The sequence below is a fragment of the Candidatus Zixiibacteriota bacterium genome, assembly GCA_036480375.1.
Lineage (GTDB): Bacteria > Zixibacteria > MSB-5A5 > GN15 > JAAZOE01 > JAZGGI01.
Genome location: JAZGGI010000020.1, coordinates 1 through 57,671 on the forward strand (window position 1 = coordinate 1; position 57,671 = coordinate 57,671).

60 protein-coding genes (1 of these 60 running past the window's edge) are annotated in these 57,671 nt (G+C 44.2%); 29 read left to right on the forward strand and 31 right to left on the reverse strand.

Annotated features, from left to right (window positions below):
• Positions 1–292 precede the first annotated feature (292 nt).
• On the reverse strand, positions 293–1,432 hold the full coding sequence (locus V3V99_04625; GenBank protein MEE9441932.1) for a 6-phosphofructokinase: 1,140 nt from the start codon (positions 1,430–1,432) through the stop codon (positions 293–295).
• A 277-nt stretch (positions 1,433–1,709) separates the two neighbouring features.
• Between V3V99_04625 and glgP the strand changes: the two genes are divergently transcribed.
• The 8 genes from glgP to V3V99_04665 all read left to right on the forward strand — a co-directional run bounded on the left by glgP (position 1,710) and on the right by V3V99_04665 (position 11,317).
• On the forward strand, positions 1,710–4,286 hold the full coding sequence (glgP, locus tag V3V99_04630) for an alpha-glucan family phosphorylase (protein MEE9441933.1): 2,577 nt from the start codon (positions 1,710–1,712) through the stop codon (positions 4,284–4,286).
• A gap of 223 nt (positions 4,287–4,509) precedes the next feature.
• A complete protein-coding gene (locus V3V99_04635; protein ID MEE9441934.1) occupies positions 4,510–6,777 on the forward strand; it encodes a M6 family metalloprotease domain-containing protein in 2,268 nt (755 codons plus the stop codon).
• Between the two features lie 165 nt (positions 6,778–6,942).
• Positions 6,943–9,012, forward strand: coding sequence for a dockerin type I domain-containing protein (locus V3V99_04640; GenBank protein MEE9441935.1), 2,070 nt, complete (start codon positions 6,943–6,945; stop codon positions 9,010–9,012).
• A gap of 318 nt (positions 9,013–9,330) precedes the next feature.
• The gene (locus V3V99_04645; protein MEE9441936.1) at positions 9,331–9,747 is read left to right on the forward strand and encodes an OsmC family protein; all 417 of its coding nucleotides are present in this window, start codon (positions 9,331–9,333) and stop codon (positions 9,745–9,747) included.
• Positions 9,748–9,749: 2 nt separating this feature from the next.
• Complete coding sequence (locus V3V99_04650; protein ID MEE9441937.1) at positions 9,750–10,142, forward strand: DUF302 domain-containing protein; 393 nt, start codon at positions 9,750–9,752, stop codon at positions 10,140–10,142.
• A 5-nt stretch (positions 10,143–10,147) separates the two neighbouring features.
• Positions 10,148–10,357 carry a zinc ribbon domain-containing protein gene (locus V3V99_04655; GenBank protein ID MEE9441938.1) on the forward strand — a complete coding sequence of 70 codons (210 nt, stop codon included), beginning with the start codon at positions 10,148–10,150 and terminating at the stop codon, positions 10,355–10,357.
• Positions 10,358–10,398: 41 nt separating this feature from the next.
• A complete protein-coding gene (locus tag V3V99_04660) occupies positions 10,399–10,533 on the forward strand; it encodes a hypothetical protein (protein MEE9441939.1) in 135 nt (44 codons plus the stop codon).
• Between the two features lie 148 nt (positions 10,534–10,681).
• Positions 10,682–11,317: a hypothetical protein gene (locus tag V3V99_04665; GenBank protein ID MEE9441940.1), complete on the forward strand. Its 636-nt coding sequence runs from the start codon at positions 10,682–10,684 to the stop codon at positions 11,315–11,317.
• Here V3V99_04665 and V3V99_04670 read toward each other — a convergent pair.
• The 5 genes from V3V99_04670 to lptC form a co-directional block, all read right to left on the reverse strand.
• Complete coding sequence (locus V3V99_04670; GenBank protein ID MEE9441941.1) at positions 11,307–13,499, reverse strand: UvrD-helicase domain-containing protein; 2,193 nt, start codon at positions 13,497–13,499, stop codon at positions 11,307–11,309. The two genes, V3V99_04665 and V3V99_04670, sit on opposite strands and share 11 nt — an antisense overlap.
• 38 nt (positions 13,500–13,537) lie before the next feature.
• On the reverse strand, positions 13,538–14,791 hold the full coding sequence (gene hemW, locus V3V99_04675) for a radical SAM family heme chaperone HemW (protein MEE9441942.1): 1,254 nt from the start codon (positions 14,789–14,791) through the stop codon (positions 13,538–13,540).
• A complete protein-coding gene (gene lepB, locus V3V99_04680; GenBank protein ID MEE9441943.1) occupies positions 14,706–15,491 on the reverse strand; it encodes a signal peptidase I in 786 nt (261 codons plus the stop codon). The genes hemW and lepB overlap by 86 nt, the downstream gene beginning before the upstream one ends.
• Before the next feature lie 100 nt (positions 15,492–15,591).
• On the reverse strand, positions 15,592–16,374 hold the full coding sequence (locus tag V3V99_04685) for a hypothetical protein (protein MEE9441944.1): 783 nt from the start codon (positions 16,372–16,374) through the stop codon (positions 15,592–15,594).
• Positions 16,361–16,939 carry an LPS export ABC transporter periplasmic protein LptC gene (lptC, locus tag V3V99_04690; GenBank protein MEE9441945.1) on the reverse strand — a complete coding sequence of 193 codons (579 nt, stop codon included), beginning with the start codon at positions 16,937–16,939 and terminating at the stop codon, positions 16,361–16,363. Before lptC ends, V3V99_04685 begins: the two co-directional genes overlap by 14 nt.
• Before the next feature lie 765 nt (positions 16,940–17,704).
• Here lptC and V3V99_04695 point away from each other — a divergent pair.
• On the forward strand, positions 17,705–18,721 hold the full coding sequence (locus tag V3V99_04695) for a toll/interleukin-1 receptor domain-containing protein (protein ID MEE9441946.1): 1,017 nt from the start codon (positions 17,705–17,707) through the stop codon (positions 18,719–18,721).
• Positions 18,722–18,870: 149 nt separating this feature from the next.
• On the opposite strand, the gene V3V99_04700 is transcribed toward V3V99_04695, so the two are convergent.
• Complete coding sequence (locus tag V3V99_04700) at positions 18,871–19,305, reverse strand: GNAT family N-acetyltransferase (GenBank protein MEE9441947.1); 435 nt, start codon at positions 19,303–19,305, stop codon at positions 18,871–18,873.
• 625 nt (positions 19,306–19,930) lie between these two features.
• Between V3V99_04700 and yihA the strand changes: the two genes are divergently transcribed.
• The 11 genes from yihA to V3V99_04755 all read left to right on the forward strand — a co-directional run bounded on the left by yihA (position 19,931) and on the right by V3V99_04755 (position 29,721).
• Complete coding sequence (gene yihA / locus V3V99_04705) at positions 19,931–20,524, forward strand: ribosome biogenesis GTP-binding protein YihA/YsxC (GenBank protein MEE9441948.1); 594 nt, start codon at positions 19,931–19,933, stop codon at positions 20,522–20,524.
• Positions 20,500–21,801 (forward strand): adenylosuccinate synthase, encoded by a 1,302-nt coding sequence (locus V3V99_04710; GenBank protein ID MEE9441949.1) that lies wholly within the window; start codon positions 20,500–20,502, stop codon positions 21,799–21,801. Before yihA ends, V3V99_04710 begins: the two co-directional genes overlap by 25 nt.
• 196 nt (positions 21,802–21,997) lie before the next feature.
• On the forward strand, positions 21,998–24,724 hold the full coding sequence (locus tag V3V99_04715) for a pitrilysin family protein (protein MEE9441950.1): 2,727 nt from the start codon (positions 21,998–22,000) through the stop codon (positions 24,722–24,724).
• A gap of 160 nt (positions 24,725–24,884) precedes the next feature.
• Positions 24,885–25,592, forward strand: coding sequence for a substrate-binding domain-containing protein (locus V3V99_04720; GenBank protein MEE9441951.1), 708 nt, complete (start codon positions 24,885–24,887; stop codon positions 25,590–25,592).
• Positions 25,593–25,689: 97 nt separating this feature from the next.
• Positions 25,690–26,058: a helix-hairpin-helix domain-containing protein gene (locus tag V3V99_04725; GenBank protein ID MEE9441952.1), complete on the forward strand. Its 369-nt coding sequence runs from the start codon at positions 25,690–25,692 to the stop codon at positions 26,056–26,058.
• Positions 26,055–26,915 (forward strand): hypothetical protein, encoded by an 861-nt coding sequence (locus V3V99_04730; GenBank protein ID MEE9441953.1) that lies wholly within the window; start codon positions 26,055–26,057, stop codon positions 26,913–26,915. Before V3V99_04725 ends, V3V99_04730 begins: the two co-directional genes overlap by 4 nt.
• Positions 26,912–27,451 carry a 16S rRNA (guanine(966)-N(2))-methyltransferase RsmD gene (gene rsmD, locus V3V99_04735; protein ID MEE9441954.1) on the forward strand — a complete coding sequence of 180 codons (540 nt, stop codon included), beginning with the start codon at positions 26,912–26,914 and terminating at the stop codon, positions 27,449–27,451. Before V3V99_04730 ends, rsmD begins: the two co-directional genes overlap by 4 nt.
• Positions 27,444–27,938 carry a pantetheine-phosphate adenylyltransferase gene (gene coaD, locus V3V99_04740; protein ID MEE9441955.1) on the forward strand — a complete coding sequence of 165 codons (495 nt, stop codon included), beginning with the start codon at positions 27,444–27,446 and terminating at the stop codon, positions 27,936–27,938. The genes rsmD and coaD overlap by 8 nt, the downstream gene beginning before the upstream one ends.
• A 174-nt stretch (positions 27,939–28,112) precedes the next feature.
• Complete coding sequence (locus tag V3V99_04745; GenBank protein MEE9441956.1) at positions 28,113–28,439, forward strand: hypothetical protein; 327 nt, start codon at positions 28,113–28,115, stop codon at positions 28,437–28,439.
• A 239-nt stretch (positions 28,440–28,678) separates the two neighbouring features.
• Positions 28,679–29,164, forward strand: coding sequence for an RNA polymerase sigma factor (locus V3V99_04750; GenBank protein ID MEE9441957.1), 486 nt, complete (start codon positions 28,679–28,681; stop codon positions 29,162–29,164).
• 2 nt (positions 29,165–29,166) lie between these two features.
• Entirely contained in the window at positions 29,167–29,721 is a 555-nt protein-coding gene (locus V3V99_04755; GenBank protein ID MEE9441958.1) for a hypothetical protein, read from the forward strand.
• A gap of 447 nt (positions 29,722–30,168) precedes the next feature.
• Here the strand turns inward: V3V99_04755 and V3V99_04760 are convergent, their stop codons facing one another.
• From V3V99_04760 to V3V99_04775, 4 genes are all read right to left on the reverse strand, one after another.
• The gene (locus V3V99_04760) at positions 30,169–30,486 is read right to left on the reverse strand and encodes a hypothetical protein (GenBank protein ID MEE9441959.1); all 318 of its coding nucleotides are present in this window, start codon (positions 30,484–30,486) and stop codon (positions 30,169–30,171) included.
• Between the two features lie 251 nt (positions 30,487–30,737).
• On the reverse strand, positions 30,738–31,229 hold the full coding sequence (locus V3V99_04765; GenBank protein MEE9441960.1) for a hypothetical protein: 492 nt from the start codon (positions 31,227–31,229) through the stop codon (positions 30,738–30,740).
• Positions 31,222–32,502 (reverse strand): ankyrin repeat domain-containing protein, encoded by a 1,281-nt coding sequence (locus V3V99_04770; protein ID MEE9441961.1) that lies wholly within the window; start codon positions 32,500–32,502, stop codon positions 31,222–31,224. Before V3V99_04770 ends, V3V99_04765 begins: the two co-directional genes overlap by 8 nt.
• A gap of 89 nt (positions 32,503–32,591) precedes the next feature.
• Complete coding sequence (locus tag V3V99_04775; GenBank protein MEE9441962.1) at positions 32,592–32,939, reverse strand: DUF3024 domain-containing protein; 348 nt, start codon at positions 32,937–32,939, stop codon at positions 32,592–32,594.
• Positions 32,940–33,369: 430 nt separating this feature from the next.
• On the opposite strand from V3V99_04775, the gene V3V99_04780 reads away from it, so the two are divergent.
• The 6 genes from V3V99_04780 to V3V99_04805 all read left to right on the forward strand — a co-directional run bounded on the left by V3V99_04780 (position 33,370) and on the right by V3V99_04805 (position 36,890).
• On the forward strand, positions 33,370–33,594 hold the full coding sequence (locus tag V3V99_04780) for a hypothetical protein (protein MEE9441963.1): 225 nt from the start codon (positions 33,370–33,372) through the stop codon (positions 33,592–33,594).
• 7 nt (positions 33,595–33,601) lie between these two features.
• Positions 33,602–34,081: a hypothetical protein gene (locus V3V99_04785; GenBank protein ID MEE9441964.1), complete on the forward strand. Its 480-nt coding sequence runs from the start codon at positions 33,602–33,604 to the stop codon at positions 34,079–34,081.
• A complete protein-coding gene (locus V3V99_04790) occupies positions 34,078–34,569 on the forward strand; it encodes a hypothetical protein (GenBank protein ID MEE9441965.1) in 492 nt (163 codons plus the stop codon). The genes V3V99_04785 and V3V99_04790 overlap by 4 nt, the downstream gene beginning before the upstream one ends.
• Positions 34,570–34,611: 42 nt before the next feature.
• The gene (locus V3V99_04795) at positions 34,612–35,718 is read left to right on the forward strand and encodes an AI-2E family transporter (GenBank protein MEE9441966.1); all 1,107 of its coding nucleotides are present in this window, start codon (positions 34,612–34,614) and stop codon (positions 35,716–35,718) included.
• 175 nt (positions 35,719–35,893) lie between these two features.
• Entirely contained in the window at positions 35,894–36,304 is a 411-nt protein-coding gene (locus V3V99_04800) for a hypothetical protein (protein MEE9441967.1), read from the forward strand.
• Position 36,305: 1 nt separating this feature from the next.
• Positions 36,306–36,890 (forward strand): hypothetical protein, encoded by a 585-nt coding sequence (locus V3V99_04805; protein MEE9441968.1) that lies wholly within the window; start codon positions 36,306–36,308, stop codon positions 36,888–36,890.
• 2 nt (positions 36,891–36,892) lie between these two features.
• Here V3V99_04805 and V3V99_04810 read toward each other — a convergent pair whose 3' ends face one another.
• From V3V99_04810 to V3V99_04825, 4 genes are read right to left on the reverse strand one after another with little or no spacing between them, the layout of a single operon-like run.
• Positions 36,893–37,756, reverse strand: coding sequence for a metal ABC transporter permease (locus V3V99_04810; protein ID MEE9441969.1), 864 nt, complete (start codon positions 37,754–37,756; stop codon positions 36,893–36,895).
• Positions 37,749–38,582 (reverse strand): ABC transporter ATP-binding protein, encoded by an 834-nt coding sequence (locus V3V99_04815; protein ID MEE9441970.1) that lies wholly within the window; start codon positions 38,580–38,582, stop codon positions 37,749–37,751. Before V3V99_04815 ends, V3V99_04810 begins: the two co-directional genes overlap by 8 nt.
• Before the next feature lie 11 nt (positions 38,583–38,593).
• Positions 38,594–39,547: a zinc ABC transporter substrate-binding protein gene (locus V3V99_04820; GenBank protein MEE9441971.1), complete on the reverse strand. Its 954-nt coding sequence runs from the start codon at positions 39,545–39,547 to the stop codon at positions 38,594–38,596.
• Entirely contained in the window at positions 39,511–39,789 is a 279-nt protein-coding gene (locus V3V99_04825; protein ID MEE9441972.1) for a ribbon-helix-helix domain-containing protein, read from the reverse strand. Before V3V99_04825 ends, V3V99_04820 begins: the two co-directional genes overlap by 37 nt.
• 133 nt (positions 39,790–39,922) lie before the next feature.
• On the opposite strand from V3V99_04825, the gene V3V99_04830 reads away from it, so the two are divergent.
• On the forward strand, positions 39,923–40,621 hold the full coding sequence (locus V3V99_04830) for a pirin family protein (protein ID MEE9441973.1): 699 nt from the start codon (positions 39,923–39,925) through the stop codon (positions 40,619–40,621).
• Here the strand turns inward: V3V99_04830 and V3V99_04835 are convergent.
• Positions 40,618–41,502 carry an NAD(P)H-binding protein gene (locus tag V3V99_04835; protein MEE9441974.1) on the reverse strand — a complete coding sequence of 295 codons (885 nt, stop codon included), beginning with the start codon at positions 41,500–41,502 and terminating at the stop codon, positions 40,618–40,620. The two genes, V3V99_04830 and V3V99_04835, sit on opposite strands and share 4 nt — an antisense overlap.
• A gap of 245 nt (positions 41,503–41,747) precedes the next feature.
• Between V3V99_04835 and V3V99_04840 the strand changes: the two genes are divergently transcribed.
• Positions 41,748–42,140 (forward strand): BlaI/MecI/CopY family transcriptional regulator, encoded by a 393-nt coding sequence (locus V3V99_04840; protein ID MEE9441975.1) that lies wholly within the window; start codon positions 41,748–41,750, stop codon positions 42,138–42,140.
• Positions 42,130–44,424: a M56 family metallopeptidase gene (locus tag V3V99_04845; GenBank protein ID MEE9441976.1), complete on the forward strand. Its 2,295-nt coding sequence runs from the start codon at positions 42,130–42,132 to the stop codon at positions 44,422–44,424. Before V3V99_04840 ends, V3V99_04845 begins: the two co-directional genes overlap by 11 nt.
• 66 nt (positions 44,425–44,490) lie before the next feature.
• Here V3V99_04845 and V3V99_04850 read toward each other — a convergent pair whose 3' ends face one another.
• From V3V99_04850 to V3V99_04920, 15 genes are all read right to left on the reverse strand, one after another.
• The gene (locus V3V99_04850) at positions 44,491–44,814 is read right to left on the reverse strand and encodes a cupin domain-containing protein (GenBank protein ID MEE9441977.1); all 324 of its coding nucleotides are present in this window, start codon (positions 44,812–44,814) and stop codon (positions 44,491–44,493) included.
• An 18-nt stretch (positions 44,815–44,832) separates the two neighbouring features.
• Positions 44,833–45,387 (reverse strand): isoprenylcysteine carboxylmethyltransferase family protein, encoded by a 555-nt coding sequence (locus tag V3V99_04855; GenBank protein ID MEE9441978.1) that lies wholly within the window; start codon positions 45,385–45,387, stop codon positions 44,833–44,835.
• Positions 45,388–45,466: 79 nt separating this feature from the next.
• Positions 45,467–45,946 carry a hypothetical protein gene (locus V3V99_04860; GenBank protein MEE9441979.1) on the reverse strand — a complete coding sequence of 160 codons (480 nt, stop codon included), beginning with the start codon at positions 45,944–45,946 and terminating at the stop codon, positions 45,467–45,469.
• Positions 45,947–46,080: 134 nt separating this feature from the next.
• Positions 46,081–46,368, reverse strand: a complete 288-nt coding sequence (locus V3V99_04865; protein ID MEE9441980.1) for a GIY-YIG nuclease family protein — start codon at positions 46,366–46,368, stop codon at positions 46,081–46,083.
• 90 nt (positions 46,369–46,458) lie between these two features.
• Complete coding sequence (locus tag V3V99_04870; GenBank protein ID MEE9441981.1) at positions 46,459–47,361, reverse strand: DUF58 domain-containing protein; 903 nt, start codon at positions 47,359–47,361, stop codon at positions 46,459–46,461.
• Between the two features lie 61 nt (positions 47,362–47,422).
• On the reverse strand, positions 47,423–48,163 hold the full coding sequence (locus V3V99_04875) for a hypothetical protein (protein ID MEE9441982.1): 741 nt from the start codon (positions 48,161–48,163) through the stop codon (positions 47,423–47,425).
• Positions 48,164–48,362: 199 nt separating this feature from the next.
• Positions 48,363–50,684, reverse strand: coding sequence for an ABC transporter permease (locus tag V3V99_04880; GenBank protein MEE9441983.1), 2,322 nt, complete (start codon positions 50,682–50,684; stop codon positions 48,363–48,365).
• Between the two features lie 162 nt (positions 50,685–50,846).
• A complete protein-coding gene (locus tag V3V99_04885) occupies positions 50,847–51,803 on the reverse strand; it encodes an isoaspartyl peptidase/L-asparaginase (protein MEE9441984.1) in 957 nt (318 codons plus the stop codon).
• Positions 51,804–51,809: 6 nt separating this feature from the next.
• Positions 51,810–52,838: an alpha/beta hydrolase gene (locus V3V99_04890; protein MEE9441985.1), complete on the reverse strand. Its 1,029-nt coding sequence runs from the start codon at positions 52,836–52,838 to the stop codon at positions 51,810–51,812.
• 85 nt (positions 52,839–52,923) lie between these two features.
• On the reverse strand, positions 52,924–53,403 hold the full coding sequence (locus V3V99_04895) for a hypothetical protein (protein ID MEE9441986.1): 480 nt from the start codon (positions 53,401–53,403) through the stop codon (positions 52,924–52,926).
• Between the two features lie 626 nt (positions 53,404–54,029).
• Positions 54,030–55,028, reverse strand: coding sequence for a MoxR family ATPase (locus tag V3V99_04900; protein ID MEE9441987.1), 999 nt, complete (start codon positions 55,026–55,028; stop codon positions 54,030–54,032).
• Positions 55,029–55,264: 236 nt separating this feature from the next.
• On the reverse strand, positions 55,265–55,699 hold the full coding sequence (locus V3V99_04905; protein ID MEE9441988.1) for a polymer-forming cytoskeletal protein: 435 nt from the start codon (positions 55,697–55,699) through the stop codon (positions 55,265–55,267).
• A complete protein-coding gene (locus tag V3V99_04910) occupies positions 55,689–56,468 on the reverse strand; it encodes a M23 family metallopeptidase (GenBank protein MEE9441989.1) in 780 nt (259 codons plus the stop codon). Before V3V99_04910 ends, V3V99_04905 begins: the two co-directional genes overlap by 11 nt.
• Positions 56,469–56,472: 4 nt before the next feature.
• Positions 56,473–57,321, reverse strand: a complete 849-nt coding sequence (locus tag V3V99_04915; GenBank protein ID MEE9441990.1) for a ParB/RepB/Spo0J family partition protein — start codon at positions 57,319–57,321, stop codon at positions 56,473–56,475.
• On the reverse strand, positions 57,314–57,671 hold the end of the coding sequence (locus V3V99_04920; GenBank protein MEE9441991.1) for an AAA family ATPase. Its footprint extends 404 nt past the window's final position; the window shows 358 of its 762 coding nt (coding positions 405–762); its start codon lies off the right edge, out of view — the gene reads right to left on this strand; its stop codon occupies positions 57,314–57,316. Before V3V99_04920 ends, V3V99_04915 begins: the two co-directional genes overlap by 8 nt.

Below are 57,671 nucleotides of genomic sequence, written 5' to 3' on the forward strand. Positions count from 1 at the left end.
ATGCCTCAAGCGCAACTCGGAACTTAAATTCGGCGGAAAAACTTCGTCGCTTTCTCATACTTAAGCTCCTCATAATAATGTCTCATTTCCACCTTAACACATTGTCCAAAATCCTGCAACCACCTCTCACTTTCCAATTGTATCGAAATTTTCACACATAAGATATCCCCGTTATTTTTTAAAAATAATAGATAAAGATACCCTTTGTCACAATCACATATTTAACAAAGATTATGAAAAATAGAAAGTAAAATATTTGTGCTATGCCATTATGAGCATAAGCCGAATTGCCCTACGCAACAACCTCAAACTCTTCCCGCATCTTTTCTAATTTCTCGCGGCTGACGCCTAACGAAACGCTCGTCGATAGCGAGTTGTGGATAAGATAATGATCGAAAGGTACTTTACGGACTTTTCCGGCTACATCGGTCAGAGGAACCGTTGTCAAATTGGAGCCCCGCAGAGCAACCAGTTTGCCGAATTGTCCTTCATTAACGAGCCTGACCGCTTCGCAACCGTAACGGGTTCCCAAAAGCCTGTCGAATGGCGAAGGCGATCCACCCCGGACAAGGTGCCCCAGAATCGTGACACGGGATTCCAGGCGGGTCAGGCCTTCAATCTGGCTGGCGAGTTGATTGGACACGCCTCCGAGCCTGATGGCGTCGGGCGATGTTTCTATCGTTCGGCTGACGACCATCTCGCCGCCTTCCATTTTAGCGCCTTCCCCGATAACGATAATTGAAAAGTTTTTTCCGAGGCGATTGCGTTCTTTGAGTTTGTCGCAGATATTTTCCAAATCATACGGTATTTCCGGAATCAAAATAATATCGCCGCCGCCGGCCAGACCGGAAGCCAACGCCAGCCACCCAGCGTAACGCCCCATGACCTCGACAACCATCACCCGATGATGCGACTGCGCCGTGGTATGAATTTTATCGATTGCCTCGGTCGCGGTTATCATGGCCGAATCAAATCCGAACGTCTGGTCGGTGCCGTATATATCATTGTCTATCGTTTTGGGAACGCCCACGACGTCGAGACCCAATTTTGATAGACTCGCCGCCGCCGTCATGGTGCCGTCACCGCCGATGACAATCAGCGCGTCCAGTCCCAGTTTTTCGTAATTATTGGCCAGTTCCGAGGAGCGATCGAGATAGACATAATCATCTTTTTGAGGAATAGGAAAGTTAAACGGATCGGCCCGATTGGAAGTTCCCAGTATCGTCCCGCCCTGAGCCAGAATCCCGACCACCGAACTCCGATCCATGGTAATATATTTATCGAGGATAATCCCCTCATAACCATCCTTAAACCCGATGACGGACATATTGTAATTATTTATCGCCGTTTTTACGATAGCTCGAATAACAGCGTTAAGACCGGGACAATCGCCGCCTCCGGTCAGGATTCCAATCCGTGCGCCTTTAGTCATAATAAAAAATACTCCTGTTATTAATACGTTGCCTCAACATTATATTTTTCGGTCGATTATGGCAATTAAATTAATTGATTGTGCTTGTAAATTCATCCGTCGGCTCGTAATATTTATACTTGTTTTCCAAAATACGGCCGACTAAAGGAAAATAAGGAAAAATTGCCGGTTTGCCGATATATAATAGGATGAAGGGATTCTGTGGGAAACACTCAAGGGGCTTGGTTATTCGCGCTGGAATTCCGAAACGAATTTAAAAATATTTGGTGAAAGTCTTATGAAAATAAAACCCATTTTGGTATTGCCGTCTTTACCCAACAAAATATCTCGACTTCTGGAGCTGTCGCAAAACGTATGGTACGCCTGGTCGCCTAATCTGGTTCGTTTATTCAGGCGTCTCGATCCCGACTGCTGGGCCGATTGCAATCAAAACCCGGTGCAGATGCTGGCTCATGTTTCCCAGGAAAAACTGCGCGAAGCCGCCGAAGACGAATCGTTCGTGGCGCATCTAGAGCGCGTTTACGGCGAATTCAACAGTTACATGGCTCAAAAGAAATGGTTCGAGACCCGTTATCCCGCCTGTAAGGAAGCTCACATTGCTTATTTCTCCTGCGAATACGGACTCGATGTTTCTCTGCCGATATATTCCGGAGGTCTCGGAGTCCTTTCCGGCGATCATTTAAAATCGGCGTCCGATCTGGGCGTGCCAATAGTCGCTGTGGGATTGTTGTATCGATATGGTTATTTTAAGCAATCGCTCAACGCCGATGGCTGGCAAAACGAATCGTATATCGAAAATGACTGGTATAATATGCCGGTTACTCTGGAAAAGGATGACGAAGGCAATCCGATAAAAATACAGGTTGAGATTGGCGACTCGCCGGTTTATGCTCAAATCTGGCGAGTACAGGTGGGGCGGGTACCCTTGTATCTGCTCGACGCTAATATTCCGGAAAATCCGACTTTTCACCGAGAAATTACTTTCCAGCTTTATAGCGGAGATAAAGATGTTCGTATCCGTCAGGAAATTCTTTTGGGCATCGGAGGTATTCGAGCTCTCGAAGCTCTTGGATACACGCCCAGCGCCTATCATCTCAATGAAGGCCATTCTATGTTTTTATGCCTCGAACGGGTTCGCCAATTGATGGATAAGGAAAAGCTAACATACGATGAAGCCTTCGATGTAGTCTGGTCGACTAATATTTTCACGACCCATACGCCGGTTCCGGCCGGTAATGAGCAATTTGACATAAAGCTGATAGAAAAATACCTGAAACAGATGGCCGTTAAACTCGGCCTGCCTTTCGAAGAACTTCTTGATCTGGGGCGCATACATGCTGGAAATCCAAAAGAGTCGTTTTCCATGACCATCGGCGCCTTACACATGTCAGCTTTCGCTAATGGCGTTTCCAAACTGCATGGAAAAATCTCGCGCGGAATGTGGAAAGACGTTTGGAACGGTTTTCCCGTCAATGACGTTCCGATTACGTCGATTACCAACGGCGTTCATACTTATAGCTGGATCGCCCGCAATATGGGTGAGCTGTACCGCACTTATCTGGGGCCAAGATATATCGAACAGCCCGAAGATTCCGCCTGCTGGGATAATGTCAATCGCATTCCCGACGGCGAGCTATGGAGATCCCACCATCACAATAAAGAAAAACTCGTTTTCCTGACTCGTATGCGACTTAGAAAGCAGCTTGAGAATAAGGGCAAATCGCAGCATGAACTGAGACGTACCGAACAGATTCTCAATCCCCATGCTCTGACAGTTGGATTCGCTCGTCGATTCGCGACATACAAACGCGGATATATGATGTTTTCAGACCTTGAACGACTTCGTAGACTAATCGCCGACACAGATCGTCCGGTTCAATTTATTTTCGCGGGCAAAGCTCATCCCAAAGATAATCACGGTAAAGAAATCATTAAATCGGTAGTGCATATCGCTCAGCAGGACGAATTCCGCGATCATATTGTCTTTCTGGAAAATTACGATTTGGATCTAGCTTCACAATTGGTCAGCGGAGTTGATGTCTGGCTTAATACTCCCCGCCGGCCCCAGGAAGCATCGGGTACGTCCGGTATGAAAGCTGCCCTAAATGGAGCTATCAATCTGTCTATTCTTGACGGATGGTGGGAAGAAGGATATACGCCAAAGACTGGGTGGGCAATTGGAACCCCGATTGATTATTCTAATCCGGACGAGCAAGATTATATAGAATCTCAAGCTCTCTATGATATTTTAGAACGAGATGTCATTCCCTTATTCTACAACCGGCGAGATAATCGTGATACCACCAATTTTTCTCAAGATTGGGTTGATATGATGAAACATTCAATAATAATGGGCGGCAAAGATTTTTCATCGCATCGGATGGTCAAGGAATATACCGAAAAATTCTATATCCCCGCCGTTCAAGCCCATCAGGATCTGGTGTCGGATAATTATAAACAATCCCATTCAATTACCGAATGGCGTCAGAGAGTCTCTCGTGATTGGAGTAAAGTAAGCGTCGATAGCATCGAGCTGCCTAATACCAATAGTTCTTCAAAAGTCGGGCAGACTATGCTCGTTAATATTCGGATCTTTTTGGGTGATCTGTCTCCGGAAGACGTCAAAGTTGAAGTCGTACGCGGCAATCTTAATGCTCAGGACCAATTGCTCAACACCGAAAAATTCACGGCGACACTGGATCACAGCGAAAAGGACGGGCATCATGTTTTTCATGTCGATATGGTTCACACCAAATCGGGACGGATGGGTATCACGGCCAAGATTATCCCCAATAATAATCAGCACCTGATAAAACATCATCCCCGTTTGGTAGCCTGGCATGGAGGGAATTAAAGATCAACGCTTCATTTTCGTCCGGCATGCAACGATCAGAGGAAAACTAACATCTAAGTTATAACCGGACGATCAGGGTCGATTTTACGGGCTGCATCTTTTCTTCAACAATTGAGATCAATTTCTTGCGGAGATAATCACAAATAGCTTGGAAAAATTGATTTTGTGTATATATTGTGGTTGTCGAACCACAGATTTTTAATACTTACCGTAGGAACAACTGATGAGAAAACTATTTTGTCTTTCCGGATTGTTAACCCTCCTCATTTTAATTACTACCGCCGCGGCGCAGGATTATGGCAATGCCATTATCTATGATATGCCGCAGGAACAAATTGACAGGATATTTAAGATTCCACCGGGCTCAGAGCTAACTCCTGAAAAATTAAAATCAATTACCGATTATCGCTTTACCGGCGATAATGTCCGAATTCTGGCAATCCCCCTCGAATGGGATAGTAGGCCAAGAACAGTAACACGAGAAACTCTTGATAGCCTGCTCTTTTCCCGCAATGTATTCCCCGGAGGATCGGTCGCCGATTATTATTATGAAGTCTCATACGGTCGAGTGGAAGTAACCGGAGACGTCCTGGATTGGTACGAAGCGGAGAACTACACCGGAGAAAACTGGTTCGGGTTTAATGATGTTCTCTATGACTTGAACTCGGTCGTGGATTATTCGCAGTATGATGGCGACGATGACGGCGTAGTTGATGTGATTGTTTTCATTCGCGCCGGTACCGGACAGGAAGACACTCGTGATCCCGAAGACATTTGGTCTTTCGCTATTACCTATGGGGGTAATGGCTTGGGTCCCTTTGACGGTGTGCGCGTCAAGAAATGGAATACTTCGCCGGAATTATTTCCACTGCGCTGGCCTGAAAATCCAACTCTTTTTTCCGGTGAAAAAGTACTTAACAGTATTCGTGTTTTCTGTCATGAAATTGGCCATAGTATTGGACTGCCGGATTTGTATGATTATGACGACAAGTTGCTTGAATCATCATTTTATACACCCAACGACAACAACGATCACCCGCTTTATGACTGGTGCACGATGGGCTACGGAGGTTACGGCTTATTTTCGATTCGCTCGAGGAATCCTGCCCACCTTTGCGGATGGAGTAAAAAGGCGCTGGGTTGGATTGAACCGGTTGTGTTAATGGGAGAATATGAACAGGTGGTGATGAATCCAATCACCGTCAGTGGTCAGAACTCTCTTTTTATGGTGCCGATTAATCCTCTCGAAGGTGAATATTTTCTTCTCGAATATAGAAGCAATCATCCCGACGCCAAATTCGATGATACCGATTCTGATTTCAGTTGTTATTTCTGGCCGGATTTAACTTTTGGGGCCGACCCCAAGGATGAGGGACTTCTTATAACTCACGTTCACGATTCATTGCCGTCGGGCAGTTATCGAATGAATAACGGCACCCCGACTTATCCGCATTATACTGTTATTGTCGAAGACGCCGGATATAATCCGGCCATGGATTATACGAATAATCCCGATAGTCGAGTTTCCGACAGCGCGGAATGGTGGTATCCGTATGAATCCCGCAAGTCCGCTCTGTTCACTCCCGATGTTCCGGGTAAGATCGAATTTTCGCCGACAACAACCCCTTCCAGTGACGGTTATTATGACCCTACCGGTATCGTTATCAGGGTTGACTACATGGATGAGGATCAGCTTATCGCTTACGTTTATAATCCGTACATCGATAGCGATCTGGATGGAATGCAGGATCCCATTGATAATTGCCCCAATACCTTTAACCCCTATCAGGCCAATTGGGATGACGATGAGTTTGGAAATGCTTGTGATAATTGTCCCCAGGTAGATAATCCCGATCAAACCGATTCTGACCTGGACGGTACCGGAGACGAATGTGATATTTGTCCGGAATATGATGATAATATTGATGCCGATGCCGACGGCGCTCCCGATGGATGTGATATTTGCCCCGGATTTAATGATTTCGAGGACAACGACCACGACAACATTCCCGACAGTTGTGATAATTGCCCCCAGGTAGATAATCCCGATCAAACCGATACTGACCTGGACGGTACCGGAGATGATTGTGATAAATGCCCGGGATCTGATGATGAAATCGATGCCGATGCCGACGGCGCTCCCGATGGATGTGATATTTGCCCCGGATTTAATGATTTCGAGGACAATGACCATGATAACATTCCCGACAGTTGTGATAATTGCCCCGGAGTTTACAATCCGGATCAGGATGACTCCGACGGTGATAATATCGGCGATGTTTGTGATTATATTTGCGGCGACGCCAATGGCGATAGAGATACAAATGTCGGTGATGCCGTTTTTGTGATAAATTTTGTATTCAAAGGCGGACCTACTCCCATCCCGCTTGAGGGTGGGGACGCCAATTGCGATGGTAATACCGACGTCGGTGATGCTGTTTATGTTATAAATCATGTATTCAAAGACGGACCGGCGGCCTGCTGTCCTTAGTCCTTATCCAATAAACTTTTTTTTACCGGGCGTTTTTAACGCCCGGTATGACGCAAAAAAGGATTGCGTAATTAGCCTAAATCTGTTATTTTAATTCAGGCAAAGAAATAGCCGCGCCTTAAAATATAAATTGGCGTTGCCTTAATCTTGATCCGGGGGTGTGCCATGCAGAGACCTTATCTAATTCTGGCTTTAATGTTATCCTTAATATTATCCAATATAATTCAAGCCGAAAATGTGATCGAACATCAATATGTCGGCAGTACTTTATGGAATAATACTTATCGAATCGCGACGCAGGATAATTTGGCGTTTATGACAATGAAATATGGAATCACAATTTTGGATATCAGTGACCCGACGCGTCCTGAGTTTATCTCCAAAATTTTTACTACCGGTGAGCGCCGCACCAGTGCCTATGTTTTCCCAAACGGTGATTATTTATATTCGGCGGGGGCCGCCAATAGCATATATATATACGATATTTCCAATCCATATGAGCCAACCGAAGCCGGTGTTATCCCAACGGAAAGGCGCATTCTTGATTTTGCACGGGAGGGCAAATACTTGTATGTCTGCGGGGAATACCGTGAATTTTATATCTTTGATATTTCAGAGCCCGCGCAGCCTGTATTGGTATCCAATACCAGTCACTGCTGCGGAGGAAGAACCGTTGCGATATCGGTGTCTGGAAACACGGCCTGTTTGGCCAATTATGAGGATAAAAACTTGGAAATTATTGACATTACCAATCCGACTGCTCCGCAATCAAAATCAAGTTGTGAAATCTCTGCCCGTGACGTATTCATGGTTGGAAAATTGGCCTATTTGGCCACAGGAAGCAATGGGTTGATTATTCTTGATCTGACCGATCCCGCCCATCCCGTTGAAATTGGAAAATTCGATATATTCGATGAACATTTATGGGCCAGGAGAGTATATGTGAGCGGAAATTATGCTTATATCGTCCATGGCAATAGAGATGGCTATACGATTGTCGATATAAGTGATCCCACGAATCCATTTCTTGTCGTTCAAGAGACTAAAGATTTTTACGCGACTGATTTTTTGGTTAAAGATGATTTGCTTTTGATTACTGATAATGTTAAGGGGTTGAAAATTGTTGAAGCCTCCGCGCTCGAACAATTTAATATAATTGGGGAATATAAAACCAGTTCAGGAGTCCAAAAAATCGACATCCGCGATAATATGGCGTACGCTGCGACTGATGAAGGGCATTTTTATTGTGTTGATATCTCCGCGCCGGATAATCCGCTGGTAGTAGGGGAGGTCCTTTCCGACGGTATCCAAAAATACGGTAATGATGTATTAATTCACGGGGATTATGCCTATGTTTTACAGGGTTCCACTCTTGATATAATAGATGTATCAAATTCATCCGATCCAAATTTGATATCGAGCGTTAAATATGATTGGTTTGGATATAAGATGACAATATCGGACGATTTGCTTTATATCATAGCGGTGTTCAGCGGGATGCAGGTTATTGATATTTCCGACCCTCTTTCTCCGGTAGTAATTGGTGAATACTCTAATAACTCACATATACGTGGAATTGAAGTTACTGGCAGCATCGCCTATCTTGGAGAACAGCATGGCATGCACATCGTCGATATAGCCAATCCTTACAATCCCGTGAAAATCGGAATGTATGATAATCGGAATACCGATGTTAGAGGGATTAAGGTCGTGGGGGACCGGGCGTATATTACGCATCAGCACGCGAATCTTGAAATTCTCGATATATCCGACTATCAAAACATTCAAGTCGTGAGCACCATTGACGGAAACGGCAATGATGTTTCACGCGTTTTTCAAGTAGGTGATTATATTTTTGTCGGTGAAGAATATTCGGTCGATGTTTATGATATTTTTATTGAATCGGAACCCCTGGTTATATCTCAATTTTCAACTCTGGGCGGGGATATGGAGGATTTGGAAATAATTGGGAATTATCTGTATGGAGCCGCGAGCAGCGGATTTATAATTATGTCCGCCACGATTGATCAAGCCGAATATGGCGATGTGGATAATTCCGGTTCAATAAATGTCGGCGATGCGGTCTGTCTAATAAATTATATATTCAAAGACGGCTCGCCGCCCTCACCTGTTCGAGCCGGTGATTCCAATGGCGATAGACATATCGATGTAGGCGATGTCGTCTACCTGATAAATCATATTTTCAAGAATGGACCCCCACCAGTCGTGTACTAATGGGAGAGAAATAGATTTTATTTTGAAACCCGAATAATAGAATTTGAAATCCTTATTTGGTAAAAAAAAGGCGGGCTGCAGGGCTCGCCTTTCCTATAACTAAGGGTATTTAGACGTCTTAAAAAAACCTCAGTAATATATTCCTCACTGTATATTACGAGTATGAGACAAATTTGTTCGCTCTTTCATGCATTTTTTTTCATATTTCTTCATGTTTATCGTATTTTTTAACTGAAAAATCCACACGATGGCAAAAACCTTTGAATCTTTTTATTGTTATTCTTATCTAAAGGGTTAATTGATACTAAGGAGGTTGTCTTGAATATAGAAATGAACTGGCGGGGAGGATATAAATTCTCGGGGCAATCGATGTACGGCCACGAAATATCGACCGATGCCTCGAAAAAAATAGGGGGGGCCGAGGATGGATATCAGCCCCTGGAACTATTGATGTTTGGTTTGGCTGGGTGTACCGGAATCGATGTTGTCCTGATTGCCGGGAAAATGAAACAGGAAATTACAGATTTTAGGATTAAAATAGAAGCCGAACAACGTGAAGAAAGCCCGAGGGCGTTTATCAAAGCCCATATTGAATATATTTTCGAGGGGAAAAACCTCGATCGGAATAAATTGGAGAAGGCTATCAAGCTATCCGATGAAAAATATTGCAGCGCCTCAGCGACACTCAAAGGCGTAACCGAAATAACTCATAGTTGTATAATTAAGGGAGAATAATTATGAATCTGGAATATGAAGTAACAACCGATAAACCGTTTGACCAGGTCGTCAAAAGAGTTGAGGAGTTGACCGCCGAAAAAATGTTCCGAGTTTTGCACGTCCACGATGTCCGGGCGACCCTGGCCGAAAAAGGATTTGAAAGAGAACCTTTGAAAATAATCGAAATTTGCAACGCCAAATTCGCCCATGAGGCCCTGCAGAAAGAAATGAGCGTATCGCTGTTTATGCCCTGCAAAATTAATGTCTTTACCTCAGGCGGGAAAACGGTCGTAAAAGCAATACGCCCGGCTGCTATATCCGAATTTTTCCCGGAAGCCGGTTTGGATGATCTCGCAACCAGCGTAGACAAAACAATTACCGATATTGTTGATGGAGCCGTTAAAGGAGACTGATTTTCATGCCAATTTTCGAATATAAATGCAAAGATTGCGGCCACTGTTTTGAAGAGCTGGTTGGTGTAACCGAACCGGAAGGCTCGCCTTTGTGCCCGAAATGCGGATCGGAAAAATGCGAAAAACAATTTTCAGCTTTTGCCCTTAATTCATCAGGAAATTCAACCGCCAAAGCCGCTCCCGCTTGTGCCAATAACAACTGCGGATTTACCTGAAACGCTTAAAGAAAATTGCGCCGGTGGCGTAAATTTATATTATGAAAAAATCTAATCTACTGTTTTTAACAGTTGTTACCGTTGCCCTCTTAGCCGTTTATGGATTTAACGGCCAGTTTAATAAACCGGGCGATCAGTGGCGCGATATTTATCCACCGACCAAATGCTTGAGCTGATAGATAATTTGAATCAATATTCATCATATCGAACCATTTAATAAATAACGAGTACAATTTCTCCAAAGTCATTGCTGACACTAATAAAAAAATAGTTTCGCAACTCGATATATTTTCCTTATTTTTCCCCATTCGAAAGGACGGGACGATGAAAAATGACAGATACAGTCTTAGGCTTACAAAATTGTCACTGCTATTGATTGCTTCATTATTAATTATATCCTGCGGAAGTGATTCAGGTGATCCGAAAAAACTATCATCCGAGCAGACGGGGTTAGTCAGGAAATATCAGACTATGAAATTAGCCGGTATGGCCGGCGACGTCACCGCATTTCTATCAATGCGCGATTCGGTCACTAATGTTGAAATCGGCAACTATCAAAAAAACTGGGGCTGGACTATTGATTCGACCAAAGTTTCCAATTGGGCCACAAATTGGCCGGACGTCGCCGGCCTGCCAATATTTCAGGATACTACTGACGGGGAATGGCGGCGACTGGTTTTCGCTCATGAGCCGACAATCAATGAAAAGGGCGAGGAAGTTATTCTTTACTCCGTTATATTATGGCGCAAAAACAACGATGAGTGGAAAGTTTCCAACGCTACTCGAATGATGGGCCGGTTATATAATCCGGATGGAACGAAGGCAGTCCTGAATGAGTTTTCTTTTCATCGTCTTTTCAGGATTCCGCCCGTATTTGATGACTTGCATAAGATGCCGCCCGAAGAAGGAGCCGATTCCTTGAAAGTTAGAGAGAAACCGCAGGCCCGGCCTATTGACTGATAACGGTCAAATGAGCGTATTTAGCAATTAGTTTTATTGGGCCGAGCGAAGAAAAATCAACATCGACGCGCATATTTTCACCAGCGCCGTTTATTGATATAACGCGTCCCTGCCCGAATTTGGGGTGCTCGACAATGCATCCGGGACGAATCCCCTCGCCGTTTTCATATTCATAATAAACCCCTTCTGGTTTTTTCCTTGTTGGGGTTTTTATATTATTGACTGTCCGGGTCAGACCAAATTCATATTTATAAGAGCGGCGATCAATCGTATCGGTAATATTTTCCGGGATTTCCCGCAAAAACCGCGAAGGCATTGATTCTCTTCCCCCGAATCGATGGCGAAACCGAGCCGCCGTCAAAATCAATTGGTATCTGGCGCGAGTCGTTCCCACATAAAACAACCGCCGCTCTTCTTCAAGCATAGCCGGGTCATCGAAAGATCGGGCCAGGGGGAAAAGTCCATCTTCCAGGCCGGTGATAAAAACATTATCGTATTCCAGGCCCTTGGCATTATGCAGAGTCATCAAAGTTAGCTTTTCATCGGTATCCTGATAATTGTCGAGGTCGGTATAGAGTGTAATCTCGGCCAGAAAATTATCAAGAGTCGGCTCGGCGTTATGATGGAAAAATTCCGCCGCGGCGGCGATGAATTCATCGAGGTTCTCAAGTCTGTTTTCGCTGGTCACCGGATCACCATCAGCTAGCGCTTTATCCAATCCGGTTTCATCAATAATCCGCTGAATTAATTTATCAACCGGAAGACGATTAGAATCTTCAACGAATTTTCCAATCAATTCAGCGTATTTTTGAAATCCACTCCGGGCACGTCCGTTTAACGATTCAATTAACTGAGCCTGCCGCGACGCTTCCAGATGGGACAGATTATTTTCTCTCGCGTAATCAGATAACTTTTCCAGTGATGTCTGCCCCAGGGCTCGTTTGGGATAATTAACGACGCGAACAAAAGACGCCTCATCTTTTGCATTTGAAATCAGTTTTAGATAAGCGACAATATCTTTTATCTCCTTACGCTGATAAAAAGACATTCCGCCGATGATCTGGTAAGGGGTATTTTCCCGCCGCAATGCTTCTTCAAAAGCGCGAGATTGAGCATTGGTACGGTACAGGATTACTATGTCTCTAAGCGTTGTCTTCTCCCGCATGGCAAGACAGTGGTTTATCACCCAATCGGCCTCGTCTCCCTGGGATTCATGAAAACCGATAATTATTTTATCCCCGCCATCAATATCCGACCAGAGGATTTTGTCCTTGCGCGAAGTGTTATTTTTAATAACTGATGACGCCGAGTCTAAAATCAATTGTGTGCTTCGGTAATTCTGCTCCAGCTTGATAACGTCGGCGCCCGGATAATCATTTTCAAAATTTAGAATATTGGAGATGTCGGCTCCCCGCCAGCCGTAAATCGATTGATCCTCGTCGCCGACCACACAAATATTTTTATCCGGTCCGGTCAGGGTTTTCAAGAGCAGGTATTGAGCATGATTGGTATCCTGGTATTCATCCACCATGATGTATCGAAAACGGTTCTGCCATTTTTGGCTGACTTCCACATTTTCGCTTAGAATTCTGACCGTCATGACGATCAAATCATCAAAATCAAATGCGGCCGATTGGCGCAGCTTTTGCTCGTAAAGCATAAATACCCGGGCCACTTTCTCATCGTAATATCCGTCGGCTTCAGAAGCGAACATCTCGGCCGTATAAATGCTGTTTTTAGCATTGGATATTTTTCGCAGGACCGAGTCGGGTGTAAACTGCGACGTGCCGTTTAGTCCTAATTCGTTAATAGACCGCTTGATCAGAGATTTGCTGTCGTCGCTATCGAGAATAGTAAAGTTAGACGGATATCCCAGATGCTTTGCTTCCTGGCGGAGAAAGCGGGAACAAAATGAATGAAACGTCGAAACCCACATTCGGTCGATATCAAATCCCAGAAGCGATTCGATCCGCCCCTTCATCTCGCCCGCGGCTTTATTGGTAAATGTTACCGCCAAAACTTCCCACGGTTTCGCTTTCTGTTCGGAAATAATATAAGCCAGACGATGGGTAAGTACCCTGGTTTTGCCCGATCCGGCCACGGCCACGACCAGCAGAGGTCCTTCGGTTTTGGTCACAGCCGCAAGCTGGCGATCATTGAGATTGTCAAGCAGTCTGCTCATAGGGGGGATAATATAGAAAGTATCAGGACGGTTGGCAATCACTCATATAGTAACATCTCAATTATTTTATCGGCCAAAAGGAATCCGGAGTCGGTAAGGCACAGATGATTATCCTCAATTTCAAGATAGCCGTCGTTTATAAAAGGGGCGACGGTTTTTCCTTCCAGCAATTCCAGAGCCCATTCGCCATATTCTTGCAAAAGCAAACTCTTATCAATGCCTTTGGCTCTTCGCAGTGAAAGCATGACCGTTTCGGTAAAAATCTGTTCCCGGCTTAGGTTTTCGATTCCGGCGAAAGGAAATTGCCCCTCCTCAATCATCTCGATATACGTGTCAACCCCTGAAATATTATGATAGCGGTGATTGTCAATATACCCATGTGCGGCCGGACCGAGCCCGATATACGGCGATCCGTTCCAGTAAGAAATATTTTGACGGCACCGGAATTCTTTCGGCGCGAAGTTAGAGATTTCGTAGCGCGCGAATTTTTTATCCATCAATATATGCGAACCCAAACGATACATCTGAGCTTGTTGATCTTCATCGGGCAAAACCACTTTTCCCGAATTTGTTTTTTCCTCCAGAGCCGTTCCCGGTTCTACCGTCAATTGATAAAATGAAATATGGTTCGGTTGCAGGGCCAGCGCGCGGTCAATATCATGCCGCAATTTCTTCATCGTTTGGCCGGGAAGACCGAATATCAAATCGATTCCGATATTTTTAAATCCGGCCATGCGAGCATTATAAAACGCCTGATAAATACTTTTTGAATTTTGAAATCGCCCCAATTTCTTAAGAGATTTTTCATCAAACGACTGTACTCCGATTATTATTCGATTCGCCCCGGCTCGAAACGTTTTTTCCGCGAAAGTGGCGGTCAATGATTCGGGATTGGTTTCGATGCTGAATTCAAAACCGGACGAAAAAGTACAGAAAGCACTAACCAAAGATATCCATTTTTCAAAAAAATCGGTATCGACCAGCGACGGTGTTCCCCCTCCGATATAAATAGATGATATTTCCACCGGTTCTTGTTCAAAGGCCGATAAGACCAGTTCCGTTTCTCGGAGCAAAGCCAAATAATATCGCTGCGCCAGTTCCTCCGAAAATTTAACCTTAAAAAAATCGCAATAATAGCAGAGATTATTACAGAAAGGAAAATGAACATAAAGGGCCAAAGGCCCGGGTTGCGGCCTGAATATTGAATTAATCGAGCGACCCGAGGCGGTCAGGGCGCAATCGGGTGGGGAAGGTTGTGAGGTTGTGCCAGATAATTTCGAAAGCTTCGCCAACGTACGGCGCTTTCCATTCCGGTGAGTTGGGATCGGGTGCATACGAGAAATATACGAAAATTGCCTTCCCCTTGATATAGCTTTTATCGAGACAACCCCAGAAACGACTGTCCTGGCTGTCGTCGCGATTATCGCCGAGAACAAAAATCTGGTTGGCCGGGACCATCATCGGCCCGAAATTATCACGGTTGGATAAAACCGATGGAAAAATTCTGTTATCGATATGTTTGGACAAAGATGGTATCGGCGCGACTTGACCGTCAACATAAAGAACCTTATCGATTATCTCAACTGTCTGCCCCTCAACGGCGGTGATTCTTTTGATAAAATCCTTGGAATCCTCAAACGGATTTTCAAACACAATAATATCGCCCGCCTGCGGAGGCGACCAGTTGTAGGCCAGTTTATTGACAAAAATATAATCGCCTTCGGTCAGAGAATCTTCCATCGAACCGGACGAGACGCGATAAGCCGAAACCACAAAGAGTCTCAGAATCATTGCCGCCAGAAGTGCGATGACTATTGTCTCGCCGTACTGCCGCCAGATCGGTTTTTCGGTTTTGGTCTTTTTGCTTACCCGCTGAAGGGCGACTTCCTGCCGCGGCGTAAACTCACCGGTTTCATAACCGGCATTGTACCCGGTTTCGGCGCCAGTATCGAAACCGGAATTGTTCCCATACTGTGTTTCATTATAATCCATACATCAATGTTATCGGAAAGTGAGTTCTAAAGCTTAGGGTTATAACGATTTATTTAAACTAAAAAAGCCGCCCGCAGGCGGCTCATCGAACAATTGATAGCTACTTCTTATTCCAGTCTTTTTCCAGTTTTCTCAGCGCCGAGAAGCGGAGCAGAATATCTTTTTTCTCGCCTTCAAGAGTGTCGATATATTCCTGTAATTTTTCCGGCGTCAAATTAAGTTCGTTGCGATCATCTTCAGTTAGATTATTGATGCGCTCAATTTCTTCCATTAATTCTTTATACCGAATCTCATCGGCGGCATGATTTCCGGGAAACCATTGACTTTGATTTAGATCCCGAATGATGTTTTGTCTCGTGACCATTCCCGCTCCGGGGATTTGGTAATGCGTTCCGCGAGCCGAATAAATTTCCCAGACAACTCCGCGTTTGCCGAATTTTGGAATAATGCCAAAATAAACGAGCCTCAATGAATCAGTTGTGATGCTATGCCGCTTTTTGACCTTGACGATAACCGAATCGGGATCGTAATGATGATAGCTGAACTTGCCATTATGCATCTCGTAATAAGGCGGCGACATCTTTTCAATTGACAATAGAGCCGTTTTCCCCGTTTTCTTATTGACTTCAATCTCGGCCTGAAAAAAACCATCCTTCAGGAAATACAAAAGATAGAAATTGTCTCTGCGCATTGATTTCGAATGAACCGGAAGGATGATAATCGTATCATAATCGACGCGGTAATGATAGGACTGGTCGGTTAGTTTCCTGATATCTTCTTTGCCGATCTCAATCGCTTTATCGCGCGACACATCCGCTACTACAGCCGTTCCCGAGATGCCCAGCGCGATAATACAAAAAAATATTAATTTAGCGATTTTCATCTTTCACCTTTTCTACATCGGTCAATCGTCCGCTCGCTTTCTTGAATGAAATATTTTTGAGCTGAGGGTCCGACTGCATCCCCTCTCTGCTTGTCAAAGTATCGCCTCCCGGTCGGATAATGGTTACAAAACTATCGGTAACGACCGAATCTTTTTGGCCGTCCCATTCGAGATATTCCGTCAGGAGAGTTACCGAATCCTCGCCGATAAGCACAACCTCGCCATTGACTGCCATAAAATTATCATCCTGGCGAATATAGCCCCATTTCGAGGTCAAAGTCGATAGTCGCTGCCCCAGAGAATCATAAAAATCAGCATGCAGGTTTATCGCGATCATTGAGTCGCGCTGAGTAAACTGCTGAATTTCATCAGCCAGCAAATCGGTTGTTTTATACCCTTTCTTGTAAAGATAAATATGGGCATTGGTCGTCACCTGGTCGGGTTGGATAGAATCGGTCAGAGTAATGGCGGAATGAGGCGGACGGATAGATTCTTCCCCACAGGCCATCATTAAACAACTATATAAAATCATGGAGAAGAAGATAATTTTGTCTGAAAACTTCACGTCACTACCTCATTTATATCTATCGACAAAATAAACGGCCATATTCATCGACGCTCCAATATGTTTTACACTCGACTCCGCCGGAAGATATGTTAATCTCGCAAAAATATCAACCGCAGTACATCCGAAAATTGCGGAGATGTCAATGGCTTTTCCCACAGTGAGGCTGTGGAGCCAATGACATTCTATCGTTTAAAGTTATCCACATTAGTTTTTGCGAAAATTCCTTGTAATTTATTGTTTTGTTTTGGGTTGCGGAGAATTGGGTTCGTTTTGTCCTTTTTCGCAGGCGAAGGCCTGTTTTTGGCTGTCGCGTGGTTGATCTGCCGTCGGTTCACCGCTTCGCTAAGGAACCGACGGAACAGTGAGCAACTTCTAAAATGGGTTTGTTTCCTCAGATTAACGTTTTGGGTCATATCAAATCGGTGGTGATTACTAAAGCATTCATATTTTTCCTGTAGGAGTCGCTCGCGAGCGACCCTGAAAACAGGCGTCGCCTGTTCCCCTACCAGGCTTTTGCCGGCCAGGCTTTTGCCTGTCTTGAGAGGGGTATCCCGCAAAGCGGGATGGGGTGTGTTCCCTTTCTTCATACAAAATGGGAGATGTTAGTAATTAATGGCAAATTTTGTAAAAATTGGGAAAGTCAATAAAGTGATTGCCATTATCATATACTTATGGTATTATGAATATAATTGTGGGCAATTGAGTTATCTATTGAGTCGCTATTGAACTTTTCGGTGAAAGATTTAATACCAGGCATGACCGATGGAAGAATATTCGTTCCCTTATAGCGTAGAGGAGGTTGTTAATACTCTGATTGAGGTGTTTGAGAGGCAGAAAACTGGTGATGTAGCTAACCTTTTGCGATCCGCTCATGCAAGTATAGAGTACAGTAACTATGATAATTGGGATGGTGGAACACATTATTACTCACTCATTTTGGAGATACAAATTGCGCTTTTCAGCGAAATTGAACCAAAAATCCCTGAGATTAAGAAGACGATCGAAAAAAAGATCGAAACCATATTTCGTTCGAAAAGCAATCAATATATAACTGAAGTCCTAATCGCTCCTCAGTTAGTGCAAAATTCAACGTCTATTACCACGCCTTTGACTGACAAGGAATCAAATCGCTTGTGGATACCGGGATACTTACGCCTTTTTCTCAGCCACGTAGCTACTCACAAGGAAAACGTTGGAGCCCTGAAAGACGAGCTTCAATTCTATGGCATATCTTCTTTCGTCGCACACGAAGACATTGAACCGAATGCCATATGGCAAAATGAGATACAGAAAGCACTTATATCTATGAATGCAATGGCTGCTCTCCTTACGGAGGAATTCCACGAAAGCAAATGGACTGATCAAGAAATAGGATTCGCGCTTGGCAGGCGGATATTAGTTATTCCAGTCCGTCTTGGTCTTAACCCATATGGCTTCATTGGCAACCATCAAGGCCTTGCCGGTAACTTGCTGAAGCCATCGATTCTCGCATCAAATTTGGTTGACGTACTTCTGAAACAAGTATCAACTACATCCATAATGCAAGAATCACTTGTTGTGGGATTAGAAGAGTCACATTCTTTTGCTGCGTCAAAGGCTGTATCAAAAAAGATGACTGGTATTGGTGATTTCACTAATGAGCAACTCAATCGAATGGAGGCGGCCTGCAACAATAATAATCAAGTCGAAAAGGCTTTCGGCGTACCCGATAGGATTAATGGAATCATTCGTAAATATAAACCAAATGAAGATTTTGAAGATGATGATTTGCCCTTCTAATATAAATTTCTTGCTAAAAGCTTTCTAACAGTTAGTAGGGCGGCATCCCTGTGATGCCGCCATTATCATAATTATCCCGCTTCGCGGGATTGTCGGGAGCACAGGGCTCCCGACCTACTGTTTTAAACTGCGAGGTAATTCCTAACAGCTCACTCCAAATTCATTCCCGGCATTTTTACAAAGCAGTTTAATACAGTTTTTTTCAATGATTTTGTACTGGTATAGCCGACGGATTCATAAAAAAGTTTTTGTTTTTCATCATCATCGGTGAGAAGAACATGCGCCCTGACATGTTCGAATCTCTTCAAACATCGATTAAGAAGTTCACGGCCAATCCCGCGATGCTGAAAGGCCGGATCAACAAGAATATCCTGGAGGTAGTGGATAGCGCTGTCGTCAGACAGACAGCGCGCCAGGCCGATAAGCTTATCATTCTCGGTGCAGATAACTACATGGGTAGAATTTTTTATGGCCTTAATGAGATTATCCGGTTCTTTTGTATAGGTGGTCCAATTGACTGAATTATACAATCTGAGAATATCATCTTTTGAGATATCCTTGATGCCCTCGGTATATTTTAGCATATTTTCCTCCGGCGTTAAAACAAATTTTCGAATACAAGGAAGGAACCCTCGGGGCTCCAGCCAATCGCACAGGACGCTATAAAGATGTGAATTTTTGGCTGAAGCCCGTTGGGCTTCATCCCCGCAAAACTGTCGACGCCTGCACACTGGTTACGATGAGCAATAGCGAAGAGGCAAGTTCAATTCCCTTGCACCAATTTTGGCACAATTTGATCACAGCGCAAAGTACTCTAGTGTTATGTCAAGTCCGTCCCAGTACAGATGAATTTATGTTTAAATTGGGTGATGGTCGAGGAGGTTGCTGCAAACCTAATACACTTTCATGCATTGCCAATAGACAACCAAAGAAATTCTACGATTAGTTAAATAGTTCATTCAATTATACTCCTGAAGAGTCTTGTCCTTTCAAATATATCTGCCCTCAAAAAAACAAAAAATATCCAAGCACCATTTGCTATTCAAAACAACACCTGGATGAAAATATTTTCCAGCCGGGGTGGCGGAGGCGGGTTGCGCGGGGTCTAAACTTATACCAAAAAACCAAATAAAACGCTTGCTTCGGGGCTTTCTGAGTGATACCTTAATGCGGCTTCAAGAGACGTAATTTTCCGGAGGTGACCTTCCCGTGGCCAGTGGTCTGCTCGCCGCTAATTTTATAGCCTCATATTATGATAACAGGAAAATTCCATCTGATACTCGCAAAGCGGTCGCCATCGCCGGACGCTCCAACGTTGGCAAATCAGCCCTGATAAATCAGATCACTCAGGGCAAAAAAATCGCCAAAGTCTCATCCACCCCCGGAAAAACCCAGGCGCTCAATTTCTTTCTGGTCGAAGACAAATTCTACCTGGTCGATCTGCCCGGTTACGGATTCGCCAAAGTACCACTCAAAGTCAAAAAATCATGGGGACAACTGGTCGAAGGCTATCTGACGACCAACGAAAACCTGAAAGGGCTGGTCCTGCTTCTCGATTGCCGCCGCGATATCCAGCCCGACGATATGACGTTACTGGAGTGGATCATAAATCGTCAGTTGCCGTTTGTCGTTGTTATGACTAAAACCGACAAGCTCAAACGAAGCCAGCTTAATTTAGCCATTAGCAAATTGAAGAGAATTTTGTACGGCGATGAAAGCGAGGGAAATTTAATTCCGTTTTCCGCCAAAAACAATACTGGGAGAAAAGAGGTTTTACAATGGATACGCAGGGCGGTCGCATAGAGAGAAAAAACCGCGTCGTAGTCGGCTCACAGTGGGGCGATGAAGGTAAAGGCAAAGTTGTTGATTTACTTTCCCGAGAAGCCGATATGGTTGCCCGCTTTCAGGGCGGCAACAACGCCGGTCACACGATTGTCGTTGAAGGTCAAAAATATATTTTGCACCTGATTCCGTCGGGTATAATCCATCCCGGAAAAGTTTGCCTGATTGGCAACGGTGTCGTCCTCGATCCTTTTGTCTTTATCGAAGAATTGGATACGCTGAAAAAAGCCGGAATCGATTATACCGACCGTATATTTATCTCTGCCGCTACTAATCTGATTATGCCGTATCACCTCGCTCTGGACGGATTTGAAGAAGGTCAGCGGGGCAAAAAGGGTATCGGTACGACCGGACGCGGCATCGGTCCTGCTTATCAGGATAAAGTCGAACGGACTGGTATCAGACTGGCCGATTTGTTCGACGATAATAGGCTGCGTGACAAAATCGAAACCCATTGCCGTAATAAAAAATATATGCTCGACCAACTCCCCCCGGAAAAACAAGTTGACTGTGAAAAACTAATGGGCGAATTGATTGCCGTGCGTCCGATTTTCAAATCGATGATGACCGATACGTCCCTGATGCTGCATGAAGGGCATCAGAGCGGAGCCGTGATTTTGTTTGAGGGCGCTCAGGGAGCGATGCTCGATGTTGATCTGGGAACTTATCCATATTGCACGTCATCGAATACGACCGTCGGCGGAGCTTTGACCGGACTGGGGATCGGCCCGGGGATGATTGATGAAGTCGTTGGTATCGTCAAGGCCTACACCACCCGCGTCGGGGGAGGACCGTTCCCGACCGAACTGGATAATTCAATCGGAGAAAAGCTGCGTAAACATGGCGGAGAATTCGGAGCTACTACCGGCCGCCCGCGGCGAACGGGATGGCTCGATTTGGTTCAGCTCAAACACGCCTGCCGCATAAACGGCATCGACAAAATCGCGATAACTAAACTCGACGTCCTTGATCATTTCGATGAAATCAATGTTTGCACCGTTTATGAACTCGACGGTGAGATAATCGAAAATATCCCGACCGATATGCGCCGCATCGCCGATGTCAAACCGATTTACAAGACTTTTGACGGCTGGCAAAAATCAACTCAGGGAGTGACTTCATACACCGAACTGCCTCAGAAGGCTCGCGAGTACGTCGGTTTCATCTGCCGGGAACTTAATGTAGAACTGTTGCTCCTCTCCACCGGCCCCGCAAGAGAGCAGACGGTACTGGTGTGAGATTTTACAATTGGGATTAATTGAGTGCGATTTATCCGAAGGGATAACTATTCATTTCCCTTCTCCCACATGCAACAATTACACTTCGTTTTTCGTTTAATATTTAGCGGCAAGAGGGGCTAAATTTTTGTATATTCTACACTATTATGACTATACGTTTCACTCAAAATAAATATCAATCAGAAAGGGATTTATTATGAGGAGTTACCGCGTAGTCGCGGTCGTCTGTGTGGCGATGGCGGCTTTTTTTGTATCATCGATTTTAGCCGATGACCTGCCCGAGCTGAAATTTGAAAAATACACCCTGCCTAACGGGTTGGATGTGATCCTGTATGAAGATCATACCATACCGATGGTAACGGTCAATGTTTACTATCATGTCGGTTCGAAAAACGAGGTCCGGGGAAGAACCGGGTTTGCTCATTTATTTGAGCATTTGATGTTTCAGGGTTCGGAACATCATGACGTCTTGTTTGCCGAAGATATTGCTGTCTTTGGTGGAATCAATAACGGGGGAACCAATTCCGATGGAACCCGCTACTGGGAAACTATGCCCAGCAATTATCTGAAAAAATCTCTCTGGCTGGAAGCCGACCGAATGGGATACCTTTTGCCGGCCATGACCCAGGAGCGCCTTGACAATCAGCGCAGCGTGGTCATCAATGAAAAACGTCAAAACTACGATGAAGCGCCTTATGGCCAAGTGCGTGTACTACTCCGTGAAATGCTCTATCCGCCGCATCATCCTTATAGCTGGATTACGATAGGATACACTGAGGATTTGGAAGCGGCTACAATGGACGATGTCTCAGGATTTTTCAAAACCTGGTATGCGCCCAATAATGCTTCGCTTTGCATTGCGGGTGATTTTGATCCTGCCCAGGCTAAGAAATGGGTAGATGAATATTTCGGACCGATTCCTTCGGGGCCCAAAGTGAAGCGAAATCATAACTGGGTGCCGGTTTTGACCTCTGAAAAGCGGGCTTCGTACGAGGATAATGTGGAACTGGCACGCGTTCACATGGTCTGGCATACTCCTCCGTATTACGCGCCGGGCGATGCCGAATTTGATTTATTGGCCAGTATTCTCACCGATGGAAAGACTTCGCGCCTTTATAAATCTCTCGTTTACGATAAGCAAATTGCTCAGGATGTCGCCGCCTTTCAATCATCGCGTGAAATCGGCAGTCATTTCCAAATTCAGGCGACCGCCAAACCGGGTGTATCTCTTGAAGAAATCGAGCAGGAAATTAACAATATCTTAAATGATATCATGACCAACGGCATCACTCCCGAAGAATTTGAACTGGCCCGCATCAATTGGGAATCCGGATTCATACGCCAGCTCGATAATATAAGTGGCTTTGGCGGCATGGCCGATAGAATGAACGCCTACAATATATTCCTTGGCGAGCCGGATATTTTCAACTGGGATAAAGCTCGATATGAAAACGCAACTATTGATGACATTTTGAAATATATGAGAACATATATGCAGTCCGACAAAAGAGCTGTTCTTTCAGTTTATCCAAAAAGCCAGTTATCGGCATCTGAGTTAGCCATCGATATGGCAGTAAATCCTCCCGGAGCCGAAAAGCCGTCCTTCACGCCACCGACTATTCAGACCGCGACGCTATCTAACGGAATAGAATTATACCTGGTCGAAGATCATGATTTACCGCTGATTCAATGTAACCTGATTATTAATAGCGGTTATGATTGCGATCCTTCAGATCGACCGGGAGCTTCATCGCTGACCTCCGAACTTCTTAATGAAGGTACCAAAACCAGAAACGCTCTGGAAATCTCCGACGCTTTCCGCGCCCTCGGAGCCGATTTCGGAGTCGGCAGCGGCTGGGACAATACTTTCGTCAATCTAAATGTTCTGAAGAAGAACTTTGATGCGGCTTTGGATTTGACGGCCGACGTAGTCATCAATCCAACTTTCCCTCAGGAAGAACTCGATCGGCAGAAACAAATTTATTTGGGTCGCATTAAGCAGGAGGCAATGCAGCCGTTTACGACTTGCTACAAAGCGTTCAATCGCGAGCTGTACGGCGCGGATCATCCATACGGCCAACCGTACACCGGCACGGGTACCGAAGAGTCAATTACGGCTATCACTCGCTCTGATTTGGAGAATTATTACAAAAAATATTATCGGCCCAATAACACCGCCGCGGTAGTCGTAGGTAACATTACTCTGGATGAAGCCAAATCCTGGCTGGAAAAGGCATACAAGAATTGGAAGAAGGGTGATATTCCCAAAACTTCTTTGAAGCGTGTAGCGCCTCTGCCTGAGACAAAAATATGTATCATCGACAAACCGGGAGCGACTCAAAGCGTGATCTTTGCCGGCAACTTAATTGAAAGCCGCAAAGACCCCGAATATGTGCCTTCAACAGTCGTAACCAATATACTGGGCGGCGGCTCGACTGGACGATTATTCCTAAACCTTCGCCAGGATAAAGGATATACTTACGGGGCCTATTCGATCTTCTCCTCCCGTAAAGGCCAGGGAGCGTTCGCCTGCTACTCTCAGGTTCAGGGCGATAAGACGATCGAATCGCTTACCGAATTCATGAAGGAAATCCGAGGTATCCGAGGTGAGATTCCCATTACCGACAAGGAACTCACCGATAGCCGTAATAATTACGCCAACGGTTATCCGCGGGGCTTCCAAACCATCGGCGGTATCGCTGGCCAGCTCGGTACGCTGGTATCCTATGGCCTGCCGATGGATTATTGGAATACGTATATTGGCAAGATTAATGGTGTTGACATGAATAAAGCCAATGAACTGGCCCAAAAGAAAATTCACCCCGACGCGTTGCTTATAATTGTAGTCGGCGACCGGGAAAAGATCGAACCTGGCATCCGCGCTCTCAATCTGGGTGAGGTTATAATTTCAAGCGTCAATTAGGCGCTCTTAATCTATATTAACAATAATAGGCGAGGGCTTTTTTGCTCTCGCCTTTTTTTGTTGAAATGAATATTGGCTAATAATACCATCAATTAGTATGCAACGATTAATTCAGGTTTTAATCATCATTGGGGTATGCCCCCTCCTTTCCTGCGTTGAGGTGCCGAGGAGTATCCAGGCGCGTCTGACAGTTGCGGCTCCGGAATATCTCGAAGGACTGCTTGATACCGTCGCCACGCAGTTTAAACGAGACAACGATATTGCCGTGACTATCCGCTACGTCGCTTCCGACAGTATATTAATACTGGCCAAATCCGATGCCGCCATCGATCTTTTTATAATTAACAATCCCAAACGGCACGATCAACTCATCAAAAACAGCCTTCTCGACAGGAATATCTACTCCTGCGCCTTCCGCTTATCCTATGTCATGGTCACTCGCGTTAACGGCCCCGCCTGCAAAGATGTCAAGAACTGGAAAGACAAAAATCTAAGGCGCGTGGCGATAGTTAATCCTCAGTGGGAATACGAAGGTAAACTGGCGCGCCGCATTCTCAACAATCGCCGTCTGTACAATACCCTGCAGAACAAACTCATTCCGGCCCGCTCCAGCGAGCATCTCCTCTCATTTATGACCGCCAACGAAGCCGACGCCGCTCTCATGTTCGAGTTTTCAATCGGAGATACCAAAGGTTTAATAATTCAACAACGTTTTGATGATGAATTAAAGGATTATCTGCGTTTCTGTACCGGAGTTCCTCCTCATACCAAATTCAAAAAATCAGCCCACGCCTTCCTCGACCTGTTTGATTCCCGGCTGTGCGATCTGTATAAGACTGCCGGGGTCTATCAAATATCCGATAATTAATTCTGAGTTTTATTTCTTTGACATATCTTTTTTCTTTTTCGTCTCTTGTTTTTTTACATGCATGACGTATATTTTTTTGAGGCAGGACGTTGTTACCATGAATAGATTTTTTGATTTTTCCCGGGAGCAAATGCGGACGCTGGTAGTGCTGGCGGTTATAGTTGTTATGGCCGGGAGTTATAAATTTATTCGTGATTATTATATCAAACCGTTGCGTCCCGCCAGCGCCTGGAAGATTTCTCAAATTGAATCATTGGAAACCAATCTGAAAGTCGATCTCAATTATTCTCCCGCCGACTCGCTGGAGCTCGTCCCGAGTTTGGGACCGATTTTATCGCAAAGAATTATTGACTATCGTGCCCAATACGGTAAATTCCCCGCGGTTGATTCTATTGTGAACGTGCTCGGAATCGGAGAGGCTAAGTTAAAACAGATTAAACCTTATCTCAAAGTAACCATGCCATGAACAACGGATCGGATATATATGGGTTGACGCGTATCGACCACGGTTTTTTGATTGCCCGAGTTTCTCATGACGGCGCCCGGCCTATTGTCAAATCAATCCAACAATTTGACAGTCTCGAAAATTGCGAATTTGATGTCGGTCGGATTTTTTTCAGCGTTGGCAATGGCATTGCTCAGATCAAGAAATTGAAAATAAAGCAAAGCTCCCTTTTTAACGCTTCGGCCATCGCGCAATTTGAGATGTCGCAATGTCTTCTCGAGCCCGAAAACGAATTCTATTTTGATAATCTTCCGCTGGAATCCGATAACGGCTTTCAGCAATTTTTAACGATTGCCTATCGCCGCCATGTTGTTGATGAACTTATAGAAGAATGTGAAAAAAAAATTCGCCGCCCTTCAGGATTCAAACTCGACGCTGTCGCCCTGACCGCCGGGTATCTGACTTTCTGCCGCATCGAACCGGGAGATTTGCAGGCTCTGATTAATATCGAGTCGGATATAATCACAGTCGCATATATTTATAAGCGAAAACTACAAGCCATTGATTATCTCAAAGCCGAAATCCATGATGATATGAGCGTCGAATTGGCTCGAAAGCTGGCCGGAGAGCTAAGGATGGCTCTGAGTTATCAGCAAAACGAATTATTCAACGACGGCGTCACTATTCCTTTAAGCCGTTTAATTGTATGCGGCGGTTGCGCGCGCGATGAAATTATCATATCGGCTATCGACGAACAAATGGCAATGGAATTGACCCTGCCGAAATTTCATGAAGGTTATTTTCAATCGCTTCCCGATAATGAAAAATCATTTCCGCTGGAAATGTATTTGATCCCCCTCGGATTGGCGGTCGAATGAGCCTGAAAATTACCGGAGGACATCTAAAGGGGCGGATTATCAAAACTTCCTCCGGCCGCGATACCCGCCCTACCCTGGGCCGCGTCCGTGAAGCGATCTTCTCAATGATCCAGCATGATATCGAAGACGCGGACATTCTCGACTTATTCGCTGGCTCGGGAGCGCTGGCTATCGAAGCTCTTTCCCGGGGCGCGGCGTCGGCGATATTGATTGAAAAAAATCGCAAAACCACCGGTATTATCAAAACCAATTTGGATTCACTTGAATTAAGGGCCCGCATATTGAATGCTGATTATATCAAAGCTTTCCAAATCCTTAAAAGTGAATCAAAAAGATTCGATATTATCTTTGCCGATCCTCCGTATGATTTGATAGAACCCGACCGACTCGCATCTGAAATATCGGAATACTCTTTGATAAAACCGGGAGGATTGTTTATCTTGGAACATGCCGGGAATATTGTTCCCGAAGATGTACGAAAAATAAAAACGCGCCGTTTCGGAGATTCGGCCGTATCGGTATTTCATTATGAATAAAAATGAAAAGAAAATCGCCATCTACCCCGGAACTTTTGATCCGACTACCAATGGTCATATATCTCTTATTGAAAGAGCCATCGGACTCTTTGATGAATTAATTGTCGCCGTCGCCAAAGCCAGTACCAAAAAAACTCTATTTACGATAGATGAACGACTGGAGATTGTTCAAAAGGCAGTTGCCGGCAAAGACCGCGTTCGGGTGGAATCATTCGAAGGTCTCTTGGCTAATTATGCCCGCGACGTCGGCGCTTGTGCCGTTATCAGGGGCCTCAGGGCGGTATCCGATTTTGAGTTTGAATTTCAGATGGCTCTGATGAATCGCCGCATAATCCACGATATTGAAACTGTCTTTCTCATGCCAGCCCTGTCGTGGGTTTATTTGTCATCGATGATTGTCAAAGAAGTCGCCGCTAACGGCGGCGATATATCCGGCCTCGTTCCCGACGCCGCCCTGGAAGCTCTCAATAAAAAATTCCGTTCGTGAAAATATATAAAGGATGAATGGCGTCAATTTGGAACCTCTAAACAATAAGATATCAATACCAATGTGAGATAGTAAATCATGGACACGTTTGATAAATCAGCCATCGAATCAATAATAAAAGAATTTTATGATATAATTTCCGGACACGCGAAATAAAAGCGCGATTGGGACAGAATGCGTTCTCTTTTCATAACCGGAGCAACTGTTATTCCCGTTCCCGCAGGCGATGATGCTCCACTCCCATCAGCCATGGACATCGAATCATATATAGAGCGACTTGAAAGTATTTTGAATCAGCATGATTTTTTTGAAACCTGGTCCGTGCAGAATATAGAAGTATTTGAAAACATTTCAACCGTTATTAGTACTTATGAAGCGCGAGCTAATATAAATGATGCAGAGCCGCTTAAAAGAGGAATAAATTTAATACATTTATACAAAGATGGAAAACGCTGGAAATTTGTAAATATGCTCTGGAAAGACAATACCTCTTATAAATAGACATTATGAATTAATGGTTTTGCATAAGATAGAATCAACTTAACTTCGCGGACGGCGGAGTTTCACATCTGCCTGCAACGACCATGAATATAAAATAGCGGCAACAAGATTTATCTCATGACCGGCGGGGTACTGCCGCGCTAAAGAGCTGACGGAATAAGAAACACCCACTCCAAATACTTTGTAACTTTTTGCCGGCTTGTGCATATCATGAGTAGATAAATGATTAGAGGAGTGTTATGCTTGAATTCCGAAACTTGTATGAATCTTATGCTAACGACATCTATCGCTTCGCCTTATGGTTATCCGGCGACCGTTCGGAGGCAGAGGATATCACTTCTGATACGTTTGTGCGGGCGTGGGTACGGCGGAGTCAAATCCGGACCGAAACCCTCAAGGCATACCTCTTTGCGATTGCCAGAAATATCTATCTGGAACATCAGAGAAAGAGAAAGCTCCAGGTAGATCTTAAAGATGATTATCCGGATCCCGCCCCCGGACCAGACAGACTTGTCGAGTCCAAACAAGCCTTGCGGAGAGTTTGGAATGTGTTGAAAACTGTATCGGAGGTCGATCGTGCTGCTTTTATTCTCCGCGTTCAGCATGAATTGTCGTACGACGAAATCGCGCGTGTCTTGGGTCTGTCTCTTGCAAATACCAAGGTGAAGATACACCGAGTCCGCAAGAAGCTGATCGCAACTTTTATTGAAGAGGAGGTCTATTAATCATGGAAATATCACGAAATGTAATTCTGGATTTACTGCCACTGTATTTTGCCAACGAGCTGAGCGAAGAGTCTCGCAAGCTTGTTGAGAAGTATCTCGAAGCTGACCCGCAACTTGCAAAACTGGTAAAACAATCTGCCGCGTCGGCATTGTCGCAAAAAACGCCAGTTCCGCTCACTCAGAATGACGAGTTAATCGCCTACAGGAGAGCAAAACAAGGAATCATGTGGCGCACTATCGTCATAGCGATTGTCATCGCCGCATTCCTGGCGCTGATTCTAATGATGTTCTTTTCTTCTTCCTCATCATCGTTTTTATCGAGTTCCACGCCAAAGAACGTCGCATCTTCAACCGCATCACCAGCCGACACATTTGAGGAATTGAGACATTGCTGTGCGATTGACCGGAGCCTGTGTGAAACTGCCGATTCGCGCACCGTGGAGCACGAGCCGAACGCGCTCAATGTTTGCATGCAAATTATCCGCCAAGAGGATGGATACATTTCAAACAATTGCATGACGAGGAACACTCTTACCGAAGGAATGAAAAACGTCTAATCCAATAACAATGGAGAAAGAGACAATGATTAGAAATATGTTTTCAGTATTAAGGCTTATTGTAGCCACATTATCGACAGTGTATGTATTTGCTGCCACATCAACAGCCGGGGACCTGTCTGCTAATGATTTAACCAAGGCGATAGATGGATATTTCAGTGAGAAGATCCCGGCGCAAGGACCCGGCGTAGTTCTTTGGCGATGGCCAAATCCCGGACGATATGTCCCAGCCCTAACGACCCACTTATGAAAAGTATCTTTTCACCGGCATAATAGACCCTCCTTTTATGTGCGCTTTGACCTATTTTGCGAAAACCTAATGCTGCAAGCTGAATTTCTGATAGAAAGGTTTCAAAAACACGGTATGTCCCTTTCATAATTTTGAAAATACAAAAATCGCCTCGAATGGTCAAGAGTTGCTCTCGATGACCATTCGATGCCAATATGCTACATTACATCGTAATCAAGTTCAACATTGGAAAGCAATAAGAGAAGGAATCCACCTAAAATTACTGTCGTAGCTGTAACTTTCACGATTTTGTTGGCCGCTGTGGGTTGAGGCCTAACATTAATGAATCGCATATCATCTAATTGAATTTCAACGGGTCTCTGCTTATCTGAGATTCCCTTAATCACATGCTTTTCTGATAAGTATCTGCCGCTATTTCTTTCAAATTTTATGGTCTCTCCATCCTGAACACATAGCCCATTAACTGTTTTCCAGGGTTGCTTTTTCGCATTCTCCTTAAAAGTTTTCACATCCACAATGACCACCTGCCGTAGGTCGGCGTTCCGAGCGATAGCGAGAAACACGACATAAAATTTGCATATTCATACTTAACCCGGTGATTGCTTATTTGCAATATGTTCCATATTACATATGCGGATGATTTCGGAAAATGCATAAAATGTATGAGATAATTGCAAACGATAGATGCGGGAATCCCACCCGAAAAAGCGCTTCGCTTATTTTTCGGACGGGCCACCCGCGCAACAAAAGACGTTGCGCGCTCGGCTCAGGGTCGGTGTTCTTCAATTATTCCTGCGTCAATCCAGTAGAATCTGAAGTCCCTGCTAATAAACATGTACCTTCCATCAGGTGAGATTTGGCCATATTCCACTCTTTCGCCCTGATGCAGTCTATCACCCAGATACACTGGCTCTGTCCAGCGGCCGTCTGGCTCATGGAAACTAACAAAAAGTTCAAAATGGAATCTATCCCTTTGCCTATCCGAACTCAGGATAATATGCTTCATCGATTTACACGTATCGACGAAATCAGTATCAAAGAAGTCGCCTACGGTTCCAATCTCCTCGTACTTTCCATCAATAAGTCCATATTGAACAAAACCGCGATTGCCTTTCCGGATATATATTGTGCCATCATCGGCGAAATGATAATACGATTCCATGGATCCATCGGCATTGAGTGGAGAGCTAAGGTGAATTGGCTCGGACCAGCCTTCGCCGCTCCTTTCCACCATCCACAAATCAAGATCCTCAGCCAAATCGGTGGTATCGTCGCGGGGTTTCATGGAATTGTATATGAGGTTTGTTGCCATTCGAGCAAAATAAAGGTCCACCCGAAGGATAATCCGCGAAGGATGCCACTTGAGGCGCCTGCCATAATCCATTTTCTTCTTTCATGAACCAAACTCGGGACGCATTGTTGACGCCCCTCATAAACATAGCCTGCCAGTATAGTTCCTTTCCGTCAGGCGAAAACACCGGCGGGCTGTGAGGTCTGTAAATATCCTGAAATAATTCCGGAACAAAAGGCTCGGGTTCATCACCAGGCGTTTTCGCACCCAGATACTTTCCCCTATATTCCGTAAAATTACGCGGGCCGTCTTCAGCTCCCTTTTCCAGCAATAAATCCACTATAGCATGATTTCTTGCCGCCCGGGCAAAATGGAGCGGGGTGCCGCCGTCGGTGCTTCGGATATTAAGTTCGGCTTCCTTGTCAATCAGAAATGCAGCAATGTCTGAAAAACCCACAACGGCAGCAATGTGTAATGGTGTCAGATTTCCGAGTTTAACAGTATTTACGTCAATTCCATTGTTAATAAAATACTCCACGAGCTCCGGCTTATTGAAGAAAACCGCAAAATGCAGATACGATTCGCCGAGTGGAGTGGTTTGTTGAATATTGGCTCCGTTGACAACAAGCATTTCTATCATAGCCAAATCACCGTTTCTGATAGCCCAGGTGATGGGCGCAAACGGTTTGCTCGATATAACGTCAACATCTACTCCCGATTGAACCAACAGTTCGGCGATTTCAACCCGTCTGGACATCTGAGCTTTAAAAAACGCGGGGCGACCAATATTGTCCTTGAGGTAAATGTCGGCGCCAAGTACTAACAGTCGTTCCACCACCTCCCGCTGTCTATACGCAGCAGCAAACATCAGTGGCGTCATGCCATTGTTATCCCGCCCATTTATGTCTACCCCGTGAGCGAGCAGCAAATTTACAACATCAATATAACCGGCGATAGCTGCGTTGTGTATCGGCTGGCTATTTTCATTATCGCCAATCGTGGCATCGGCGCCCTTTTCCAGAAGTAACTTGACTATTTCTATTTGGCCTTTGTAAGATGCTCTATTTAGAGGTGTCAGTGCCTCATCGTCTTTTGAATTCAAAAGATCCGGGTTCTGCTGCAAAATATCCCTGACTTGATCGATATAGCCGGAGTCAATCGCGGTCGTGATATCGGTTGCACTTATCGTAGTTGAGATGAATAGACTTAATACAACTATAATAACTAATCTGGCACGCATATTTTCTCCATGGCCTTTGAATAAATTGATTTTAAATGCATCAATAGGTTAATATACATTCATAGACGAATCTATCTCCGCATTTCGAGTTATCCCCAGAAACAGCACATTGCATCCTCATCTACCAAATCAAGAAATTCCTCAATGCTACTGACTTCTGGTTTGGGAGAATAGCCGTGCCACTTCAAATCAGCCCTCTGCCAATAAACCTTCCACACATTCTGTTTTCGCACATATGTTGTTTTGGCGACAGGAGATTCCATTTTCTCTTCGGGATTATTCCAAACAGGTCGAATTTCGATTATTTCGATACTCTGACCCTTGATCCTGAACCCGATGTCCAGTTGATCCCGAATGTTCTCAGGCGGTCTGCGTTTCTCAAGAAACGCACCCGCTGCTATCTCGTATTCTTTTTTTTCAGGTTCGCTAAAGGCCATAGGATTTCCTCACCTACAAGAGTAAAATTTTTTATTTATAAGTCAACCCGGGAATGACAGATTTGTGAGGCAGGTAAGGCAATAAAAAAGGCAGGAGTTTTGATCTACGGTTCTACCGATAACTCGAGAGTTATCGCTACAAATCAAGTAAACGCCGCGAAATATAGTTCTCTGAAATCAGAAAACACTCACTGTATTTCAGCCAATATCATCTCCCTCCACCTCTTGTAAATTATCTCCTTTTTGCGTATTATTACGTGCTGTAAATAAAACTGATTTGGCGCTTAAAAACTGTGTCGAGTTTTTCGCATCGACCCTTTCGGGTCTGCGCTTGGAACCCGACCCACAAACTCGAGTTGTTGCAATGTCGAAACCGCAGGGGTTTCGACCTGCAAGAGGGCGGCGAATCGGAACTTTAGAAAGGTTTATTATGACGGATAAAAAACCCCCGGCGTTAAAACTTGTCGTCAATGGGCAAGTGCGGGAAATTACATTTGAGGAATTAACCCTCTCAAATAACCTCGCCCAGGAAGCACTCGTCCGGCTCATGGTGGACAAAAAAATGATCGACCCCAAAGAACTCATGGAATATCTTAACAAGGTCAAAGAAGAACGCTACAAAATAGAACCGCCTCCGGAGCAAAGCGAAAACTAATTGCCGTATGGAAGCCAAAAACAAAAATATCCAGAACGACGATTTGGTAAATTCGACCGGCTCGAAACCGGCCCCCCTTTACGAATATCTCTGCCACCCCATCAAACGCAATCGAACCGTATCGACTCTCGTTATTCTGGTAATGTTTATCTGTCTTGTCCTGACTTATTTTGTTACCTACTCGGCTTTCATGACATTTTTGGGAGCGGTCATACTTTTTGGAGCGTTATCGGGGTTCTTTTTCCCGACCCGCTATTTCTTTTATGAAGATCATTTCATCGTCAAAACCAAGACCCAGGCTCTGCGCAAGGAATGGTCGCAGTACCGCTCGTATTATCCGGATAAAAACGGGGTCTTGCTTTCGCCTTTCGCGCGGCCGACACGGCTGGAAAATTTCCGCGGTATCTATATAAAATTTGAGAAGAACAAAGACGAGGTCATGAAAATCGTAAAATCCAAAATTGATTTTGAGAAAGATGACGCATGAGTATCTTTAAGCAGATGTTTTCTTCTTCGGGAAGTGATCCGACTAAAGACCCGACTAATATTCCCCCTGAAGAAGACGCCGTATTGGAGAAAGTCGCCCAGAAAGTTATCCAATGGCGGATGGCGGTTCCGGCGATCATGTTTCTCGAATCGGTCAAACCGCTCAATTATATCGGGGCGCAGGCGATGGTCTTTTTTCAGCCGATCGTGCAATCGGTTTTCACTATCAAGGATTATGATGATCTCCGCCAGGCATTGGAACGTCGGGAAAATATCGAAAACCTGCTCCAGAAAATTGAACGGCTCGACACCGTCTCGTATCGTACAGAGAAACTGATTAAGAAAAAATATAAAGAGCAAAAGAAAAACTGGAAATGGTATCAGCGCTGGCTGGGGATCGCCCAGCCCCGGATCGAAATCGACCCGGCCGAACTCGAAGCGCTGGAAAAAGAAGAGAAAAAAGATAAAAAAGACAACGGCAAGCAGTAATTATTGTCCGGCCCGGCCTCTGCCGTTTCAAAGGCGGCTTTCATGAAAAAAGAACATCTGTTGATGACGATTTTCCTCGGCATTGTGGCCGTGTCATTCTATCTTTTTTACCGTCTTTTGGCTCCGTTTCTTGTCCCCTTATGCTGGGCAGCGATATTCGCGATCATTTTTTATCCCCTATACCAGAAAATTGAAAAATATATAAATTCGCCTAACCTGCGTTCGCTTTTACTTACTCTTTTGATAGTGCTGTTGATTATCGGTCCGGCGGTATATATCGGAACAGCTTTGGTTCAGGAAGCGATCACGACTTTTGATCATTTTCGGGCGTGGGTTGACGAAGGCAATCTTGATAAATTGATTGATATAAAAAACTCGCCGATGTATTTGGTGGTTCAGGATAAACTGGAACCTTATGTTGATATTTCGCAGCTCGATCTTAGAGTGATTATCGAAAAATCATTGCAGGCCGTCTCGCGAGTAGCCCTGACGCAAACGACTAAAATTCTAACCAACGCCGGGATAGTTATCTTCCATTTCTTCCTGATGGTCTTTTTCATGTTTTATTTTTTCCGTGACGGCTCCGGCCTTCTTAAACAGATAAAATCAATCATTCCCATTTCGCCCGATAAAACCGAAAGTACTTTCAACCATCTTCGCAAAGTTATTGAAGGAACTATGTACGGCGGGGTGGTAGTGGCATTGATTCAGGGTTTTTTGGGCGGGCTACTGTTTTTAATAATGGGTCTGCCATCTCCTGTCTTCTGGGGCGCCTTCATGGCTTTTCTGGCCTTTGTACCTGTCGTCGGCCCGTTTTTGGTATATATTCCGGCCGGGATTATTTTGATTTTTTCGGGATCGATCGTCAAAGGGATACTGCTTTTGATTCTGGGAACGGTCATTGTCAGTCAAATCGATAATTTCCTGCGGCCGCTTTTGGTCTCCGGCAAAACTGGAATGCACACGATGCTGTTATTTATCTCAATCATGGGCGGCATCGGTATGTTCGGGTTATTGGGTGTTGTCCTCGGCCCCTTTATCGCCGCAGTTTTCGTCACCATGTTCGATGTTTTCAGGCTAAAATTGACGGAGGATGAAAAAATAGAAACCAAAGATCATAATTTTGCTACTGACAGAGAGTGTAAATAGCGACAAAAAGTGCAGTATTTTAGATGAAAATACGAAATTGCCGAGTTTATTAAGCATAAGCTTCAGTAGGGAGATTTTGAGGTCATAAAAAATCATTGACGATATTCAATAAATTGTGCATTTTAGTATAATGTTAGGCGAAATTTAATTATTTATCGAAATATCTGTAGAAAAAATGAATAAATTTACCGATGACCAGCGTATAAGACTATGGTTTGATGTATTCGACAAAGTTCATGGCTTAATCAGATTTGGGTTTGTCTCTGTAATCATAGTTGTTTTTTTAATTTGTACTTATTTGACCATAGACTCAATGACTGGAGGTGTTCTTAAAGCTGACATAAACATTAAGGCTGATGCTGATGTTAATGTTTTTTTTCATGTATTATCGAAAATAGGCATTGAAAAAATTATTTATTGGGTTTTGCTCCTTTTAGCTGGTTCTTACGGCGTGCTACAGCAACGACTTAGATATAGGAAAACTAAATATTTACAGGGTAGAATCAAAGATTTGGAAATACAAATAGATCCAAATAGAACATCCAGCGGTTTAACCGAAACTGGTCAAACCCCGAAAGAGGAATAAAATGGATACTTTCAATGTATACATGAATGCTACTTCAGGGGTTATTGTCATTGGCTGTGCTTTTATATTTATATATTTTTTATGGCGACAATATGTTATTGATGTGACCCGCCAGCAATTATTTGAATTGCGCGACAAATTATTTGATATTGCCGCAGATGGAAAAATAGATAATAATTCTGAATCGTATCTTGTTTTAAGAGAAATGTTTAATTCGAGTATCAGATTTACTCATAAAACCAATGTTTTTTTCTTTATCCCTATAATTCTATGGAAAAGAAGTGAACTTAGTAAAGGTATAATTTATGTGAATGATTTGATAAACAGTATCGATGATCATGATATAAGAAATGATGTTAAACACCTACTAAACAGGATGAGCTTATGCCTATGTCTGAATTTCATAAAAAGATCACCTATATTTTTGTTACTTTTTCCAATTATTCTACTCTTTATGTTGATCGCCACTCTTGGGTATCAATTTTTTGATAATTTTTACAGATTGCTTTTAAGTATTGTCTATTCAATAATTTATCCAGATGCCATGTCCAAAAATCCTAGGACTAATTCCGCAAGTATTATATAGGTTTAGTATTCGGCTCTTCGCGATACGAACATTGAACTCAGTCTTAAAATCCATATTGTCAGTAAATATATAATCCCCGCCACAACTATTATCACCGCTCCGGCCGGGAGGTTGGGGCCGTAGCTAAAGCTCAATCCGAGGGTCGTGAAGAACAAACTCAATATAGTAGCGAGAACCATCATCCGTCCCAATGAATTGGTAAACTGTCCGGCTATCGCGGCCGGTAAAGTTATCAGCGCGATGACCAAAATTATGCCGACAACGGTAACGAGCAATACGACCGTCATCGCCGTCAGGATTAAAAGTAATAGATAAAAAAGTTCGACATTGACGCCTCGCAACCGGGCGAATTCTTCGTCAAAGCAGATCGCCTGGAGTTGATTATAAAATATGAAAGCCATCGCTATCACGAAAATATCCAGGGTCGCAATCAACCACAAGTCGTTCGCCGTAACCAAGAGTATATCCCCGAACAGATAACTCATCAAATCTTCGTTATAACCCGGGGTTTGCGAAATAAATAAAATGCCGACAGCCATCCCCATCGCCCAGAGAGCGCCAATAACAGTATCTTCTCTTTGTTTGGCCCGGACACTGACCTGACTGATAATCAGGGCCGCCAAAATAGCCGCAATAACCGCGCCATGGAGAGGCTCCAGCCAATTCCACCCATGAACTACATTAAAATATTTGGTCGCTCCCATCCCTCCCAATATGAAATGAGAAATCGCTCCAGCAACATAGCTGATTCGGCGCGTTACGACATAGCTGCCGACAACTCCGCAGGCAATCGACGCCAAAATCCCGGTCAATAAGGCGTATTGTAAAAATTGATATTCTCCCACCGCCGACCAGAATTCAATCATCGGATGAATTCTCCCTGTGGCCTTTATGCTGTAAATTCTCTACAGTTTTCTGGAGTAGGGCGCATCGTTCACAATCTTCGGTATGCGGGCAGGTAACGTCGCTATGACTGACATAGCGGACTTCTCCGCCGTATAATTTTGCTATAATATCGCCGGTGACGGCATGGGTCGGATGCATGACCACTTTTTGATTGACGCACACGACCGATTTGATAAACGGCGCGACAAATCCAGCGTCATGCGTCACCATGACAATCGTCATCAGTTCATTCAACTTTTGGAGAAGATTATAAATTTCGTCCTGCACGCCGAGATCAACATGCGCCGTCGGCTCGTCCAGCAGCAATATTCTGGCGTTAGTAGCTAATGCCCGAGCAATCAATACTCGCTGGCGCTGTCCGCCCGATAATTCTCCAAACGGACGAAGCGCTAAATTCTGTATCTCAACCTCATCAAGGCTTTTTTCGGCTACCAGTTGATCTTCTTTTCCAAATCCACCCCAGCTTTTGCCGTTATTGAGACGCCCCATCAAAACCACATCCCGGACACGAATAGGAAATTGAGGATCGAACTGAAAATGCTGCGGCACATATCCGATAAACTTCCGAGCCTTTTCAGGGGATTGGCCGAGAACTTTTATCCTGCCCTTATCCGGTTTTAGTAATCCCAGGATCAATTTGAGCATAGTCGTCTTGCCGCCGCCGTTGGGCCCGACGACGCTGATAAAATCGAGATGATTGAAATGCAAATTGACATCCACTAATGCCAGGCGTCCATTGTAGGAGAATGACGTATTTTCGAATATGACCACCGATTCGTTATTCATAAGTAAAACTTCTATCTGCTCAAAGCCTTCCTGATTGATCGCGTCATGGACATCATATTACTCAAATAATCCATAGCCAATGGATCAAGCGATATCACTTCGCATCCGATTTCATCGGCAATCGATTGCGCGGTTCTTTGCGAAAATTGCTCCTGCACGATTATCGCATCAATCTTTTCCCGTCGTGCAAAATCAATCAATTTCGCCAAACGCTTTCCGCCCGGTTCTTTTCCCTCCACTTGCACCGCGATTTGCCTCAGGCCATAACGGTCAGTGAAATACCCAAAAGCGGGATGAAAGACCAATAGACCCCGCCCGGAATATTCGGATAGTAGCTCCGCTATGAGTAAATCCAGAGAATCCAGTTCAGATTCAAACGATTCAAGATTCGCTTCAAAATATATTTTTTGCTGTGGATAATTTTCACTCAGTGCGCTGCAAATATTTTCAGCCTGTATTTTAACCAATTGCGGATCGAGCCAGATATGAGGATCGTATATGCCGCGATGATGTTCATCCTCATGACGATGGTCATGCGCGTGATCTTCCATGAGGCGCAATTTTATTCCATCCTGAGTTTTTATAATTTTTATATTCGGAAATAGTCTGGATGCTTTATTCAGAAGACGCTCTTCGAACGGAACCCCGACTGCGAAAAATATATCTGATTTGGATAAAGCGGCAATCTGTTTCGGAGTGGCGTTGTATGTCGCCGGGGACTGTCCCGGCCCAATCAAAACCGATACGTCGATAAAATTCCCGCCAATTCTTTCCGCAAAATATTTCTGAGGCACAATACTGACGAACGCATCTGTTTTATCATTATTCTCTTGCGCATCAGCACCGGGATTACTGAAAAACAGCGCAAAGATAATTACGAAAAGACAAAGCCTGCGCAAAACCATTTCATATTTATCCAATATCCACATTATTGCTTCATGATCTTTTTCATAGTGTGCTTGCATGAAATATACTTTTCATGACAATCATCGCATTCTTTGACCGAATGAGAGTGGGAAAAACTATCCCAGTGGTCCTTTTGGCTGAGCGTCAAAAATCCGGCTCCCTGGCATAACGGGCAGGTCGACGCCAGAGCCGAGGTCACCGCCGCGCGGATAAACTCGGACCGGTTGGGAACGCTTTTGAGAGCCTCAGCCAGCGTCTCATCGACTTTGAATGTTATTACTTCATCTTTATGTTTTTTCATAACCGCGACTCCAAATCAATATTTCCTTAAAGTATTACGAAGTAATACCAAAAATCAACAAGTTTTTTCTCCGGGAACGTTGCGCCGTCTTGTTTGTTGTTAGATATCCAAAACATTGAACAAGGGCAGCCTTATGATTAAAATACGTAAATCAGAAGAGCGCGGCCATTTCGATCATGGCTGGCTCGATACTTATCATACATTTTCTTTCGCGCAATATAACGACCCCAACTTCACCGGCTTCCGCGCGCTTCGCATCATCAACGAGGACAAAATCCAACCCGCTACCGAATTTGGCACCCATCCTCACGAGGATATGGAAATTTTCACCTATCTGATGTCGGGGGAATTGACCCACAAGGACAGCATGGGTGACGGTTCAACGATATATCCCGGAGATGTTCAGAGGATGACGGCTGGTTCGGGGATATTCCACAGCGAGTCGAACAATTCCAAATACACGACCACGCATCTCTTTCAAATCTGGATATTGCCGGACAAGAAGGGCCGCCATCCGGAATACGAGCAGAAGACATTTCCTTTTCCCGGAAAACAGAACATGCTGCGTATGATTGTTTCGCCCGATGGCAAGGATAACACTATTCACGTTTATCAGGATGTCTATATGTATGATTCGGCGTTGGAGAGCGGCCAGTCGCTTACCTACAGGTTTGATAGAAAACGCCACGGCTGGATTCAACTGGCATCGGGTGAATTAAACATTAATGGCGATAAACTCTACTCCGGAGACGGCGCGGCGATAAGCGGCGAGAGAGATATTATATTCAAAGCCGAAACCGGCTGTGAATTCTTTCTGTTTGATCTGGCCTAAACCCCCTTAACAATCTTTCGGTAAATTTTGGCCCATTCCTCGACCGTGATCGTGCTGCGGCCGAATAGCCGGTCGGCTTCGTCCGGGGAAGTCTCCACTTCATCATCGCCATGCTTATCAAAAAAGGCCATCAGGTTCACGGCCGATTTCAAAGTTTTATTGAACATAAACAACATCGAGAATTTGGCCAGCCAGATCGGGAGTCTATCAATTGCAATATCGGGATGGCATATTTCCAAAAAACGACGTAATGCTTCGGAAATCGGCATCGCTTCCGGGCCAAATATCGTCAATATCTTATTGTTCGCCTTATCCGACTTAAAACATTCGGCAACGATGCGAGCATAATCGGCGACCGCCAAAAAATGAAATAGTGTTTTTCCGCTTCCGATATAAACGGCCTTGTTGTCTTTTAAAAATAGAGGTAATGATTCGCAAAACCAGGTCGGTTTCAAAATCGTATAATTAAGCCCCGAGGCGACCATAACTTTTTCGGCTTCATATTTAACTTTTTCATGAATAAATTGGGAATGCTTTTTATCGGCGCGAGCTTCGCTGATTTGGACGACGCGATTGACTCCGACTTCCAAAGCCGCCCGATAGATATTTTTCGATCCCTCCTGTTCAATCCGGATATAATCGGCGGGCAACGGTCCCCCTTTTAGATTGATATATATCGCATCGCAGCCCTCAATGCCCTTTCGAAGGCTGTCAATATTACCGACATCACCCGGGGCGTATTCCACTCTGTCGCCAAAAAATGCCTTTGCCCTATTCTCATTTGTCGTAAAAATACGAACCTGGAAATTCTCATTTAATAAATGGACGGCAACCGGCCGTCCCAACATCCCTGTCCCGCCAATAATCAATATCCTGGGCATGGCTTCCTTCCGGAAAATGCTCTTTTGCAGAAGATAGATTGAGTGATTTGGAAAAAACTACAAAAAACATTTATTACCCCTCATAAATTGATAATTTTATGACGATGATATTAAAATCACAAATTTTATATCGAGCTAAGAATTGTGATAGCAATGAATTACGATTTTTTCAAAATAATGAAACTTTCTACGAACAACTTCGTACGAAAATGATAGTAGAAAACAATAAACCAAGAGACAAAATTATGACGGACAGGCAATCATTACCAACCGACGCGGAACTCGAAATATTAAACGTCCTTTGGGCCAACGGCCCCAGCACGGTTAAAGATGTTCACCAATTATTATCCGGCAAATCTCCACGGGGATATACGACCGTTTTGAAAATACTCCAGATAATGAGCGAAAAAGGATTAGTAAGCCGGGATGAAAGCCAGAGAGCTCATATCTATACACCCGCTATTGAAATCAAACAGACACAGCAATCAATGGTCATCCATCTGGTTAATAAGGTCTTTGACGGTTCGGCCGGAAGCTTGATTATGCAAGCCCTGAGTTCCCGCCCTACATCCAAAGAAGAATTGGCGGAAATCCGAAAACTGCTGGACGAAATGGAGGGCCGCCGGGATGATAAGTAATTTACTTCTCACATTGGAAGCTATTGTCCGACCCTTTTCGTGGGCAATAATCCATTCGCTCTGGCAGGGCGGTGTCATTATGGTTTTATTATTTGTCGCCCTGAATATCGTCCGCGATAATGTACGACTTCGTTACGCGCTTTCTTGCTCGGCGATGGCCGGATTAATGGCTTGTTTTGTAACGACAGCCCTGATCCTGATGTTTTCGGGAAATCAGGAATCTATAGCTCAACTCAACGCTCAGCCAAAGTCGAATAACGCAACCGTTGTGCAACCCGCCTCAGACCAACAGGCGCAAACACCCTTAACATCGCAAGCTTTTCCTCAAACAATATCAACTCCGCCGATGTCAACCGGGATATTTCTGCTCTGGTACGTTGGCATGATGATTCTTTCGTTTTATCATCTGGCCGGATGGTTTCGGGCGCACAATTACACCCGTCGAGAGATTTCAAAAGCCAGCCCTCAATGGGAAACGCGATGGACAGAATTAGGCAACAAAATTGGATTAAGGCGTCCCCTGCAAATTCTCATATCATCCAAAATAAATATGCCCTGTGTCATCGGAGCCGTTAAACCGGTTGTACTCTTGCCCTTGTCGGCATTTTCCGGGTTGTCGGTGCAACAGATCGAACTACTGCTGACGCATGAGTTAATCCATATCCGTCGGTACGATGTGTTAATCAATTATCTCCAAAAAATGTTTGAAACTATTCTCTTTTTCAATCCCGCCGCCTGGTTGATCTCAAGACAAATCAGAATCGAACGGGAGCTATGTTGCGATGAAGAAGTAATCTCGCTAAGCGGCGATAACATCGCTTACGCCCGGGCGTTGACTGAGCTAGCGGGATTGCGCTGCAATGCACCCCAATTGGCCGTGGCGGCCGGGGGCAGAACACTTATAGGGAGGATAAATAGAATGCTTAAGATAGAAACCACAAATCGCAATTTGTCCGGTTTTGGTCTCACTACCATAATATTAATGGCAGTCATATTCACCGCCGGTCTGGGTTTGCTGGGCGGAACCGCCCCGAACGCCTACGCCCAACCGGATAAATCAATTGCCCAATCATTCGAACCGGATGACGAAGATCTCCGGGGATACTGGGAAATCGATAAACGCCGCGGAAAATATCAATTACAAATAGATTTTGATCGCGGTGGTAGAAATGTAAATACCTTCACCGAATCACAATTGGAACGCATTCTAACTCCCACCGATTGGGGCTATATGATTGAGCGCGACGCCGGCACCTTCTACATGGTTCGCGATGATAATTCCGGCGATGATATTGAAGGCGAGGGTGAAATGTACTTTAAGGTAAACCCGGAGTACATTGAGGAATTGAAAAATCATGGTGTCAGGCTCCGCAAATCAAGGGATGAATTGGCATTTATGATACACAATATACGACTTGATTTTGTCCGCGGCCTGGCTGATTTAGGCTATGACAACCTATCCAAAGATGAGCTATTATCAATGCACATACACGACGTTTCTCCGGATTACATTAGCGATTTAGAAAAGCTGGGATACAAATACCTGGATACCGAACAATTAGTATCTATGCAAATCCACGATGTCACTCCCGATTACATCAACGATCTGGAAAAGTCAGGCATTCATGATCTGGACGCCGAACAATTAGTATCTATGCAAATCCACGATGTCACTCCCGATTACATCAGCGATCTGAGAGAATCGGGCATAAGTGATCTGGATGCCGAGCGATTAGTCTCTATGCAGATACATAACGTCACTACCGATTACATCAGCGATCTGGAAAAGCTGGGATACAAAAACCTGGATACCGATCAATTAGTATCCATGCAGATTCACAACGTGGAACCGGATTTTATTAGCGAGTTTAATGAACTGGGCTACGAGGATATCGACGCTGATCAACTCGTATCAATGCGAATCCACGATGTCGATCCCGATCTCGTTCGCGAATTGAAAAGTCAGGGTATCAAGCGAGTCAGTCTTGAGACATTGGTGTCTATGCAGATTCACAACGTCACCCCGCGCTATCTCGAACAACTGGCCGAACTCGGATATACCAATATCAAGCCATCACAATTGGTATCGATGAAAATTCATAATGTAACGCCGAGATTTATCGAACAACTCGAGGAACTCGGAATCATAGATGTTGATGTCGAAGATTTAATTGCCATGCGCATTCATAACGTGACGCCGCGATACATTAAGCGCCTGCGCCAGGACGGCATCAAGGTAACCGACCCGGAAAAGCTCGTCGCTTTGAAAATATATGGAATATAATTAGCACAGATAAAAAGGGCTGGAGATTCTCATTGTTTTAATCCGAGAATAATCTCCAGCCTTTTTTTATGACATATATTCTTCACGCACCGGCATGAAAATATCAACCGCCACTGAATCTTCCAATACTTCGGCCATATGCTCGACATTTGATGGAAATTGCCAGCTATCGCCGGGCTCGGCCAGAAATTCTTCCCCTTCGCATTCGAATCTCAGCTTTCCCGAAACCAGATACCCGATCTGTTCATGCGGATGCGAATGGAGCGGCACCGCACAACCTTTTTTGAGATGAAATTCGACCAGCGACATATTTTCGCCGTAGGATAAAGTCTTCAGATTTACTCCATCCAGCGGCTCTTTATAATTTGATGAATCTTTTTTATAAAACATAATCTTATCCTTTCTGCATCAGAATAAATATGGTACAAACATTTTTGTTCGCTTCATATATTCCCTGTAGTCATCGCCAAAGAATTTGATATTCTCCGACTCTTCAAACTTTGCTGTTATAAATAGAAAGAGTGTTGCGATTAAGGCAAGACAAATTGTTATGATTGATATATGTTTGAAAAATGCTCCCCATGTCAAGAACAAGAGCGAGCTGTAAATCGGATGACGGATGTATCGATATGCCCCGACAGTCACCAATTTTGTAGTTTTTTCAATGCCATAAAGTGTCGGATCGTCGCGGTTACTATTTGGTTTTCCAATGGTTATTAATAATCGTGTTCCGACAATAACCAAAACCGTACAAGCAATTAATAAAAACCAGGAAATCAGTTGATTTATACTCAATGGATTTTCAAACCAGTGTCTAAAGTTCAGGATTATGATTATCAGTATAGCTTCCCACGCAAAGAAACGATAGAATCCGTGCGAACGGAAATTTCGCAAAGAATTCCGCGATAACCACAATATCCCCGCCGACACGACTATGAAGATTATGATTTTATATTGAAGCATTATACCGCCTCAAATGAAAACTAAACTGCCACAGCAAGTTGCCGGACACTCTATTTTTTATGAATGCCTCAGATTGTATTTAAGATATTCCTTTTGCATATAGCTCTAAATTCAATTGTTTACACTTCTCCTCAAATTCCGATTGCACCTTTTCCAATTGTTCCATATATATTGAGAATAGAATCCAATCAAACTTCTCATCTGTTTTCTTTAAATACAAGTCGGCGTGTTCGGCATAAGTGATAAATTCTTTATAAATATTAACTAAATCAGTGCTTACGTTACAGGTATCAATCATTCTTAAAGAATCTAACATATCGCTGATTGAATTTTCAAACATAATTTTTATCTTAAGTTTTAGCGAATCATTTGGGGGATTTGCAAATATCGGTCGAATGTTGTCCTCATAATATTTTCCTTGAATATAAAATGCCTTAATGACGTCATCTGCAAATTTCTGATTGATTTTATATTGGCTATTTGTTTCTGTACACCCATAAAAAAGCAGGAGCAATGTAAATGAAATAGTTATTAGTTTCGCAATAGTTGAAAATTTCATTTTTATGTTACTCACTCATGTCGTTTTTGTTTTACAAATTTAGCACAACAACCAAAACCAAGTCCCCAACTGTCATTCCCGAGAGCGGAGTCCCGTCAGGGACGAAGCGAGTCGGGAATCCAGAAAAAAATATTTTAGACCAGTTTATTGTACAAATCTTTCCAGCCTGGATTAGATTCTTCGATTAATCTCAGTTTCCATTTACGATTCCACTTTTTCATTTGTTTTTCTCGTGCTATAGCAGATTCAACATCGGAAGTTTGCTCAAAATAGACTAACTTGTGTATACCATACTTTTTGGTAAACCCTTCAATGAGTTTGTTCTTGTGTTCGTATGCCCGACGAACTAAATCATTGGTGACTCCGATATAAAGTGTTCCGTTTCGTTCGCTCGCCATGATATAGATGTAGTACTCTTTCATAATTTCACTGGATACCCGCCTTCGCGGGTATGACAAAAATGTATTCTCAGTTGCATATACACTACGCGACAGCCAAAAAGTGACGAGTCACTAAAACAATCTCTCCCGCTTCGACAAGAACGCGTACAACGCTTTATCAAACGGAGTCGATGTATCCAATAAATGATAATCGGCGCGGGCCTGGCGGCATTCGGACTGGATATAATCGGTCATCTTTTCAAATTGCGCCTGGTAATCCTTTTTTATCTGCCACGGCAGTGTCGTGATTTTTTCGCCGGTTTCCATATCCTGAAAAATCGCCTCTCCGGCAAAAGCAAAATCGCGCTCGCGGGGATCGAGGAGGTGAAAAACGATAACTTCATGATTGCGATGCCGAAAATGTTTTATGCCCGATACGATCTTTTCAGGGTCGTCGAATAAATCCGATATAATAATCACCAGCCCCCGGCGACGAATCCTCTCGGCCATCTCGTGCAGAGGCAGCGCCAGATCAGTCGTTGATTCGGTTTTCAAATTGGAAAACTGGTTGAGAAGTACATGCAGATGTCCTGTCACCGACCGGGGCGGAATATATTTGTCGATTTTATCGGCGAACGTCACCATCCCGACTGCGTCGCGCTGTTTGAGCATCAGATACGATAGCGATGCTGCCAGCGTCAGGGCGTAATCGAATTTGTTGACCAGTTTTTTATCCGATGAGTAGCCCATCGAGGCCGAGCAGTCCAGCAGGAGATATCCCTTGAGGTTAGTTTCTTCCTCGTACTGCTTGATATAGTACCGGTCGGATTTGGCGTACACTTTCCAGTCGATATCGCGGATCGAATCGCCCGGCATATATTGCCGATGTTCGGCGAACTCGACTGAGAATCCATGATACGGCGATTTGTGCATCCCGGCGATAAATCCTTCGACGACCATCCGTGCCTTGAGTTCCATCCCCTTGAGCTTCGACACCGTATCCGGCGACAAATATTTTCTGTAGTCAGTTTGCATAGTTAATTAAAATATCCTTTTCGGGCGCCTCATGGTCGCCACTGCAATATAAGCATAAATTCTATTTCCGCTTTGCTTTTATCTCCTCCAGCAATTTTTCCGCTTCAGCGATCTCTGTTTCGAAATCATAAGTATACATCAGCTCATCTTGAATTGCTTCCAAAGCACGCATTTTCTTGATATAGATTTCGGCGTAATACTCCGCTTTTTCGAAATTCTCGATTTCAACAAACATATTAATCAATGTGAGATATTCTTCATAATTGCATAGTTCGAACAGTTCTACCCGCAAAGCTTTCAAGTACTCCGCTTCCGCTTGATCATAATTCTTCGATTCTATAAATATCTTGGCCTTGATCAGGTGAATATAGTAAATGTCGTCCGCCTGTTCGTAATATTGTCGGGCCTTTGTTAGCTCTCCCCGTTTTTCATAAATCTGCCCCAGCCAATGATTGAGATAGTATTCGCTTCCATAAAATGGAATTTTGTAATTTCCGATTTCGGCTGATTTTAGAAAATATTTTTCGGATATATCCAGTTCATCCATATAAAACGCGAGATAGGCCAGCTCATACAAAAAATCGGCGTTGGTTTCGTTTTTGGGAAGTAGCTTCAGCCGTGATTGATATTCCTCTTTACTTATTGTAATATTTGGTGTAGAAGGTGGGCCAAATGCAGATTCAACCGAATCTGAATCATCGGCAAAAATCGCCGAGGCAAATAAAAATAGAAGGCTTATACAGTTAATGCATATCATGAGAATTGCGCATAATGTTGATAATCCAATTATTCCTTTACGCATAATTAATTCCCCTCCTTATATGCAATAAAATTGTAAAAATCATTCCCCATTGTTTATACAAATTAACATCGCCAAATCGACGAACAAATTCAATATAACTCATTCCCGCGCAGCGACAACTCTTGAGTTGTCGTTACACAAATATATTTAGTGGTTGGTTCGAAATCCTAGAATGTAATCCCGCTGTGAGGGCTCAGTTCTATTCGTATTTTAACGTTTCTACCGGGTTTGTGTTTGCGGCTTTAAACGCATAAAAACCGGCGGTAAGAATCGCGATAAGCATAGTTATAATTCCCGGAATCACAAAATACGCCCAGGAAACATTTATAGTAAAGGCGTAGCTTTCAAGCCAGCGTTTACAGGCAATGTAAGCCAACGGCCATGAAATGATACAAGCCAGACCAACCGCATAGACAAACTCCTTTAATATGAGCTGTACAATACCGATCACGTTAGCCCCGAGAATTTTACGAACTCCAATTTCCTTGATTCGTCTGCGGACAGCATAAGACACGAGGCCGATAAGACCAAGAATCGACATAAAAATGGCCAAACCGGATGCGATTGCAAATATCTTGCCAATCCGTTTTTCTGTTTGATAGTGTCTCCCAATGGCTTGATCGGAAAAACGAACTTCTATCGGGTAGTCCGGAATGTGCTTTTTAATTATGCCCTGGATATTATCTGCGGTTCGTAGAATATTGCCGGATTCGACCCTGATAGCCAGAATATCCGACCAGTCGGGCCTCATAGCCAGGACTAAAGGCTGGATTTCATAGTGCAATGATCGAAAATGATAATTCTTGACAACGCCGATAATCCTGCCTTCCCGGTCCTGGCATGAGAAACGTTTTCCGATTGGTGACTCCATCTTCATGGCCGTGACCGCGGCCTCGTTGACAATGTAACCTTGTTCAAGATCGGTGGAAAAATCTCTTGAAAAAAACCGACCCTCTTCCATTTCAATGCCAAAAACATCCGCGAAGCCATAACCTGCCGCCTGAACTCGAAAAATGATTTTTTCACCTTCTTGCTGTCCCTCCCATTTCACGTTATTTGTTGAAGTTTCCGGACTATCAAGCGTGGTATTGGTAAAGGTATAATCGGCAATATCGGGATTATTATCAAAATCATTCATAATCGGGCCAACATGCCGAAAAAAGTCACTTTGCAGGTAAACATACAAAATTGTGCTGTGATCGTATCCGAGGTCTTTATTTTTTATATAATCCAGCTGGCTATAAATGACAGCAACAGCCACCAGCAGAAAGATAGACACGGCGAATTGGCCTATTAAAAGGACGCGTCGGAATATTGATTTTTGTGACTTGTCATTGAATGTCGAGCGAAGGACTTTGATCGGTCGAAAAGATGAGAGAATTAGAGAGGGGTATATCCCCGCGATAATACCTGTGGCCAGAATAATTCCAAGTATTCCCAATATGATTACCGGATTGCCAAATGGATTAAATAAAATTTCTCTGCCAATCAATTCGCCAAATTGCGGACTCAAAAGTTTTACTATGCCCATTGCTATTATTGCTGAGGATAAAGCCACAAGGACGGTTTCACCCATAAATTGCAATATCAGGTTTGCCTTGCTGGCGCCAACGACTTTTCTTATGCCAACTTCTTTAGCGCGGTCACTGGCTCTGGCCGTAGATAGATTGATATAATTGATGCAGGCTGAAAGTAATATCAGAATAGCGGCGGCGATTGATATATAAACATATGTTATCAAAGGAGCCCCGCCCCGGTCGCCATATAGATGAATATCGGTAATTGGTTGAAATATTATTTGCCTTTCAAAAGAGCGTTCATCGGCGAATTTCTGTACTTTAGCACGCAAAGCACTAACGTCAATGTCGGGATTAACCTGAATGTATGTGTACATATCGCCATCGGTCCAACTGTCCATCTGGGGAAACCAGGAAAAAATAACATTTAGGAAGTTTACATTGACTAATCCATCAAACTGTATATGCGAGTTAAAGGGTACATCTTTAATAACGCCGCTAACAGTTAGCGGTTCTCTTTTTTCAATTTGTATAATTTTCCCTATCGGGTCTTTATCGCCGAAGATACTATTGGCCAAGGTTTCCGTAATTATTATCGATTCGCCTGAGGCCAAAGCGTTCGCGGGATTGCCTTTTACAAATTCATAGGAGAAAATATCCAGAAATGATGGATCGACACAATGAATACGTCCATTAAGTGATTTATTATCATACGTAAGTTGCCACCAGCGGTGATGTACGCGGGTTGAGTTGGTAATTTCAGGATAAGTTTCTTTCAAATATGGTGCAACCGCCGCTACCCATAATCTCCCGTGTTCGGTCTTCGCTCGATAAATATGGTCGGCGTTTTTGTGAATTTTCTCGTAACTTAATTCCCCTTCAACCCAAATAAAAATCATAATGCAGCAGATAAATCCTGCCGCCAGTCCGGCAATGCTTATAAAAGTCTGTCCCTTGTGTTTAGTTAAATTTCTAAATGCTGACTTGAAATAATCAATAAACATGCGGACTCCTTACCACTTATTCACTTGACCTTTTTACGTATTAACTTAATAGAGGTTACCCAAAATATTTAAGATTGATCGGCAACCCATCCAGTATCCGCCTGATAAAATTCTCACAATCCCATTTATTACAGTATTAGACGATTCATATGGGCAAAGAGTTTATTCCCGATCTGAAAATATTGACAGTTTCTTCGTGCCGTCGGCGAGCACGTAACCCCGGTACATGCCCTTTGAATTGAACGGCATGGCGATATTCCCGGCACGGTCGATAGCAATCACTCCCCCCGAACCGCCCAGCTCAGTAAATTTTTTCATAATCACAAAATCGGCGGCATCGGCAAGTGGCATATTTTTGTATCCCATCAAAGCAGCGATATCATAGGCGATCATCCCGCGCATGATATACTCGCCGACTCCGGTCGCCGAAACGGCGCAGGTGTTATTATCGGCGTACGTCCCGGCTCCGATCATCGGAGTATCTCCAATACGGCCATGCCGTTTGTTGGTCATCCCGCCGGTGGATGTCGCCGCGGCGAGGTTGCCGCTTTGGTCAACGGCTACCGCTCCGACCGTGCCCATCTTATCTTTATCATCCGAATGATCCAGTTGCGTCGCCGGAGCCGAAAGGCTCTTTTCCCTCTTTAAAGCCTTTTGTAACTGTTCATACCGAAACTCGGTATCGAAATAAGTCATATCCTCAACCAGCGTCATGCTGTTAGATGCTGCAAACTTTTCGGCTCCCTCTCCGGCAAAGAGGATGTGTGGGCTTTTGTCATATACTAACCGCGCCAGCAGAATCGGGTTTTTGATGCGCCGGACATTGGCGACCGCCCCGACGTTTTTGGTCGCGCCGTCCATGATGCAGGCATCCTGCTCGTGACCGCCGTCATGAGTGAACACGGCGCCGACGCCGGTATTGAAAAGCGGGGAGTCTTCCATCACGACCACCGCCGCCTGGGTAGCATCAAGAGCCGTACCACCTTTTTTGAGAATCTCGTATCCGGCTTTGAGCGATTGCGTCAACCCGTCGAGATATGCTTTTTCTTTTTCGGGCGTCATTGACGCCCGAAGTATCGTCCCCGCCCCGCCGTGTATTGCAATTGATAAATTAGTCATAACGTTTTATTTTTCCATTACATTTCGTACTATTTTTATCAGTTCATCCTGGTATTTCTCTGGCTCATCCAAATTCGGCCAGTGCCCAGAATTGTCAAACCAAATCATCTTTTTATTCGGGGCCTTCAGTTTTGCAAAAAATCGTTCAACGATTTCAAACGGAGTCACGAAATCATATTTTCCGGTAAAGAAATATACCGGAACCCTAATTTCATTTAGAGTTTCAGAAAAATTCACCTCCATTACTTCGTTCCACATGATCGAATTGGTTTGAATAAATGCTTTCATGAAATTCTGTTTATCTATTTTCGTATAATGAGGAGATTGACTCATTATCTTCATCAAATCAGGGTATGTAATATTAATCATGGCCCCGCCATATTTGGTAAGATATTGTCTCTGGGCCGCCAGACTACCGAATCCGCCACTGTACGGAGGCGGCCCGATATTTTCGAGTGCAGCCACCGCTTCTGAATCCGCTCCTTCTTTTGCCTTCTCAAGAGTATATTGATAAGAAAGTGTTTCGCCTTCCGTGGAATTCACAACCTGTCCCATTCCGATATAAGCATGAATTAATTCCGGATAACGCTCGGCGGTATATAATCCCAATATTGTTCCCCACGATTGCCCGATCAGGAACAACTTATCTTTTGAAAATCGTTTTCGAAGAAATTGAATTAATTCATGCGTGTCTGATAAAAACTGTTCTAAATTCAATGTATTAACATCAACGCTATCGTTGAATGATTTTCCCGCCCCTCGCTGATCCCAATTAACAACGATAAAATGTTTTTCCAGGCGGGGAGAATCGAAATGTGTATACGGCATTTCGGGATATCCCGGTCCGCCATGAAGAAACAAAAGTATAGGATTATTTAAATTATCGCTTCTCATAAGAATCCATTGATTAGTACCGCCCAAATTAACCTCCTCTAATGAATTTATACTGGAAGCATTTGAGCCTAATGAAGATATATTGCAGGCAAATAATATGATTATCTCAAATAATACGGTGTATTTAATTAGCCGTAGCATTTTTCAAAATCCTCCTCTTTTGTAGATGGCAGTCGTCCTCCTGCCCCGCCCCGCCGTGTATCACAATTGAGTAGTTGGTCATGGGTTAGTTTACTTTATTGGCCACGTTGAGTAAGTCCTTTTTTGAAAGTAAACCAGATTCTATTAACTTTTCTAAAAGAAAAAGTATTTGCTCTTTATCTAAAACGGGTGGCCCTCCTGGGCCATGTCCATGTTTTAGTGCACCTGATTTTCGCCGATTATTTTTATCATATTGTCTTGTATCTTTAAAATAATGAAAATGAGCTCCCGAAATAGTGTTCGAATCTTCTGAATTGGATACTAAAAAGACGTAAGGTGAATAAGAAGGAATTTCTGATGGAAGTATTAATACTCTTTTGATCCAACGCTCCCATTTTTCTGATTTTTCTTGTAGGTCACTCTTTTTATTAATTGAAGTATTGGGATTATCACAGCAATTAATAATCAGTTTACCATCTTCATCAATGTGATTTTTGATCAGATCATCGATGTTGTATGCAATTTTAGTTGCATCACAATTGGAGCATACAATTTTGTATCCCATACTTCCTCCAAATTGAAAATATTGAAAAACTACAAGTTTGATTCATTGCATTGATATACCATATCAAGTGCGAATCACTCCGTGTGCTAGACATAAGGAGTTACTGAATTTTATAATAGTGTTGTTGTTTTTAACCATAGAATCGTTCCGATAGTCCATCCAAGAAAATCCCCTATTAAATGTGCAGTTTCCATATAAATATCATGTTTATGATCATAAGAGTCAGATGTTTTGTTTAGTTCATGCAAATGTCTAACTTTACTTAGACCTTTTTTTGCGAGATACAACCTATGCCGGTCGTTCCAGATCATCATTATACCGGGAATAATAAACATTAGCCAACTAGGTTGACAATCCAACCATTCTATAATTTGAATTGCCAAAAAAATCACACCGGCAACTGCGGCAACATCGAATAAAAATATAATAAAGGGTGAGATTTTTTTGATTTTATATAACCGCGTTCTAAATAACAATGTTATAGGGAATAATGGTATGTCTTTTAATAATATGCATAGATATGCAATAATGTATGATGATATTCTAATCAGGATATCCATTCCTATCCTTTCACCTACTAAAATTAATAATTTGTAGCGCAGGATTCAGAAATTACCAAATAACACTTACGGCTTCTCTTTCACTGTCTCAAGTAACTTATTTATAATCGCAATCGTGTCGATGCCTTCGGCTTCGGCATTGAACGAGGTTACGATGCGGTGGCGAAGAACGGGGATAGCCGCGAATCTGACATCATCCACCGACGGCGTCGGGCGGCCGTCCAAAATCGCTCGCGTTTTGGCGGCGAGAATCAAATATTGCCCGGCCCTGGGCCCTGCGCCCCATGACACCCAGTTTTTGATAAAATCGGGCGCGCCGTCTTCGTTAGGTCGCGTCGAGCGCGCCAACCGAACCGCGTATGATACCAGATGCTCGGATACCGGAACTGTCCGGACCAGATTTTGAAGCGTTATGATCTGTTCGGCGCTCAAGGATTTTTCGAGTTCCGCTGTCGGAGCCGCCGTCGTGGTCATCACGATTTCTTCTTCTTCGGACAAAGACGGGTAATCGACATAGACATTGAACATAAACCGGTCGAGCTGCGCTTCCGGAAGCGGATACGTCCCCTCCTGCTCAATCGGATTCTGCGTCGCCAGGACAAAAAACGGCTCGTCGAGCTTATATGTCGTTCCCGCCGCGGTGACTTCATGCTCCTGCATCGCCTGAAGAAGCGCCGCCTGTGTTTTCGGAGGCGTTCGGTTGATTTCGTCGGCCAAAATTATATTGGCAAAGACAGGACCATGCACAAATTTGAATTCGCGCTTACCGGACGCATGATCTTCTTCGATAATCTCCGTCCCGGTGATATCGGACGGCATCAAATCGGGGGTAAACTGAATCCGGTTGAATTTCAAATCGAGAATTCGGGCCAGAGTCGATATAAGTAGTGTTTTGGCCAACCCCGGAACACCGACAAGAAGGCAGTGTCCCTGCGCCAGAAGAGCAATAAGAAGTTGCTCCACAACAGCTTCTTGGCCGATAATGACCTTTGCGATCTCGCTTTTAATCTGGGAATATGAATTCTGTAATTCCTGCAGAGCCTGAGTGTCGTTTGTATTGGTCACGATCTATTAACCTCCAAAATAGGTACAAGTTTTCGAGAAAATAGTATTTCGTACAAAACGCCTGAAAACGGCGCAAATAAAGAGATTGGCGGACATTTGCATTAAAATCGGCCTAACCTCAAATAGGAGTTGAAATTGTGGATAAATGCTTTACCGCGCCTTTATCGAGAATACATAACACAATGTATAACAACAAATTAACGACATTTCCACAATATTGTGTGGTTTATCCACATCTACTTGACAGTTTCAGATGTATCTTTTCGAACTTTGGCGGCTGCTTCGGTGTAACTATTGGTCGAAATCGACTCGCCTTCCTTCATATTGCACGAGCCGCAAAATACAGCGCCCTGTTCAATAACCAGCGATTTGGTCTTTATGTCACCTCTAATTTCGGCCTGGGCCTGCAGTTCGACTTTTTCTTTGGCAACGACATTGCCCTTGAGCTTCCCGGCAATCGACGCGTTGCGGCAATTGACCTCGGCCTCGATATTTCCGCCGGCGCCGATTGTAACAGTATCTTCGCAATTAACCTGGCCTTTAATCCTGCCGTCGATGCGAAGCGGACCCTTGACGTCAATTGTCCCGGTAATGGTCGAGTCCTTGCCGATAATGGTGTTCATTTTTCCATCCATTTTGATCTCTTCGTTTTTATTGTTTTTAATCTTCATACGCAAAATACTTTATAGGGTTAACAGCCTTTCCGTTAATTCTGATTTCATAATGCAGATGCGGGGCCGAGCTTTGTCCGGTGTTGCCCGATAGCGCGATCCGCTGCCCCGCGAAAATCGTATCGCCTGCCTGCACCAGAAGAGCGCTATTGTGACCGTACAGCGTTTCGATACTATCATTGTTTTTGACAATCACCGTTTTGCCAAATTCATCTCGTTCTCCGGCAAAAACCACTTCCCCAAAAGCGGACGAATAAACCGGCGAACCGACCGCCATCGCCAGATCAACTCCCTCGTGACGCTTTCCCTGAATTTCCGAATACCCGCGCGTGATCCATCCTATCGCGGGAAGCCCATCCGGAATCGGAGAGGACGGCGGCAATGATCTCGATATCGATCCCGGGCGAGTCTGAGTATGGCTTTCGGTAAACGTTTCATCTTCGCCGTATAAATCAGCTAACAGGACCGAATCCAATCCCGCTATAGCGGCGACGTCGGCCATAAGCTGGCGCGTCTCCAAAAGCGATTGTTCCAGTATCTGAACTTTATACTGATAACGCCTGAGCGATTCGTTCTCCTCAGCCAATCGCTCGGCATCGGCCGCCATGGAAACGATATTAAAATATATAATCACATACGCGATCGGCGCGACCAGGACCAGACCGATAAATACTATCAGCGTACGATAAAACCAGACCGCCAGGCGAAACCGTTTCGGCTCCGCCTGATCATCCGGCACAATCATGAATGTCAAATAACGTCCGGCCATTTCTTTAAGACAGTTTCCTCATCATATCAAGTAATCGGTTCAAATCCTCATCACCATAATACTCTATTTCTATACGGCCTTTTTTTAAACCGGGTACAATTTTTACCGCCGTACCGAGAATATGTTTCAAAAACGTCTCGGCGTCCTCGATCCCCGGCGGTTTTCTTTTAATCACCAGGCGACGCCGCTTCGATTGACGGGCCATGTTCTCCGCCTGCCGTACCGACATCGTTTCCGAAATAATTTTCTGCGCCACCTTGTTGCGTAAATTCGAATCGCTCACCGACAAAATCGCTCGCGCGTGCCCCTCGGTCAATTTGCCCTCAATAATCAACTGCCGGATATTATCGGGCAGAGTCAGAAGCCGCAGAGTATTTGTGACCGAAGCGCGGTTTTTTCCGACCTTGTCCGCCAATGCCGATTGAGTGATGCCACATTGCTCGATGAGAGCCTGGTAAGCCTGAGCCGTTTCTATCGGATTGAGATCCTCGCGCTGGACATTTTCAATCAAGGCCATCTCGAGCATTTCGTTTTTACTCAAATCACTCATGATCAAAGCGGAGATTTTGTCAAGCCCGGCGATTTTAGCCGCCCGAAACCGACGTTCCCCGACGATGAGAGTGAATCCTCCACCTTCTTTCTTTACTAATATCGGCTGCAGCATCCCCCGCGATTTGAACGATTCGGCCAATTCCCCGAGAGAATCATTATCGAATGATTTACGCGGTTGATGCGGATTGGGTGCGATCCGATCCAAGGGAATCGATTGATACATTCCTTCCGATTTCTCTTCCTTGTCCGCGGTCGGGATCAAAGCTTCCAGCCCGCGCCCTAATGCGATTTTACTACCCATGACTCAATATCTCCTTGGCAAAAGAAATATAGTTTTGCGCTCCGGTGGACAATATATCATATAAAATAATAGGCTTTCCGAAACTGGGCGCCTCGGATAATCGGACGTTGCGATTGATGGCCGTTTGATAAACTTTGTCGGGAAAATATTTGCGCGTTTCCTCGGCAACCTGGCGCGACAAATTCAAACGGCCGTCATACATCGTGAGAAGAACGCCCTCGATTTTCAAATCGGGATTGAGATGTCTTTGAACCAAATTTATGGAGTTTAACAGTTGCCCCATACCCTCGAGGGCATAATACTCGCATTGAATGGGAATAATGATCGAATCGGCGGCGGTGAGGATATTC

Bases quoted from the DNA above. Each gene is read 5' to 3' on its own strand.
- V3V99_04625 (MEE9441932.1), bottom strand. From the start codon at position 1,432: ATGACTAAAGGCGCACGGATTGGAATCCTGACCGGAGGCGGCGATTGT.
- glgP (MEE9441933.1), top strand. From the start codon at position 1,710: ATGAAAATAAAACCCATTTTGGTATTGCCGTCTTTACCCAACAAAATA.
- V3V99_04635 (MEE9441934.1), top strand. From the start codon at position 4,510: ATGAGAAAACTATTTTGTCTTTCCGGATTGTTAACCCTCCTCATTTTA.
- V3V99_04640 (MEE9441935.1), top strand. From the start codon at position 6,943: ATGCAGAGACCTTATCTAATTCTGGCTTTAATGTTATCCTTAATATTA.
- V3V99_04650 (MEE9441937.1), top strand. From the start codon at position 9,750: ATGAATCTGGAATATGAAGTAACAACCGATAAACCGTTTGACCAGGTC.
- V3V99_04655 (MEE9441938.1), top strand. From the start codon at position 10,148: ATGCCAATTTTCGAATATAAATGCAAAGATTGCGGCCACTGTTTTGAA.
- V3V99_04660 (MEE9441939.1), top strand. From the start codon at position 10,399: ATGAAAAAATCTAATCTACTGTTTTTAACAGTTGTTACCGTTGCCCTC.
- V3V99_04665 (MEE9441940.1), top strand. From the start codon at position 10,682: ATGAAAAATGACAGATACAGTCTTAGGCTTACAAAATTGTCACTGCTA.
- V3V99_04670 (MEE9441941.1), bottom strand. From the start codon at position 13,499: ATGAGCAGACTGCTTGACAATCTCAATGATCGCCAGCTTGCGGCTGTG.
- lepB (MEE9441943.1), bottom strand. From the start codon at position 15,491: ATGGATTATAATGAAACACAGTATGGGAACAATTCCGGTTTCGATACT.
- V3V99_04685 (MEE9441944.1), bottom strand. From the start codon at position 16,374: ATGAAAATCGCTAAATTAATATTTTTTTGTATTATCGCGCTGGGCATC.
- V3V99_04695 (MEE9441946.1), top strand. From the start codon at position 17,705: ATGGAAGAATATTCGTTCCCTTATAGCGTAGAGGAGGTTGTTAATACT.
- V3V99_04700 (MEE9441947.1), bottom strand. From the start codon at position 19,305: ATGCTAAAATATACCGAGGGCATCAAGGATATCTCAAAAGATGATATT.
- V3V99_04710 (MEE9441949.1), top strand. From the start codon at position 20,500: ATGGATACGCAGGGCGGTCGCATAGAGAGAAAAAACCGCGTCGTAGTC.
- V3V99_04715 (MEE9441950.1), top strand. From the start codon at position 21,998: ATGAGGAGTTACCGCGTAGTCGCGGTCGTCTGTGTGGCGATGGCGGCT.
- V3V99_04725 (MEE9441952.1), top strand. From the start codon at position 25,690: ATGAATAGATTTTTTGATTTTTCCCGGGAGCAAATGCGGACGCTGGTA.
- V3V99_04730 (MEE9441953.1), top strand. From the start codon at position 26,055: ATGAACAACGGATCGGATATATATGGGTTGACGCGTATCGACCACGGT.
- rsmD (MEE9441954.1), top strand. From the start codon at position 26,912: ATGAGCCTGAAAATTACCGGAGGACATCTAAAGGGGCGGATTATCAAA.
- coaD (MEE9441955.1), top strand. From the start codon at position 27,444: ATGAATAAAAATGAAAAGAAAATCGCCATCTACCCCGGAACTTTTGAT.
- V3V99_04745 (MEE9441956.1), top strand. From the start codon at position 28,113: ATGCGTTCTCTTTTCATAACCGGAGCAACTGTTATTCCCGTTCCCGCA.
- V3V99_04750 (MEE9441957.1), top strand. From the start codon at position 28,679: ATGCTTGAATTCCGAAACTTGTATGAATCTTATGCTAACGACATCTAT.
- V3V99_04755 (MEE9441958.1), top strand. From the start codon at position 29,167: ATGGAAATATCACGAAATGTAATTCTGGATTTACTGCCACTGTATTTT.
- V3V99_04770 (MEE9441961.1), bottom strand. From the start codon at position 32,502: ATGCGTGCCAGATTAGTTATTATAGTTGTATTAAGTCTATTCATCTCA.
- V3V99_04775 (MEE9441962.1), bottom strand. From the start codon at position 32,939: ATGGCCTTTAGCGAACCTGAAAAAAAAGAATACGAGATAGCAGCGGGT.
- V3V99_04780 (MEE9441963.1), top strand. From the start codon at position 33,370: ATGACGGATAAAAAACCCCCGGCGTTAAAACTTGTCGTCAATGGGCAA.
- V3V99_04785 (MEE9441964.1), top strand. From the start codon at position 33,602: ATGGAAGCCAAAAACAAAAATATCCAGAACGACGATTTGGTAAATTCG.
- V3V99_04790 (MEE9441965.1), top strand. From the start codon at position 34,078: ATGAGTATCTTTAAGCAGATGTTTTCTTCTTCGGGAAGTGATCCGACT.
- V3V99_04795 (MEE9441966.1), top strand. From the start codon at position 34,612: ATGAAAAAAGAACATCTGTTGATGACGATTTTCCTCGGCATTGTGGCC.
- V3V99_04800 (MEE9441967.1), top strand. From the start codon at position 35,894: ATGAATAAATTTACCGATGACCAGCGTATAAGACTATGGTTTGATGTA.
- V3V99_04805 (MEE9441968.1), top strand. From the start codon at position 36,306: ATGGATACTTTCAATGTATACATGAATGCTACTTCAGGGGTTATTGTC.
- V3V99_04810 (MEE9441969.1), bottom strand. From the start codon at position 37,756: ATGATTGAATTCTGGTCGGCGGTGGGAGAATATCAATTTTTACAATAC.
- V3V99_04815 (MEE9441970.1), bottom strand. From the start codon at position 38,582: ATGAATAACGAATCGGTGGTCATATTCGAAAATACGTCATTCTCCTAC.
- V3V99_04820 (MEE9441971.1), bottom strand. From the start codon at position 39,547: ATGCAAGCACACTATGAAAAAGATCATGAAGCAATAATGTGGATATTG.
- V3V99_04825 (MEE9441972.1), bottom strand. From the start codon at position 39,789: ATGAAAAAACATAAAGATGAAGTAATAACATTCAAAGTCGATGAGACG.
- V3V99_04830 (MEE9441973.1), top strand. From the start codon at position 39,923: ATGATTAAAATACGTAAATCAGAAGAGCGCGGCCATTTCGATCATGGC.
- V3V99_04835 (MEE9441974.1), bottom strand. From the start codon at position 41,502: ATGCCCAGGATATTGATTATTGGCGGGACAGGGATGTTGGGACGGCCG.
- V3V99_04840 (MEE9441975.1), top strand. From the start codon at position 41,748: ATGACGGACAGGCAATCATTACCAACCGACGCGGAACTCGAAATATTA.
- V3V99_04845 (MEE9441976.1), top strand. From the start codon at position 42,130: ATGATAAGTAATTTACTTCTCACATTGGAAGCTATTGTCCGACCCTTT.
- V3V99_04850 (MEE9441977.1), bottom strand. From the start codon at position 44,814: ATGTTTTATAAAAAAGATTCATCAAATTATAAAGAGCCGCTGGATGGA.
- V3V99_04855 (MEE9441978.1), bottom strand. From the start codon at position 45,387: ATGCTTCAATATAAAATCATAATCTTCATAGTCGTGTCGGCGGGGATA.
- V3V99_04860 (MEE9441979.1), bottom strand. From the start codon at position 45,946: ATGAAATTTTCAACTATTGCGAAACTAATAACTATTTCATTTACATTG.
- V3V99_04865 (MEE9441980.1), bottom strand. From the start codon at position 46,368: ATGAAAGAGTACTACATCTATATCATGGCGAGCGAACGAAACGGAACA.
- V3V99_04870 (MEE9441981.1), bottom strand. From the start codon at position 47,361: ATGCAAACTGACTACAGAAAATATTTGTCGCCGGATACGGTGTCGAAG.
- V3V99_04875 (MEE9441982.1), bottom strand. From the start codon at position 48,163: ATGCGTAAAGGAATAATTGGATTATCAACATTATGCGCAATTCTCATG.
- V3V99_04880 (MEE9441983.1), bottom strand. From the start codon at position 50,684: ATGTTTATTGATTATTTCAAGTCAGCATTTAGAAATTTAACTAAACAC.
- V3V99_04885 (MEE9441984.1), bottom strand. From the start codon at position 51,803: ATGACTAATTTATCAATTGCAATACACGGCGGGGCGGGGACGATACTT.
- V3V99_04890 (MEE9441985.1), bottom strand. From the start codon at position 52,838: ATGCTACGGCTAATTAAATACACCGTATTATTTGAGATAATCATATTA.
- V3V99_04895 (MEE9441986.1), bottom strand. From the start codon at position 53,403: ATGGGATACAAAATTGTATGCTCCAATTGTGATGCAACTAAAATTGCA.
- V3V99_04905 (MEE9441988.1), bottom strand. From the start codon at position 55,699: ATGAAGATTAAAAACAATAAAAACGAAGAGATCAAAATGGATGGAAAA.
- V3V99_04910 (MEE9441989.1), bottom strand. From the start codon at position 56,468: ATGGCCGGACGTTATTTGACATTCATGATTGTGCCGGATGATCAGGCG.
- V3V99_04915 (MEE9441990.1), bottom strand. From the start codon at position 57,321: ATGGGTAGTAAAATCGCATTAGGGCGCGGGCTGGAAGCTTTGATCCCG.